We start from the raw sequence: 56,959 nt of genomic DNA, 5'->3' as shown, positions 1-56,959 counted from the left end.
CCCGCCGCCAGAAGTCCGGGAGGTCCGCCGGGGGCCCGCCGAGCACGTCGATCTCGCCGCGCGGCGAGGGGTGCAGACCGGCCAGGCAGCGCAGCAGCGTCGACTTGCCGACGCCGTTCTCCCCCATGACCGCGACGATCTCGCCCGGAGCGGCGGTGAGATCGACGTCGCGCAGCACGGGCACACCGCCCAGGTCCAGCCCGACTCCACGGGCCGTGATGATCGCGTTCGCCATGCCCAGAGCCTATGCGCAGGTGCCACAGGCGTGGTCAGCCGCCGGAGGTGGGGTCTTCGGCTCCGGCGCCGGGGATCGTCATGTCGTCGGGGTCGTCGAGCCAGCCGTGCGGCAGCGACACCTTCGACCGCTCACCGCTCTTGCCGCGCGGGCCGTCGGCCTCCTCCGGCCACGGCTGGTCCGCGTCGAGCTCGGCCACCCGCTCGGCCATCTCCGGCAGCCGGGTGACGGAGGTGAGGGCGCGGCGGGTCTCGGCTCCGACGACGAAGCCCTTGAGATACCAGCCGACGTGCTTGCGGAAGTCGGCGAGGCCGTGCGGCTCACTGCCGATGACCTCGCACAACAGCTCGGCGTGGCGCAGCATCATCGCGCCGACCTGTCCCAGGGTCGGCCGGACGCGCTCGGCCGAGCCCCGGAAGGCGAGGTCGAGGTCGCGGAACAGCCACGGCCGCCCCAGGCAGCCCCGGCCGATCACCACTCCGTCGCAGCCGGTCTCCGCGACCATGCGCAGCGCGTCGTCCGCGCTCCAGATGTCGCCGTTGCCGAGCACCGGGATCTCGGGCACCGCGTCCTTCAGCCGCTTGATCGCGTCCCAGTGCGCCGTGCCGCCGTAGTGCTGCCGGGCCGTACGGGCGTGCAGGGCGACGGCGGCGAGGCCCTCCTCGACGGCGATCCGGCCCGCCTCGACGTAGGTCAGGTGGTCCTCGTCGATGCCCATGCGCATCTTCATCGTGACCGGCAGCGGCCCGGCGCCGGTCACCGCCTCGCGCAGGATGGCGCGCAGCAGGTTGCGCTTGTACGGCAGGGCCGACCCGCCGCCCCTGCGGGTGACCTTGGGCACCGGGCAGCCGAAGTTCAGGTCGATGTGGTCGGCCAGGTCCTCCTCGGCGATCATCCGGGCGGCCTTGCCGATGACGGCCGGATCGACCCCGTAGAGCTGGATGCTGCGTGGGGACTCGTCCGCGCCGAACCGGATCATCTGGAACGTCAGCGGCACCCGCTCGACCAGCGCGCGCGAGGTGATCATCTCGGACACGAACAGGCCGCCGCCCTGCTCCCGGCATAACGTCCGGAAACCGATGTTCGTGATGCCCGCCATGGGAGCGAGCACCACCGGGGGCCAGACCTCGAACGCGCCGACTTTCACCTGTTCATTCTCCCCGCTGCGGACTGTGAGCCGTACAAGATCGTGGACGTGAGGGATTTGCCCCGGATAATCTGACCTGGACCATCGGTGGGGGAGGTCGTCATGCTGCTGCGGCTGAGAATCGCCTTGCCGGACCGTCCGGGCTCGCTGAGTCAGGTGACCGGGATCCTCGGGTCCGCGGGCGCCGACATCACACAGGTGACGGTGCTCGACCGGGGTGACGGGCGCGCCCTCGACGACTTCACCGTCTACTGGCCCGATGCCGCTCCCCGCGAGGACCTCGTACGGGCACTGGAGGGCGTGGACGGGGTCAGCATCGACGGCATCTGGAGCACCAGGGAGGCTCCCGGCACCTATCCGGAGCTGGAGATCCTGAAGTTCCTCACCACGGCGGGCGACCGCGCGCTCGGCACGCTGATCGACTCCATGCCGGTGCTGTTCAGCGCCGACTGGGCGGCGGCGGCGACCGAGAAGGACCCGCGCGTGACCGTGTACGCGAGCTGGCGGGCGCCCGAGGACATCCCGTTCCCGGAGGAGACCCCGCCCCGGCCGACGGCCGCCACGCTGCCGTCCGGCCTGCACGTGATCGTCGCGCCGCTGCCGCCGCTGGCGCTGTCGCTGATGCTGGCCAGGGCCGAGGGGCCATACTTCCACCGCAACGAGGTGCACCGGCTCACCCGGATCCTGGAGATCTTCCTGACCCTGCCCGCGATCGAGCGGGGCGCCGACCGCGCGTTCCGCAAGCCGAGCGCCCGGCCGTTCTGAGCCGCGCCGCGGCGCCGTTCCGAGCCGCGTGCCACGGCGCGGTTCCGAGCCGGACACCGGAGCGCCGTTCCGAGTACACACCCCAGCCGAAAACCCGGTACAGTAGCCACGTCGCCGCAAGGCGGACGCGGAAGTGGCTCAGTGGTAGAGCATCACCTTGCCAAGGTGAGGGTCGCGGGTTCGAATCCCGTCTTCCGCTCCGAGAGGTCACGATTGCGGGCCTCGCTCTGGTGGAGTGGCCGAGAGGCGAGGCAGCGGCCTGCAAAGCCGCGTACACGGGTTCAAATCCCGTCTCCACCTCTTTTTTTCTGTCCGGACGCCGCGACACGGCGCGCCGGACGCCTCGACGCGGGGCGTGCTCGGAGCTTCACGACGCGAATCGCCGCAGCTCGGCGGCCGGGGCCCGGCGGCCCCGGCCGGTCCCTGTCCCGGATCCATGACCGGGCGAGCACGGGCGGACGCTCTCCTCATCCCCGCCGTGTCACGGACGCGTCCCGGCACGCGATGGACAAGTCGCGGTAAGGCTTCTTCTCAACGTCCGAAGGCGGGCGCACACTGAAAGGGACACAACAGGCGATTCAGCGTGGAGTAGCTCGTGCACGGTCAGATGCCTCCAGCGATGCCCATGCTCTCTCGTGGAAAGCATCGCAATCCCAGCAAGGGCGCCTGCTTCATGGAGTTCGCGTCCTACCTCGCAGGCGAGCGGTGGAGCGACCATCCGTCGTGCACACATCCGCTGCTCGCCGGGCTCGCCCGCCTCGTCAACGACCACACCTCGGACGCCGCCCGGCCTCGCCTGGCCGAGCTGATCCCGTCGGTGATCGGCCTGACGGGCGACGATCCGCGCCTCGACGCGCGGATCGCCCTGTGCGCGGCCAGGGCCGCGCTGCCGGTCGTCGCACACGAGCGCCAGCTCGCGATGGCGGTCTCGATCCTTGCGGGCGAGCACGTGCTCGGCGAGCTGGAGGGCCGCCCCGCCGGCCACCTGGACGAGCGCAGCAGGCACGCGCTGGCCCAGGTGCCGGACGCCGCCCGGTGGGCCTACACCTTCGGGCGCGGCGTGCGGATCTCGCCCAAGGGCTTCCGCAGGTATGCCGCGCCCAACACGGTGCAGCTCGCGGTGCGGGGCATCGCGCAGGCGTGCGTGCCCGACCCCGATCCGCTGCTGCGCGACCTGCTGGCCGGCGCGATCGACGACTGCTGGGCGCTGCTGCGTCCCGCCGCGGGAGCCGGATCCGGCGGCGCATCCGATGCGGGGACCGTCTCCGAACCCGCGGCGGTCGATCCCGCGCGCTGGGCGGACGCCTGCCGTCTCACCGGCGTCTCGGCCTGACCACTCGCGGCCACCGGCTCCCCGTCGAGCCGGTGGCCGCCCATGCGCGCTGTGCGCCCTGTGGCCGTGCGAAGCACGCGCCGGGTCATCTCAGCGCGGCCCCGCGTACGGCCCGCTTCTCCGGCGCGCCGCGGCACGACTACTGGACAAATCGTCCTCTTCGGGGGGCGATCTCCCGCTTCGCCTCGGGCCCGGCGCCCTCGCGTAACGGCCGGGCCGGGCGGCGGCCCGCGTCGCGGCGGCGCCAGGTCTCGAAGGCGGCGGCCGTGGCGGCCACCACCGCCACACCGAACAGCAGCCCGCCCACCACGTCGCTGACCCAGTGCACGCCGAGCGCGATCCGGCTGAAGCCGACCACCGAGGGGATCAGCACGGCGAGCGTCCAGGCGAGCACCCGGCCGCGCTCCCGTACGAGGGGCAGGACGAGCAGCAGCAGGATCCCGGCCCCGACCGTGGCGTTGACCATGTGCCCAGAGGGGAACGCCGCGCCGGGGGCGACGGCGACAGGGTCCGGCAGGCTGGGCCGGGCCCGCGCGACGACGACCTTCAGGGCGAGGCCGAGCAGGCCGCCGGCCGTGATCGTGGTGGCCGCCCACAGGGCGAGGTGACAGGCGCCGCGCCAGACCAGCCAGGCGACCGCGACGCCGACCGCGATCCGCCAGGTCAGCGGGGAGAAGACGTCGCTGATCACCTGCATCAGCCGGGCGAAGCCCGGGTTGCCGATCGCACAGGCGTGCAGGTGCCACGCCGCGCCACGGTCGATCTCGGTGAGCGGGCCGAAGGCGGTCTTGACGAAGACCAGCAGCACCGTGAACGGCACCGCGATCAGCGCCGGCACCGCCGTCGCCACCGTCGGCCGCAGGCCCGGCGCGTGCTCGGGATCGAGCCGCCCGCGCCACCGGTTCATCGGCCGCTCCCGGCCGGCCGCCGCTCCCGCGGCGAGGCCGGGGCGTGGCCGGAGCCGGCCTGCTCGCCGCCGTGCCGGCCGCCAAACCGCCGCTTGGCGCGGTTCTCCATGTCAGCCCTCACATGATCAGGAAGTGAGGACCGCCGGAGGCCGGGTCGCGGGCGGGCCTCCGGCGGCCCCCGCAGGCCCACGACTACCCCGATCATGATGCTTGGAACGCCAGGCCTCTCAAAAAGATCCACCGACTTTCCCGGGGTCTCCCGTCACATGCCGGAGGACCGGCCCGACCGGGCCGGTCCTCCGTGCTGCCGTCCGTGCTGCCGTTCGTGCTGCCGTCCGTGCCGGGGTCTGTGCTGGGGTCTGTGCTGGGGTCTGTGCTGGGGTCTGTGCCGTCGTCGCGGGCCGTCCGTCAGAGGACGGCGCAGCCGACGCGTACGGGAACCCGGGGCGACCAGCGGCCGGACACGACGTCCTGGGCCTGCGCGTAGGCGTTGGCCGCCTTGCCGCCACCGGAGCAGTCGAACACACCGGTCTTCTTGCCGAAGCTGCCGCCGGCGTAGCCGCTGTGCGCGCTCGCGTTCACCGTGCCGCTCCAGTACAGCCTGCCGCTGTTGTAGCGGATGTAGAGCCTGACCTGGCCGAAGTTGTAGTGGTCGCCGTTGAGCTTGAGGCGCGGGATGTCGTCGACCGAGGTGCGGGTGGAGGTGCCGTCGCCGTTGTCGACGGGCGGCACGGTGTAACGGCTGATCCACAGCCGGGCCGAGACCCTGCGGTCGGCGGCCTTGGCGTTGTCGGCTTTGGCCTGCGCCCGGACGGCGGGGGTGACGCACACGTCGTCGCCGTTGAACGCCTCACGCCAGACGTACCCGTTGACGCAGGTGTGCGGGCCGAACGGGCCGGGGGTCCAGCGGGAGGCCTTGACGGCGTTGTCGGCCTTGGCCTGCGTGCGGGTCGCGGGGGTGACGCAGACGACGTCGCCGGTGCGGGCCTCACGCCAGACGTAGCCCTCCAGGCAGGTGTTGGGGCCGAAGTCGCCGCCGGCGGAGGCCGGGCCGGCCATGAGCGTGACGGGGGCGGTGACGGCCAGACCGGAGATCGTGGCGGCGGCCAGACCGAGCAGGGTGCGCTTCATGACAGTCTCCTGTGCTGCTGCGGGGGTGAGGGTGCTGGTCGGCGGTCCCGGTCCGGCCGTCGCCGCCGGGTCCGTGCACCTCAGTGATAGGCGCGCCCGCCTGCACATCCCTTGCCGCAGGCTTTCCGCAACCGCCGCAAGCCGCCCGCAACCGCCGCAAGCCGCCCGCAAGCGCCCGCGCCGCCGGCGGCGTCTGTGGCGTCTGTGGCGTTGTGGTCAGGTCCGGACCTCGCACGAGGCCACCCGCGTACGGAGTCCGTCGAGGATGACGATGGTGAGCGCGTCGTCGGGCCGGGCACCGGGGCGGCACACGGCGACGCTGAGCAGCCCGACGACCTGGCGCGGTGTGATGTCGTCGCGGACGGCACCCTCCCGCTGGGCTCCCCCGGCCAGGTCTTCGAGCACGGCGTCGAGGTCGCGGACGAGCGGACCCAGCTCCGGATGGGCCTCGGCGCCGTCCGACAGCGACTTGGTCAGGGCCAGTGGGAGGTCGGCGCCACGCCGGACGCACGCCAGCAGCGCGTCCCACCGGCTCACCGGGCGGGCGGCATGGTCCCGGGCCACGTCGAGCAGGGTCCGCAACGCGCCGGCCGCGATCTCCTCCAGCAGCGCCCGCCGGTCCGGGAAGTGACGGTAGAGCGTGCCCACCCCGAGGCCGGCCGCCTGCGCGATCTCCTCCATCGAGACCTCCGGGCCCCGGGCGGCGAACAGGCCGGCGGCCGCGTCCACGATGAGCGCGCGGTTGCGCCGGGCGTCGGCTCGCACAGGTCTCTCCAAACCGGAATCCGAGGTTCAGCTTATTGTAGGGTGCGCACCTGGAAGCGGAATTTCCGATTCACGTTGGAGGCGCGATGCGACTCGGAGTGCTCGCCGGAGGGAACGGCCTGGGCCTGGACGAGCTGATCGGGCAGGTGCGCGAGGCGGCCGGGGCCGGCCTCGACAGCGCCTACTTCAGTCAGGTCCTGTCGTGGGACGCCGTCACGCTCGCGGCGCTCGCCGCCCGCGAGGTGCCCGGGATCGCCGTCGGCACGGCGGTGACCCAGACCTACCCGAGACATCCCCTGGCGCTCGCCGGGCAGGCGCTCACCGCCCAGGCCGCCAGCGGCAACCGCTTCACGCTCGGCATCGGGCCGAGTCACGGGCCGCTCATCGAGACCCACTTCGGCCTGTCGTACGACCGGCCGGCACGGCACGTCCGCGAATACCTGTCCGCTCTGGTGCCGCTGCTGCGGGGCGAGCAGGTCGACTACCACGGGGAGACGCTGACCGCGGCGGGGCGGGTCATGGTGCCCGGCGCCGAGCCGCCGCCGGTCCTGCTGGCCGCCCTCGGGCCGGTCATGCTGCGGATGGCCGGCGAACTCGCCGACGGCGCGGTGACCGTCTGGACCGGCCCGGAGACGATCGCCCGCCATGTGACACCGGCGGTCACCCGCGCCGCCGCGGCCGCCGGACGGCCGCGGCCACGCGTCGTCGCCGGTGTGATCATGAGTGTGACCGCCGACCCCGAGGGCGTACGACGCCGGGTCGCGGAGTCCCTCGGACCCGCCGGCAACCTGCCCAGCTACCGGGCGATGCTGGACCGCCAGGGCAAATCGGGGGTGGAGGAGACGATCGTGGCCGGGGACGAGCCGGCGGTCGAGCAGGCCGTGCGGGCCTATGCGGAGGCGGGCGTGACCGAACTCGTGGTGAGCCTCTTCGGAGACCCTCACGAGCGCGCACGAACCCTCGGCCTCCTGGGCGCGCTGCGCGGGCCGCGTGGCGATGCTCAGGGCGATGCTCAGTAGGACTGGAGCTCCAGCAGGTTGCCGTCGGGGTCGCGCAGGTGGGCGGTGCGGCAGGTCGGCCCCCATTCGGGCCGGGGGCTCGGCGGCGCCACGATCCGGCCGCCGGCGGCGGCCCCCACGGCGGCGGCCTTGTCGACGTCGTCCACGGTGAGGACCAGCATAATGCCGTCGTGTCCACCGTCGTGTCCACCGTCGTGTCCACCGTCGAGGTCCACGCCGATGACCGTGGCGAGCATCTCGCGGTCGAGCAGGGCCAGCACCCCTTCGCCGTCCCGGTCCCAGTTGGCGTACGGACCGGTCTCCGCGCCCTTGGCGAGGCGCGCGCCCGCCACCTCGGTGAGCAGGCCGTCGTAGAAGCGGAAGCACTCGGCGAATCGGGAGGCGAGCACGCGAGGATAGAGAGCGTCCATGGGAATCCCTTGGTAGGCACCAACGATTGGATATGTCCTATCCTGCTCCCGTGAGCGACGTGCCGCAACTTCCCCCGTCCCTGCTCGGGATCACCGCGTTCCTGCTCTCGAAGGTGGGCATCGCCGGACGGCGCCGCATGGGCGACCGGCTCCGCGCGCACGGCATCGGCCTGTGGGACATGGCCGTGCTGGCCGCGCTGCGCGACTTCGGCCCGGCGTCCCAGCGCGAGCTCGGCGCCCGGCTGGGCATCGACCCCAGCGACCTCGTGGCGGTGATGGACACGCTCGTGCCGCTCGGCCTCGTGGAGCGCGAGCGCGACCCCGACGACCGGCGGCGCTACCGGGTGGCCGTCAGCCCCGAGGGCCGGGCCACGCTGGAGGCGGCCCTGCGCGAGGCCGCAGAGGTGCGCGACGACCTGCTGGCCGCCCTGGACGAGGACGAGCGGGCGACCCTCCACGCGCTGCTCAGGAAGGCGTACGCCGGGCTGGAGCCGCGGGCCCGGGCCTGAGCTCCCTCCGGAGGCCGCGCGGCGGTCGCGGACGGTCTCCGACGGCGGCGCGGTCTTCGCGGCGAAGCGGCGGCGGACCGGCTTCGAGCGGCGAAGCGGCTGTGGGGCCGCGGCGGGGCGGGCTCAGGGGCGGCTCAGGGGGCGGTGAGCCAGACGTAGCCGGCGAAGCGCCCGGTGCGCCGCTCCCGGCGGTAGGAGTAGAGGCCGGCGGTCTCGATCGTGCAGCGGTCGTCGTGCCGGACGTCGGCGACGCCGGCCCGGGCGAGCTGGGCCGCGATCCCGGCCCGGATGTCGAGCGCGGGCGTGCCCTGCCGGGTCCGCGACCGGGTCTCGGGCACGCGGGCGGCGACGCGCTCGCACAGGTCCTCCGGCACCTCGTAGCACAGGCCGCAGGCCGACGGCCCGATCACGGCCGTCATCCGCTCCGGCCGGGCGCCCCGCGCGGCCATCGCCTCGACCAGGGCGGGCACCACGCCCGCCTCGGTGCCCGGCCGCCCGGAGTGCGCGCCGCCGACCAGGCCGGCCACCGGGTCGGCCACGAGCACGGGCGCGCAGTCGGCGACCAGGACCGCCAGGCCGAGCCCGGGACGGTCGGTGAACACCGCGTCCAGCGCGGGCGGCTCCTCCCCGAACGGCTCCTCCACGTAGGCGACGTCGGTCCCGTGGACCTGGCGCATGAAGACCACGCGGTCGAGCCCGAACTCCGCGGCCGTCTTCGCCCGGTTCTCGGCGACCGCCGCCGGGTCGTCCCCCACCGCCCCGCCGAGGTTGCGCGTGCCGTACGGCCCGGTGCTCACGCCGCCGTGCCGGTCGGTGAAGGCCATCCGCACCCGATCGATCACAATCACCCGATTAGCGTACGACCCGGGAAAGGAGCGTGACATGCGCGCGGTTGTGTACGAGGAGTTCGGCGGGCGGGCCGAGGTGCGCGAGGTGGCGGACCCGGTGGCGCCGCCGGACGGCGTCGTGATCAGGGTCGAGGCGACCGGGGCGTGCCGCAGCGACTGGCACGGGTGGATGGGCCACGACGCGGACATCACCGTGCTGCCGCACGTGCCGGGGCACGAGCTGGCGGGTGTGGTCGAGTCCGCCGGGCCGGGGGTGCGCGACTGGCGGCCGGGCGACCGGGTGATGGTGCCGTTCATCTGCGCCTGCGGGAGCTGCCGCGAGTGCACGACCGGCAACCAGCAGGTGTGCGAGCGCCAGACGCAGCCCGGCTTCACCCACTGGGGGTCGTTCGCCGAGCTGGTGGCGATCGGCCACGCCGACGTGAACCTCGTGCGGCTGCCGGACGGCATGGCGTTCACGACGGCGGCGAGCCTGGGCTGCCGCTTCGCCACCGCGTTCCGCGCGGTCGTCGAGCAGGGGCGGGTGCGGGCGGGCCAGTGGCTCGCCGTGCACGGCTGCGGGGGGGGTCGGGCTGTCCGCCGTGATGATCGGGGTGGCCGTGGGGGCGCGGGTCGTCGCGGTGGACGTCTCCCCCGGCGCGCTCGACCTGGCCAAGCGGTTCGGCGCGGCCGAGTGCGTCCTGGCGGGCGACGGTCCCGAGGGGACCGCCGCGCGGGTCAGGACGGCCACCGGGGGCGGCGCCGACGTCTCCCTCGACGCGCTGGGCGCCGCCGCCACCTGCGCCGCGTCGATCGGCGGCCTGCGCAGGCGGGGCCGCCACGTGCAGGTGGGCCTGCTCCCCGGGGAGACGTCCCTGCCGATGGGCCGGGTCATCGCGCACGAGCTGGAGCTGGTGGGCAGCCACGGCATGGCCGCCCACGCCTATCCTCCGATGCTGGAGCTGATCGCGGCCGGCGTGCTCCGCCCCGGCCTGCTGGTCACCCGCACCATCGGCCTGGACGACGCGCCGGACGCGCTGACCCGGCCGGGCGCGCATCCGGGCGTCACCATGATCATCCCGAGCTCGTCCGGCTGAGCGACGCGTAGAGCTCGTGAGTGCGTTCGGCGATCCGCCGCCAGGAGAAGTGCTCGATCGCGCGCACGCGCCCGGCCTCGCCCATCGCGGCGGCCAGGCGCGGGTCGCCGAGCACCGCGTTCACCCGCTCGGCCAGCGCCGCGGCGAACACCTCCGGGTCGTGCGGCTCGCCGTCCGCGCCCTGGTCGATCGGGACGAGCAGGCCCGTCTCGCCGTCGGCGACGACCTCGGGGATGCCTCCGGTCGCGGTCGCCACGACGGCGGTCTCGCACGCCATCGCCTCCAGATTCACGATGCCCATCGGCTCGTACACCGACGGGCACACGAACACGGTGGCGTGCGTGAGGATCTGGATCACCTCGGGCCTGGGCAGCATCTCGGAGATCCACACCACGCCCTTGCGGGAGGCCGACAGCTCGCGTACGAGCGCCGTGACCTCCTCGGCGATCTCCGGCGTGTCGGGCGCGCCCGCGCACAGCACGAGCTGCGCCGCCGGGTCGAACGACCGGGCCGCGTGGAGCAGGTGCACCAGGCCCTTCTGCCGGGTGATCCGCCCCACGAAGACGACGTACGGCACGGCCGGGTCGATGCCGTGCTTCACCAGGGCCTCGGCGCCCCGGGACGGCGCGTACTCCTCGGTGTCGATGCCGTTGTGGATCACCCGCACCCGATCGGGCGATATTTCGGGATATGCGGTGAGCACGTCGCGGCGCATGCCCTCGGACACCGCGATGATCGCGTCGGCGGCGTGGAGCGCGGTCCGCTCCGCCCACGACGAGAGCGTGTATCCGCCGCCGAGCTGCTCGGCCTTCCACGGCCGCAGCGGCTCCAGGCTGTGCGTGGTCATCACGTGCGGCACGCCGTACAGCATCTTGGCGACATGGCCGGCGAAGTTGGCATACCAGGTGTGGCTGTGCACGACGTCGGCGCCCTCGCAGCCGGCCGCCATCTCGACGTCGACCCCGAGCACCTGGAGTGCGGCGTTCGCGCCCGACAGCCCCCCGGGCACCGGATAGGCCCGCACGCCGGGCTCCTCGCGCGGAGCGCCGAAGCAGCGGACGCGCACGTCGGCCAGCCGGCGGAGCTCCCGCGCGAGGTATTCGACATGGACTCCGGCGCCGCCGTACACCTCGGGCGGATACTCGCGGCTCAGCAGATCGACACGCATACGAGTGAGCTTAGAGTCCCGATCCGCGCTGTTTGCCGGTGTAACTGGTGTTTGTTAGCCATTTCGCGGGTTAAGGTCCTGCCTATGAAGGTCCTGGCGATCGTGCTCGCTGGTGGTGAAGGCAAGCGGCTCATGCCGCTGACCGCGGACCGGGCCAAGCCCGCCGTGCCCTTCGGGGGCATCTACCGGCTCATCGACTTCGTGCTGTCGAACCTGGCCAACGCGCACTACTGGCAGATCGTGGTGCTGACGCAGTACAAGAACCACAGCCTGGACCGGCACATCTCCCGGACGTGGCGGCTGTCGTCGATGCTCGGCAACTACGTGACTCCCGTGCCCGCGCAGCAGCGGCTCGGGCCGCGCTGGTTCGCCGGATCGGCGGACGCGCTGTTCCAGAACCTCAACCTGATCTACGACGAGATGCCCGATCACGTGATCGTCTTCGGCGCGGACCACATCTATCGGATGGATCCCCGCCAGATGGTCGACCAGCACGTCGACTCGGGCGCGGACGTGACCGTCGCCGCGATCCGCCAGCCCCTCGAACTGGCCGACCAGTTCGGGGTCATCGAGGCCGACCCCTCCGGCCGCCGGATCGTCGCGTTCCGCGAGAAGCCGAAGGACGCGGTGGGCCTGCCCGACGCGCCCGACCAGATCTTCGCCTCGATGGGCAACTACGTCTTCAAGACCCAGGCCCTCATCGAGGCCCTGCGCGAGGACGCCCTCGACCCCGGCAGCAGGCACGACCTCGGCGGCAACATCATCCCGATGTTCGTCAAGAGCGGCGGCGCCGAGGTGTACGACTTCGCGAACAACGTGGTGCCCGGCTCGACCGAGCGCGACCGCGGCTACTGGCGCGACGTGGGCACGCTCGACGCCTACTACGAGGCCAACATGGACCTCATCTCGGTGCAGCCGGTCTTCAACCTCTACAACGACCGGTGGCCGATCTACACCGGCAACGACCCGCTGCCGCCGGCCAAGTTCGTGCACAACGAGGGCGACCGGGTGGGGCACGCGCTGGAGTCGCTCGTGTCGCCCGGGGTGATCGTGTCGGGCGGCACCGCGGTGCGCTCGATCCTGTCCCCCGGCGTGGTGCTGCACTCCCACTCGCACGTCGAAGACTCGGTGCTGATGGGCTCGGTCAAGATCGGCAGGGGCGCGATCGTGCGCAAGGCCATCATCGACAAGAACGTGGTCATCCCCGACGGCGCCCGGATCGGCTTCGACCTGGAGTACGACCGCCAGCGTTTCGCGGTGACCCGCAGCGGTGTGGTCGTGATCGGGAAGAACGAGATCGTCGACCGCTGAGCCCCGGGCGGGGCAGAATGCGGGGATGGATCTCGATATCGGCGTGGTCTGTGACGCGTTCGGCCTCGGCCTGGCGGTGACCCGCGGGCTGCGGGTGGCCGGCTACTACCACAACGAGGTGTGGCGGCTCGACACGATCACCGGCGCGTACGCCGTGAAGCGGCTGCCCCCGTCGGCCGCGCCCGCCGTGGAGATCGAGGTCGCGGCCTGGCGGGCGGGCATCCCGGTGCCCGAGCCGGTCCCGTCGCCCGCGACGGGGGCGTACGTCGTCCCGATCGGGGACGGCTCGGTGCGGGTGCACCGCTGGCTCGACGGGAAGGCGCCCGCCCTCGGCGATCTCAGCCCCGAGCTGTCGGCCGCGATGGGCGAGCTGGTGGCCGCCGTCCACGCGGCCGGTCGTGCCGTCGCTCCCCAGGAACCACCCCGGGCGGACCCCTCCGGCCCCGGCGGCCACCCGGCCGGGGATCCGGCGTGGGGGCCGGCCGGCCTCGAAGCCGCGACGGCGCGGCCGTCCGGCGCGGGCACCCTGACCATGTCGCACGGCGACCTGCACCCGAAGAACGCCCTGCTCCGGTTCGACGGCAGCCTGGCGATCATCGACTGGGACACCGCCGGTCCGTACGTCGCCGAGCAGGAGGCCGCGGGCATGGCCCTCGACTGGGCGGCCCGCCTCGACGGGAGCGTCGATTTCGACCGGTTCGACGCCGCCGTGAGCGGCTATCGCAAAGCCGGCGGCGACATCCCTGCGGAGCCCTGGGTCTTCGGCGGCTGGGTGCGCGGCTATCTGGCCTTCCTCGGCGGAGCCGGGCGAGACGAGCCCACCGGCACGCTCGCCCGGCTCCGCTGGGTCGAGGCCAACCTCGGCGCGCTGACCCGGCGCCTCTAGTTCGCGGCTAGTTCGAGGCGGCGCGGCTCCGGATGGCCTCGACACCGACGAGGTCGTCGGGCGGCGCGTCCGGCATCTCGGTGTCGAGGCGGGCCAGCCGCCTCACCCGCAGGGCGCCCGCCGCCACGAGGATCATGCCCAGCGCGCACACCAGATAGAGGAAGGCGATCCCACGGCCGGGGCCCACCCCGATCACGGCGCCCACGGTCGAGGCGAGCGCCCCTCCCGGGGCCAGCAGCGGGTCGAACAGCGCGGTGCCGAGCGGCGCGACCAGGCCGATGCCGATGGGCAGCGTCGACCAGGCGACCAGCGTGTTGAGCGCGAAGACCCGCCCGTGGAACCGCGCGGGCACCTTGATCTGCACGATCGTGACGTAGATGCCGTTCATCAGCGTGAGGAAGTAGGACAGCGCGAACGCCCCCGCGCCGACCACGACGAGCGATGGGGCGAGGCCGGTGACGACGGCGCCCGCCGCGATGGCCACGGCGAAGGCCAGCACACCGCGGAACCGCCCGCGGCGCGGGCCGCCCCACAGCGACATGGTCAGCCCGCCGAGCAGCACGCCGAGCCCCGACACCAGCGAGATCACGCTGACGTCCCTCAGCGTGGCGAAGGACAGCACCAGCGGCGAGACCAGCAGGAGCAGCGGCGACAGGAACACGTTGAGCACGGCGAAGAACACCAGCGTCGAGCGCAGGCCCCGGTCGTGCCACGTGTACGTGAAGCCCTTGGCGATCTCCGTGCTCAGCGGCTCGCGCGGCCGCCAGGGCAGCGTGTCGGGGAAGCGGACCAGCAGCACCGTGACGATGGCGAACGCGTAGCTCGCCACGTCGATCGCCACGATGCCGCCGAGCCCGATCCAGGCCAGCAGCCCGGCCGCGACGAGGGGGACGACGAGCTGCGCGACGCCGTTGGTCATCTGGGTGACGCCGATGGCGTGGCCGAGGTAGTGCTTGGGGACGAGCTGCGGCACCGCCGACTGGTAGGCCAGCCGCTGGAAGCTCGCCGCCACCGATAGAGCGACGATCAGCAGGTAGATCTGCCAGATCCGGATGTCGCCGAAGAGGAGCAGCGCGGCCAGCACGGCCTGGATTCCGGCCGAGGCGCAGTCGGCCCACAGCATCACGCGCCGCCGGTCGGCCCGGTCGACGATCGCCCCGGCCAGCGGTGAGATCAGCAGCCCGGCCAGGTTGAGCACGGCCAGCGTGGAGAACTGCCCGATCGAACCGGAGTCCATGAGGACGGTCAGCGGCAGGGCCCACCCGGTGAGCGCCGAGCCGATCATCGAGAGCTGCTGCCCGGCGGAGATCGTGAGGAAGCGGCCCATGCCGGGCCGTACCTTGGGTGCGTCCGGGCCGGGCGCGTCGGAGCCGCGTGAGACCGCGTGCACCCACCACGAGGGGTTGGCCGAGCGGTCGGAGACCTCCATGTGGGTGTGGGTGCGCAGGGCGGCGGCCAGTTCCTCCGCGCGGTAGCGCAGGAAGTAGTGGCCGCCCTCGTCCAGGACGACCAGCGCGGTGACGTCGGTGAGGAAGCCCCACTCGCGGTAGCGCTCGGTGTAGAAGTCGGTGGCGGGGTCGCGCTCGCCGACCACCGAGATGATCGGCGCGCGTAACCGTGGCCGGTCCGGCGCGTCGAACAGCCCGGTGAAGTATTTCTCCGCGGCCTTCGAGTCGTGGCGCATCGTGCGGATGATGCGGTCGGCCACGCCCGGATCGAGCTCCTCCAGGTCCACGCCGCGGGCCTTGAGGCGGTTGATGTCGGTCTGGCTGCTGCGGAGGCGGTCGAACTCCCCGATTCTCGACAGCGCCCGCATGAGCCCGCGCGGCCGGGCGAACGGGAAGATCGCCCCGGCGTAGACGGCGTCCACCGCACGGCCCGCCGCCTCGACCCGGGTGGCCAGCTCGACCGCGAGCGCGGCGCCGACCCCGCAGTGGCCGTAGATCACCAAAGGACCCTCGATGGCGAGGATCTCCTCGGTGGCGCGGGCGGCCAGCTCGCCGAACTCCATCGGCTCCTCGTCCAGGCCCACGTCGTGGCCCGGGATCGCGAGCGCGTACAGCGCCTGGTCCGCCGGCAGGGCGTCGGCCAGCGGCTGGTAGACCACGGCGCTGCCCGACCCGTACGGCACGCACACGTAGGTGACGCTCGCCGTACGCGCCGGGGTGAGCCGCTGGAGCAGCGGGCGCGGGCGGTCCTCGCCGGATCCGGCGTAGGCCGCCAGCTCGCGCACGGTCCGGTAGGTGAAGATGTCCACCAGCCCGACCTGCGCCGACCCGGCGGGCAGGGCCCTGCGGAGCTTCGCGACGACCTGGACGGCGAGCAGCGAGTGGCCGCCGAGATCGAAGAAGTCGTCGTCGGCCCCGACCCGCTCGGCCGCCAGCACGTCGGCCCAGACTGCCGCGACGGCCCGCTCGGTCTCGGTCTCCGGCTCGGCGTACGGCACGTCGGCCTGCGCCTGCGGGACGGGCAGGGCGGCCCGGTCGAGCTTGCCGTTCGGCGTGAGCGGAAGGGCGTCGAGCACGACGAACATCGACGGCAGCATGTATTCCGGCAGCGTGCCCCTGATCGCCGCGCGCACCTGGGCCGGCTCGGGCACGTCGTCGCCCACGAGGTAGGCGACCAGCCGGGGGTCGCCGGGCACGTCCTCGCGCACGATCACCGCGGCGTCCCGCACCCCGGCCTTCTCGCGGAGCACGGCCTCGATCTCGCCGAGCTCGATGCGCAGGCCGCGCAGCTTGACCTGGCCGTCGAGGCGGCCCAGGAACTCGATCGTGCCGTCCGGCAGCCGGCGGGCCGCGTCGCCGGTGCGGTAGCGGCCTCCGGCGAAGCGCTCGGCGGTCAGCTCCGGGCGGGCGTGGTAGCCGAGCGCGACGCCCACGCCGCCGATGTACAGCTCGCCGGGCACCCCCACGGGCACGGGCTCGCCGTGGCGGTCGAGCACGTGCAGCGTGATGTTCTGGATGGGCGAGCCGATCGGCACCCGCGCCCGGCCCGCCAGCGCGGGCAGTGTGCACTGCCAGGCGGAGACGTCGATGGCCGCCTCCGTGGGGCCGTACAGGTTGTGCAGCTCGGCCGGGAGCGTGCGCAGGCAGCGCTCGGCCAGGTCGACGGGCAGCTCCTCCCCGCTGCACACGATGACGCGCGGCGAGGTGCAGGTCTCCACGCCCTCCTCGGCGAGGAACGCGCCGAGCATGGACGGCACGAAGTGCAGGACGGTCACCCGCTCGGCATTGATCAGATCACGCAGGTAGGCCGGGTCGCGGTGGCCTCCGGGCTCGGCCAGCACGAGCCGCGCGCCGGTGAGCAGCGGCCAGAAGAACTCCCACACCGAGACGTCGAACCCGGCCGGGGTCTTCTGCAGCACCACGTCGGCGTCGGTGAGCCGGAACCGTTTCTGCATCCAGTCGAGCCGGTTGACGATGCCGCGGTGGCTGTTGGGCACGCCCTTCGGCCGGCCGGTGGACCCGGAGGTGTAGATCATGTACGCGGCCGTGCCGGGCCCGCCCCTCGCCTCGGGCGAGGTCGCCGGCAGCCCGTCCCATACGGCGTCCAGGTCGAGCGGCAGGATGACGGCGCCGCCGGTGGCCAGCCGTTCGGCCAGGTCCTGCTGGGTCAGCACGACGGGCGCGCCCGAGTCCGCCAGCATGAACGCCAGCCGGTCGGCGGGATAGCCGGGGTCGAGCGGCACGTACGCCGCGCCGGTCTTGAGCACGCCGAGCAGGGCGGCGACCAGGTCGAGCGAGCGTTCGGCGCAGACCGCGACCAGGCCGCCCGGCCGCACGCCGAGCCCCGTGAGGCGGTGCGCGATCCGGTTGGCGCGCTCGTCGAGCTGCCGGTAGGTCCACGACCGCCCGGCGAAGGTCACCGCGACGGCCTCGGGGGTGCGGGCGACCTGCTCCTCGATCAGGCCGTGCAGGGTGGCCGTGTCCGGGTAGTCCGCGCCGGTCGCGTTCCAGCCGGCGATCAGCGCGTCGTCGCCCGTCAGCGGCAGCCGGCCGATCGGGACGTGCGGGTCGCGCACGATCGCGCGCAGCAGGTCTTCGAGGTGCCCGGCCATCCGGGCGATCGTGTCCTCGCGGAACAGCTCGGGCCGGTAGGTGAACGCGCAGTTCAGGCCCCCGTCTCCGGTGGGCGCGGCGTACAGCTCCACGTCGTGCCTGGCCGACACGGGGGCCAGCGGGAGGACCTCGATGCCGTCGCCCGGGGAGAACTCGTTCATCGAGCAGATCGTGTCGATCAGGGGCGGCCTGCTGGTGTCCCGGGGCACGCCGAGGGCCTCGACGAGCTGGGCGAAGGGCAGCTCCTCGTGATCGAGCGCGGCGAGGACCGTGCTCCTGGTGCGGGCCAGCAGCTCGGCGAACGTCGGCTCGCCGTCCAGCCGGGCCCGTATCGCCAGCATGTTGACGAACATGCCCACAACGTTCTCGAACTCCGGTCTGCTCCGCCCGGCCACCGGCACGCCGACCGCGAAGTCGTCCTGGCCGGTCAGCCGGGAGAGCAGGACCTGGTAGGCGGCCAGCAGGGTCATGAACGTGCTCGCGCCGTGGTCGCGGCTCAGCGCGGCGACGCCGTCCATCAGATCAGGCGGGAGGAGGCGCACGTGGGTCGCGCCGTCGAGTGTCTGCAGCGCCGGGCGGGGCCGGTCCGTGAGGAGTTCGAGGCGCGGCAGCCCGGCCAGCTCCCCGCGCCAGTAGTCCAGCTCGCGGTCCACGGACCGCGCACGCTGCCACACGGCGACGTCGCCGAAGCGTACGGCGGGCGCGGGCGGCTCCTCGCCGTGCCAGAGCGCGAGCAGGTCGCGCATGAGCAGGTGCAGCGACTGGCCGTCGGCCACGATGTGGTGCACGAGCAGGGCGACGATGTGCTCGTCCTCGGCCTTGCTGACGACGACGCACTTGAGCAGCGGGCCCTCGGCGAGGTCGAGCGGGATGGCGGTCTCGGCGCCGATGAGCGCGATCGCCTCCTCGTCGGTGGCCGCCGTGGTGCGGTTCAGCGGCACCTCCGCCGTGTCCACGACGTGGACGGCGGGCGCGCCCTCCTCGGTCGCCGTGAACCGCTGGCGCAGGCCCTCGTGCCGGGCCGGCAGCGCGGCCAGTGCGTGGGCCAGCCGGTCCTCGTCCAGCGGCTCAGGCAGCCGTACGGCGAGCACCAGGGTGTAGGTGGTGGTGCCCGGCGTGAACTGCTCCATGAACCACAGCGGTTCCTGGGCCGGGGACATCGGGGGTTCGACGCCCTCCGGGCGCCGGGGAATGGAGTCGCGTGCGGAGCGGGCCCGCAGTCTGCGTCGGAGCAGTTCTCGCTTGGCGTCTGACAGGTCAGCCACAGACATGTGACACGGCCCTTCGATGGCGTACAGGCGGACAGTCACGCACGCAGTGAAACGATCTTTGTTTCGGCGTTAATCACATAGGCGACATTTGGTCATCTGGACGTTATGCGTCACTTTACGTTGGCGGCACCGCGCCTGGGCGTAGCCGACGATGGTCCGTCCGGTTTCCGGGACGACCAGCGCTCGCCGCACGCCGTGTCGCTGAAACTTTCACCCCGGAGACCTGTGGATCGAGCCGGCCGGATCCTCGGATGCGGCACCATGACGCCATGACGCACTGGTTCCGCGCCTATTCGGACGAAGAGGACATCTGGTTCTACTTCGAGGTGGATGCCGGCGGCTGGGTGACCCGCCAGATCGAGCTCAGCGGACCGAGCGGCGTCCCCGTCGCCGCGGCGTCGCTGGAGGAATGGCAACAGGCCTATGAGGAGGGGCGGATCGGCCGGTACGAGGCGACCTACGGCCTGACCGCCGAGAGTCCTGTGCAGGAGTGGGAGGGATACGAGCCCCACGCGCTGACCTCGGCCGAGTTCGAGGACACGTGGAGCCGGGCCCGTCGGCACCTTCTTCAGGCAACCGCTGAGCCCTGAGTCGCGAGCCCTGAGTCGCGAGCCCTGAGTCGCGAGCCCTGAGTCGCGAGCTCTGAGTCGTGAAGCCTGTGGCGTGAGTCCGGTCAGCGGCCGTTGATCCGCCACATGGGCTCGACCACGGTCCACTGGGCCTCCCATACCCGGCGGGCCCTGCGCTGGTTGAGGAGGCGGGTGCAGGTCACCAGCAGCGCGAGGATCGCGGTCGCGGCCAGCGGGATGCCCGTGCCGACGGTCAGCGCGGCGACCACCGTGGTCTCCCGGTCCTGTGGCCGGGGCGTGATCACGCCCTTGTCGTCGGTCCAGATGCGCACGGTCTCTCCCGCGTTCCTGTTGGGCGAGACCTCGATGACACCGGCTCTCACCGTGCCGTTGGGGGCCACCCAGGTGGCCTGGGCATGCCCGACCGCCGCTCCGGCCACCGACAGCCGGGGCGTCGTCACGTTGCCCGTCAGTGTGGCGACGACCTGATGCCGCGTGCGCGCCTGCTCGGCCTCCGTCTTCAGGCCCTTGCCGTACTCGCGCATGCCCAGCATCACGCCGAACACGATCGCGGCCACGATCCCCAGCACCGCGACAAGCCGAACCACCGCTTCGACCCGGTCGCACCGGCGCCGAAGCGGATTCCTGTCAAGTCCCAGCCAGCGAGCGAACCTGGCGAATAGATTCTGCGACATCTCACACCTCACAGGGTCATTACCACTGCGAGTCCCGTTTATGCCTATTTTGCATCCCAAGAGAATCCAGGGGAACGCCCCTCCCGATATGCCCGGACACCTTCGGCCATTTCGCCACTCTCCCGGGCCTCCCGCTGCCAGGCGCGCACCTCGGCCTCCCCGGCCCGGCCGTCGATGATCTGCTTGGCCGCCGCCAGCGTCAGCCGGGACCGGCCGGCCATCGTGGCCGCCAGGCCGTACACGCGCTCGCGGAGGTCCTCCGGACGGCAGACCTCGTCGACGAGGCCGGTGCGCAAGGCGTGATCTGCGCCGATGAGCTCCGCCGAGTAGAGCAGGAGCTTCGCCGTGGCGGGTCCGGCGATCTCCGCGAGCCGCCGCGTGGAGCTGAGCGGATAGACGATCCCGAGCTTGGCCGGGGTGACGCCGAAGCGAGCCCCGTCCGCCGCGACGCGCAGATCACAGGCGAGCGCGAGCTGGCATCCGCCGCCGACGCAGTATCCCTCGATCATCGCGATCACGGGTTTCGGAAAGGTCATGAGCGCGTGCTCTGCGACAACGGTGAGACCGGTGTCATCCTCGTTATCGCCAAGCTCATGAATTTCCGAAATATCGGCACCGGAACAGAAAGTTCCGCCCGCTCCGGTGAGGACGAGGACGCGTACCTTCGCGTCGGCGGCGAGGTCCGCGAGGATGCCCGGCAGCGCCCGCCACATGGCGGCCGTCACGGCGTTGCGCTTGGCGGGCCGGTCGAAGGTGAGGGTGGCGACGTGCTCGTCGAGGGTCAGGTCGAACCCGTCGGTAACTTCCATCTCTCGATTGTCCGGTTCGCCCGTCCCGCTGCGCCAGCGGGGTCCCGACGCGTGATGGCATAATCGCCGCGCAGCGGGACGATCCCGTACGCCTTCCCCCCAAGGAGTCTCTCGGTGTTCGGGATCCTCCGGCCGTGTGCCCGCCACTCCTGCCCGTCCGTCCACGCGGCCTGGCGCGCGCACCTGTGCGGGCTCTGTCTGACGCTGCGCGACCGGCACGGGCAGCCGGCCCGGATGGCGACCAACTACGACGGCCTCATCCTGTCGGTCCTGACCGAAGCACAGACACGGGCACAGACGCGGGCACAGACGCGGGCTCAGACGGGGGACCTGTCGCAGAACCGGCGGACCGCCGGGCCCTGCGCGCTGCGCGGCTTCCAGCGGGCGGAGGTGGTGCCGTCGGACGACCCGGGCGCCCGCCTGGCGGCCGTGGTCTCGCTGGCCCTCGCCTCGGGCAAGATCCGCGACCACGCGTCCGACGGCGACGGGATCGCGGCCCGGCGCGTGGCCGGACTCCCCCTGCGCGCCATGGCCTCGGCCTGGGCCTCGGCCGCCCGGCGCGGCGCTGAGTCGATCGGCTTCGACACGGCCGTGCTGACCGAGGTCTCCGCCCGCCAGGCGCTGCTGGAGTCGTCCCCCGGGCGCGGCCTGCTCGACGTCACCGAGCCCACCGAGACCGCCGTGGCCGCGGCCTTCGCGCACACCGCCGTGCTCGCCGGCCGGCCGGGCAACGTGGAGAGCCTGCGTGAGGCCGGCCGTTTCTTCGGCCGGATCGCGCATGTGATCGACGCGGTCGAGGACCTCGCCGAGGACCGGGCCCGCGGGGCGTACAACCCGCTTGACGCGACCGGCGCCTCGCCCGCCGAGGCCCGGCGCGTGTGCGAGGAGGCGCTGCACGGGCTGCGCCTGGCCGTACGCGACCTCGAACTGGAGGAGCGGCACCTGGTCGAGGCGCTGCTGTGCGACGAGACCCGGCGTGCCGTCGACCGGGCGTTCGGGACGCGTGCCCACGCCGCCTGTGGCACACACCGCATGGCGGCCGGGGACGCCTCCCCCACGCCGCCCGACGCCCCGCCCGGCGGCTCCCCCAGGGGTCCCGGCGACCGCCCGGGGATCGCGCTGACCGCGTTGGCCGGGATGGGGGTCTTCCTGACCTGCGGGCTCTACCGCCCGCCGTGGAGCGAATATCGGGGTGCGCCGTGGAGCGAGCGCTGCTGGTGCGGCGATTGCGACTGCCCCGACTGCTCGGACTGCTGTGACTGCGCCGACTGCTGCTCGTCATGCTCCGACTGCTGCTCGGGCGACGGCTGCTGCTGCGGGGACAACTGCTGCTGTGGTGACGGCTGCTGCTGCGACTGCGGCGCCTGACGGCTCACGCGGGCGCGGCCGGGCCGTCCGTGCCCAGGAGGCGGTCGTAGGGAACCGCATGACTCGTGCGGCCGTGGAAGCCGGTCGTGGTCGTCGCGGTGAACAGGGAGGGACCATCCCCGCGGGCGCGGGGCCGATACCTGATCGTGGCCTGCCGCCGGGGCTTTGAGAGGAGCATTCCCGCCGACGAGGGGATGGCGACGAGAAGGACGAATGGTCAGAGGTATCGGAGCTCACGCCATGGTACGGCGGCAGCTGGTCCGTCCGGGCGGCGGTCCATCAGATAGGTGAGCAGCGCGGCGGCCCTTGCGAGGATCGGCGCTATCGTCGGCCCATGGGAAGATCGCGCCCCCCTTTCCGCCGGCTCACCCCCGCCGAGCGCCGGCTCTGGGACGCCTATCCCTCCGGCGACTGGGTCGACCTGCGCCACGGCCGGGAGACCGATCCCTCCTCGGGCGGCGAGTGGGGCCGCTCCCGGGTGGTCAGGGCGGAGGTGATCTCCGCCCTGGTGCTCGACCGGGGCGCCGGCGGTTCGGCCCGGGTGCCGGGCGTCCGGCTCGCCGGGGCCCGGATCATCGGCGATCTCAACCTGTCCGACGCCACGATCGAGGCGAAGATCCACCTGCTCGACTGTCACATCGCCGGGACGGTCTCGTTCAACGACGCCAGGACCAGGGGCGTGCGGCTGCGCCGCTGCGACATCGTCCGCTTCCGGGCCAGCCGGGCCACGATCGACGGGCTGCTCGACCTCGACGGATCGGCCGTACGCGAGGGGGTGCGCCTGGACAACGCCCACGTGACCGGGCAGCTCCGGCTCTCCGGTGCCCGGTTGGGCACACCCGGCCAGAATCCCTACCGGGGCACGCCGCCCGGGGCGCCGTCCCTCCTGGAGCAGGCCCACTGGAGCGGGCCGGAGGGATCGCAGGAGCCGCGCACCTGGGAGTCGGTCGCGCTGTGGGCCGGCGGGCTGGTCGTGGACGGCAGCGCCTTCTTACGGAACATGCGGGCCACGGGCGGGCTGCGGCTGATCGGCGCCCGGTTCGCCAGCGGGCTCTACCTCCAGGGCGCGGTCGTCACCGCGGACGGCGTCCCCGCCGTGCACGCCGACCATTTGCAGGCCGACGCGGCCGAGCTCGGCGCGGGCTTCACCGCCCACGGCACCGTACGGTTGCGCGGCGCGCATATCCGCGGGGTCCTGTCGTTCCACGGGGCGGTGCTGCGGGCGACCGGACGGGCGCTGCACCTGAGCCACATGCAGGCGGACGAGCTCATCCTGCTGCCCGAGTCGATCGAGGGCGAGGTCAACCTCGGCTACTCCCGCTTCGGTGTGCTGTTCGACCGCCCGGAGAGCTACCCGGGCCACGTGCGGCTCGAAGGGCTGACGTACGAGTCGCTGCGCGGCCCGGCGACCCTGTCCGACCGGCTCTCCTGGCTGCGGCGCGACCCCGGAGGCTACCGCCCCCAGCCGTACGAGCAGCTCGCCGCCTACTGCCGGCGCATCGGCCACGAGCCGGACGCGCGCCGGGTGCTGCTGGCCAGGCAGCGGGCGCGGCGGCGGACGCTGCGGCCGCCCGGGCGGCTGTGGGGCCGGCTGCTCGACGGGCTCGTCGGGTACGGATACCGGCCCTGGCTCGCCGGGCTGTGGGCCGCGCTGCTCCTCGCGACGGGCACGGCGATCTTCACGCGGTGGCCGCCGCACCAGATCGGCCTGGACGAGTCACGCCATTTCAACGCCTTCGTCTACACGCTCGACCTGCTGGTGCCGGTGAGCGTGTTCGAGCAGCGCGGGGCCTGGGAGCCGGCCGGATGGACCCAGTGGCTGGCGAATGGACTGATCGCGGCGGGCTGGATCCTCGCCACCGCGCTCATCGCCGGCGCGAGCAGGCTCCTGCGGCCGTCCAACGCCCCCTGAACGGGAGTCGGTTCGGCGAGCCGGACGCGCCGGACGTACGGCACATCATAATCAATCAAGTGATTGAATGACGTATCGCCGAAACCCCGGCGCACCCGTCCGATCCGGATGCGCCGGGCGAGCCGGGCGAGCCGGGCGCCGAAAAGCGGGCGGATCAGAAGGCCTCGTCGAAGCTGACGTCGCCCTCGACGGCCACCTGGTAGGCCGAGACACGGCGCTCGAAGAAGTTCGCCAGCTCCTGCACGTCCTGGAACTCCATGAACGGGAAGGGGTTATCCGTGCCGTACCGCACGGGCAGGCCGAGCCGGGCGAGCCTGCGGTCGGCGACATACTCCAGGTAACGCCGCATGTTGTCCGCGCTCATGACGCCGTGCCCGTCGCCGCACAGGTCGCGGGCGAAGGCGAGCTCGGCGGCGACCGCCTCCTCCATCATCCGCGTCACCTGGGCCGCCAGCTCGTCGTCGAACAGGTCCGGCTCCTCGCGGCGTACGGTGTCCACCACCTCGAAGGCGAACTCCATGTGCATCGACTCGTCGCGGAACACCCAGTTGGTGCCGGTCGCGAGACCGCCGAGCAGCCCCCGCGAGCGGAACCAGTAGACGTACGCGAAGGCGCCGTAGAAGAACAGTCCCTCGATGCAGGCGGCGAAGCAGATCAGGTTGAGCAGGAAGGCTTGCCGGTCCTCCCGGGTCTCCAGCCGGTTCAGCTCGCTGATCGAGTCGATCCAGCGGAAGCAGAACTCGGCCTTGTCGCGGATCGACGGGATGTGCTCGACGGCGGCGAACGCCTTGGCCCGCTCGTCGTGATCGGGCAGGTAGGTGTCGAGCAGGGTCAGGTAGAACTGGACGTGCACCGCCTCCTCGAACAGCTGCCTGCTCAGGTACAGCCGCGCCTCGGGGGCGTTGACGTGCTGATAGAGGTTCAGCACCAGGTTGTTGGCCACGATCGAGTCGCCGGTCGCGAAGAACGCCACGAGCCGGTTGATCAGGTGGCGCTCCCCCTCGTCGAGGGTCGCGAGGTCGGCGAGGTCGGAGGCGAGATCGACCTCCTCGACCGTCCAGGTGTTCCTGATCGCCGCGCGATACCTCTCGTAGAACCCGGGGTAGCGCATCGGGCGCAGGGTCAGGTCCATGCCGGGGTCGAGCAGCATCGTTCTCATTGGCAAGCCTCGCAGATCTCGGGGTTCTCAAGGGAGCAGGCGACGGCGTCCACCGGCGTGACCGCGGGGACGGTCGTCTGGGCGATCCTCGTCGCCGGGCGGGAGCGCAGGTAGTAGGTGGTCTTCAGGCCCGACCGCCAGGCGTAGGCGTACATCGACGAGAGCTTGCCGATGGTGGGGGCGGCCATGAAGAGGTTGAGCGACTGCGACTGGTCGACGTACGGCTGCCGCGCGGCGGCCAGGTCGATGAGCGCCTTCTGGGGCAGCTCCCAGGCGGTGCGGTAGAGCGTCCTGAGCTCGGCCGGGATGGCGGCGATGTCCTGGATCGAGCCGTCGTTGAGCTTGATCGCGTCGCGCATCGACCGCGTCCACAGGCCGAGGGCCTGGAGGTCCCGCACGAGATAACGGTTGACCTGGAGGAACTCCCCCGACAGCGTCTCCCGCTTGAAGACGTTGGACACCTGCGGCTCGACGCACTCGTAGCAGCCCGCGATCGAGGCGATCGTGGCCGTCGGCGCGATCGCGATCAGCAGGGAGTTGCGCAGTCCGGTCTCCGCGATCCTGGCCCGCAGCGCGGCCCACTCCTCCGGGTGGACCGGGGTGCACGGATAGTGGTCGAGGTGCAGCACGCCGTCCGCCGCCCGCGTCTCCCCGTACGCCGGGTGGCGCCCGCGCTCCGCGGCCAGGTCGGCCGAGGTGCCGTACGCCGCGAGCGCGATCTCCTCGGCGATGCGGGTGGACAGCGCGAGCGCCTCGGGCGAGTCGAACGGCAGGCGCAGCGCGAAGAACACGTCGGCGAGGCCCATGACGCCGAGGCCGACCGGCCGCCACTTGCGGTTGGCCGCCTCCGCCTCGGGCGTCGGATAGAAGCCGAGGTCGATCGTCCGGTCCAGGAACCGTACGGCGGTGCGGACGGTGGCGCGGAGCCTGCCGAAGTCGACGGCGTCGCCCTCCGGGGTCAGGTGCGCGGCGAGGTTGACCGAGCCGAGGTTGCACACGGCGGTCTCGCCGTCGCTGGTGACCTCCAGGATCTCGGTGCACAGGTTGGACAGGTGGATGACGTTGCCGGGCCGCGCGGTCTGGTTGGAGGCGCGGTTGGAGGCGTCCTTGAACGTCATCCAGCCGTTGCCGGTCTGGGCGAGCGTGCGCATCATCCGGGCATAGAGGGCGCGGGCCGGCACCTGCTTGACGTAGCGCCCGGCGGCCTCCAGCTCGCGATAACGGGTGTCGAACGCCTCACCCCACAGGTCGGTCAGCTCGGGGACCTCCTTGGGGTCGAACAGCGACCACGTGCCGTCCGCCTCGACCCGGCGCATGAACTCGTCGGGCACCCAGTTGGCCAGGTTGAGGTTGTGCGTGCGCCGCGACTCCTCGCCCGTGTTGTCGCGAAGCTCCAGGAACTCCTCGATGTCGGCGTGCCAGGTCTCCAGGTAGACGCAGGCCGCGCCCTTGCGCCTGCCGCCCTGATTGACGGCCGCCACCGACGCGTCGAGCGTGCGCAGCCACGGCACGATGCCGTTGGACAGGCCGTTGGTGCCCCGGATCAGCGAGCCGCGCGAGCGCACCCGCGTCCAGGCGATGCCGATCCCGCCCGAATACTTCGACAGCCGGGCCACCTGGCCGTACCGCTCGTAGATGCTCTCCAGCTCGTCCCTCGGGGAGTCGAGCAGGAAGCACGACGAGAGCTGCGGCCGGCGCGCGCCCGAGTTGAACAGCGTCGGCGAGCTGGGCAGATAGGCCAGCGTGGACATCAGGCCGTACAGCTCGGCCGCCTCCGCCACCGTGGCCGACAGCCCGCAGGCGACGCGCAGCAGGAAGTGCTGCGGGCGCTCCAGCACGCGCCGGGTGACCGGGTGGCGCAGCAGGTAGCGGTCGTAGACCGTGCGCAGCCCGAAGTATTCGAACCGGTCGTCGGCCGCCGGGTCGATCAGCGCGTCGAGCGCCTCGGCCTCACCGGCCACGAAGGCGGCGACGGCGTCGCCAAGCAGCCCGGCGGCGTGGGCGGCGGCGACCGACTCGGAGAACGTGCGCACCCCCTCGGCCGCCGCCTCCTCCGCGATCAGCCCGCTCAGCAGCCTGGCCGCCCGGCGCGAGTTCTCCGGGTCGGCGATGACCCCGGCCGCCGCCTCCTCGATGGCCTGCCAGACCTGCGCCGCGTCCCACCCGCCGTCCCACCCGCCGTCCGGGCCGCCGTCCGGGCCGGCCGATGCCCGCCGTACGGCACCGGTGGAGGGTCCGGAGTTCCCCGCCGAAGCCCACGGCCCGCCGCGTACCTCTGACGCGGGGTCCGCGGAAGCGGAGGCCGGGTCGGTGATCGTCATCAGATGCCCTCTCCTCGTCGTCTCGTGTCCCGGCCGGACCGGAGGGAGGCATGCCGCGGCGCACGCGCACGAGAGGGATTCGTGCCGTGACGATGCGGCGAGCCCGCCCTCGGGGCCCGGCGCGGGGCGCGCGCCCATGCGCGCGCATCGCTGGCAGGTCTTCGGACTCGCGGGCGCCCGGCCGGGCTCGCGCCCTGCCGGTCCTACTGGCCGTCGCTTCCCGGGCGCGCTCGCGCCCAGTGCTCGGAGCACAGCACCGTGCTGTGCCGACGGCGGTCGTTCCCGCTCACCGCTGCGGGGCAGTCCCGGATTTCCACCGGGTTCCCTCTTGCCTCACCAAGGTGAACCAGCAACGCGATGGATCCTACATCTAGTGGCCCTTCCCGCAAGCACCCCTACAAGTTGTGTTTTTCAGCGGAGTCCGAGATCATTGAGGAGCAGGGCCGTACGGCGTGCCTCGCCGGCGAGCCATTGCCGGAAGTCGTCGCCGTCGAGCCACATCGGCGTCCAGTCGTTGCGCTCGCACAGGCGCCGCCAGCCCGGCGTGTCGGCGACGGCACGGCACAGATCGAGCAGGGCGTCCGGCTCGGGCGTGCCGCGCGGGGCGATCAGCCCGGTCCAGTCGGCGAACACGACGCGTACGCCCGACTCCGACAGCGTCGGCGCGTCCACCCCGGACAGCCGCTCGGCGGAGGAGACGGCGAGCGGGCGCAGCCGTCCGGCGCGCACATGGGGGGCGACCTCGCGCCTGCTGCCGAACCCGAGCGCGAGCCGCCCGTCGACGACCGCGGCGACGGCCTGCGCCCTGCTGCCGAACGCGACGTAGTCGAGCAGGCGGACGTCGGCTCCCAGGCCCCGGGCGGTCATGCCGAACAGCAGGTGTTCCGGGCCACGGTCGGCGCCGCCCGCGACCCGGTGCGCCCCCGGGTTCCGCAGCAGCGCGGCGGCGAACTGGTCGAACGTGCGATAGCCCGAGTCGGGCGAGGCGACCAGCACCTCCCACTCCCCCGCCAGCCGCGCGAGCGGTACGGCCCGGGCCACGAGGAGGGGGTCGCGGGCCAGCGCGCAGGCGGCGAGCAGCGCGGAGTCGGCGACCACCAGGCCGGCCCCCGGCCGGTTCAGGTCGGCGAGAGCCGTCCCGCCGCCACCGGTCTCCCGCCTGATCCGTACGGCCCGGGCCCAGCCACGCCCTTCCACGAGCGACTTGAACCCGGCGGCGACGCCCTCCCCGCACCCGCCGGGCGGGCCCGGGACCATCAGGGAGAGCTCCCCGCGGCGCGGGGGTGCGGGGACACCGCATGCGCCCGCGAGGGCCAGGACTCCCAGTGCGAGGACCGTACGGCGTCGCATGTCGGCACCCTCCACCCCGAAGAGTCCCTTACACGCACAGACTATGAGTAACTACACCATGTCACCACATAACGGACGTTACGGCTGCGGCGATCGATGGGTGGTTCTCGCCGGGTGGAGGGCGATCCCGCGGTGGTCGCGGGTCAGGCGCCTGCCGCAGGAGCTCGGAAAGAAGCCGTCGTCCTCGCTGCGATGGTGACTGCCCAGTGCGGCACAGCAGGTGTGACAGTGGGCACGCGGGTCGGGCTTGATCACCTCGACCCGCTTGGCTCGCGCGAGCAGTTCCGCGTGCGCAACACCCGCTCGGTCAGGGATACAGGCGTCGTATACAAAGGCAGGCATGGAGGACCTTGTCGAGCACCGTTACGGCCGCGACGACATACGGCTGATGACGGCGTCCTTCCGTAGGCATCACTTCGTTCCGCACGCGCACAGCGAGTACGCCATAGCGGCGATCGAGCGCGGGGTGGAGGCCGTCCGCTATCGCGGCGCCACCGAGCACGCACCCGCGGGCAGCCTGCTCCTCCTCGACGCCGACACCATCCACGCCGGCCGTCCCGGCATCCCCGAGGGCTGGGACTACCGGGTCTTCTACATCCCGCAGCACCTGCTCGCGGAGCTCGCCGGGCACCGGCCGGCCTTCTCCACACCGGCTCCGTACGATCCTCGCCTGGCCGCCCGCCTGATCCGGCTGCACCGCCGCCGGGACCAGACCTCCCTCGCCGCGCAGGAGGAGTTCGAGGCGCTGTGCACCGAGATCCTCGTCCGCTACACGCGCCGCGGGATCGCCCCGGCGCCCATCCGCACGACGCCGGCGGGGCCGGTCGCGAAGGTGCAGCGGCATCTGGCCGAAGACCTGCGGCGCACCCCGAGCCTGGACGAGCTCGCGCAGGTGGCGGGCCTGCCCCGGTTCCGGCTGCTGCGCGCCTTCCGCCGCGAGACCGGCGTGACCCCGCACGGCTACCTGCTCCAGCTCCGCCTGCGCTGCGCCCAGCAGCTCCTGACCGCCGGGCACACCATCGCGCGGGCCGCCGCGGAGAGCGGCTTCTACGACCAGGCGCACCTGCACCGCCATTTCCGCCGTACGTTCGCGGCCACCCCGGGCCGGTTCGCGCGCAACGACGTACAAGACCGGCGCGGCTCGCGCGCCTAGCGTTGCCGGGCATGGACGAATACACCGGGCCCGAGTTCTCCCGCAGCGCGCTGCTCACCATCGACCTGCAGCGCGACTTCGTCGCCGGCATCGCCGGCACCACCGAGGTGCTGCCCGCGGTCCGGCGCCTCACGCACGCGTTCCGCGAGGCGGGGCGGCCCATCGTGCATGTCGTGCGCCTCTATCTGCCCGACGGCAGCAACGCCGACCTGTGCCGCCGGACGCTGCGCGGCATGGTCAACCCGCACTCCCCGGGCTCCCAGCTGGCCGCCGGACTGCTCCCCGGCGGGCTCCCCGGCGGAACGGCGGAACGCGAGCTCGACCCGGACCTGCTCCTCGCGGGACGCGCGCAGGAGGTCGGCCCGGGCGAGCACATCCTGTACAAACCCCGCTGGAGCGCCTTCTACGGCACCCCGCTGCTGGAGCACCTCGCGGAACGCGCGGTGAGCACCGTGGTCGTCGCCGGGTGCAACTACCCGAACTGCCCGCGTTCCACCCTCGTCGACGCGACCGAGCGCGACCTGCGCGCCGTCGCGGTCCGCGACGCCCTGTCCGGCTGGACCGCCGGCGCGGACCGCGAGCTGGCGGGGATGGGCATCGCCTGCCTGGACACGAGCGAGGTCGTCGCCGCCGTCCGGTCGCGCGCGGCGTCCCGGGCCTGACTCCGTACGGCCCGCACCGGCACGCGGCGTGGGCCGTACGGCGTGCGGACGGTTATTCGACCGTCACGCTCTTGGCGAGGTTGCGCGGGCGGTCGACGTCGCGCTCCAGGGCGACGGCCGCGTGGTAGGCGAAAAGCTGCAGCGGGATCGTGAGCAGGATGGGGTCGAGCTCGACCTCGTTCTTGGGCACCACGATGCAGTCGTCGGCCGCCTCGGACGTGCGGTGGCCGACCATGAGGATGCGCCCGTGCCTGGCCCGGATCTCGCCCAGCGTGGTGAGGTTCTTGTCGAGCAGCTCGTCGTCCGGGACGATCGCGACCGTCGGCAGCTCGGGGCTGATCAGCGCGAGCGGGCCGTGCTTGAGCTCGCTCGCCGGGTATGCCTCGGCGTGGACGTAGGAGATCTCCTTGAGCTTCTGCGCGCCCTCGCGGGCCACCGGGTAGCCGCGCACCCGGCCGACGAACATCATGCCCGGCGAGTCGGCGTACTTCTTCGCCAGATCCCTGATCCGGTCCTCCAGCGTGAGGATCTCCTTGATCTGCTCGGGCAGCCGGCGCAGGCCCTCGCAGATCCTGCGGCCGTCGGCGGGCGACAGGTCGCGTACGCGGCCGAGGTGCAGGGCGAGCAGCGCGAACGCCACGGCCGTCGAGGTGAACGCCTTGGTGGACGCCACCGAGACCTCGGGGCCCGCGTGCAGGTAGATGCCGCCGTCGGTCTCCCGGGCGATGGCGCTGCCGACGGTGTTGACGATGCCGAGCACCCGGCCGCCCTTGCGCTTGAGCTCCTGCACCGCGGCGAGCGTGTCGTACGTCTCCCCCGACTGGCTGATCGCGACGTACAGCGTGTCGGGCTCGACGACGGGGCTGCGGTAGCGGAACTCCGACGCGGGCTCGGCGTCGGCGGGGATGCGGGCCAGCTCCTCGATGAGCTGCGCGCCCATCTGCCCGGAGTAGTACGCGGACCCACAGCCGATGATCTTCACGCGGCGGAACGAGCGGGTCTCGCGGGCGTCCATGTTGAGGCCGCCCAGGTGGGCGATGTGGAACCGGTCGTCGATCCGGCCGCGCAGCGTGCGGGCGACCGTGTCGGGCTGCTCGGAGATCTCCTTGAGCAGGTAGTGCTCGTAGCCGCCGTTGTCGTAGTGGCCGGCGTCCCAGTCGACCGTGAACGGCTCCTTGGCCGTCTCCCTGGCGTCGCTGGTGAACGTGTTGAACCCGTCGGCCTTGATGACCGCGAGCTCGCCGTCCTCCAGGTGGACGACCTGCCGGGTGTAGCGGATGAGCGCGGCGACGTCGGAGGCGGCGAACATCTCCTTCTCGCCGAGGCCGAGCACGATCGGGCTGCCGTTGCGGGCCACCACGATCTCGCCGGGACGCTGCGCGTCGATGACGGCGATGCCGTACGTGCCGACCACGCTCTTCAGCGCCCGTGAGACGGCCTCGCGCAGCGAGTCGGTCTCCTTGACCATGCGCCCGACGAGCTGCGAGAGCACCTCGCTGTCGGTCTCGCTCTCGAACTTCACGCCCTCGCCCTCCAGGCGGCGGCGCAGCTCGTCGGCGTTCTCGATGATGCCGTTGTGCACGACCGCGACGCGCTGCTCCTGGTCGAGGTGCGGGTGCGCGTTCACGTCACTGGGCGCGCCGTGGGTGGCCCAGCGGGTGTGCCCGATGCCGCTCGTGCCCTTGAACTTCGCGGGTACGGCCGCCGCCAGGTCGGCGACCCGGCCCTTGACCTTGCGCGTCTTGAGGCTCTTGGCGTTCACGACGGCGAGGCCGGCCGAGTCGTAGCCCCGGTACTCCAGTCGCTGGAGACCTTCGAGCAGGATGGGTGCCGCATCCTTTGGCCCGACATAAGCGACGATTCCGCACATAACCGCTCCTATCCGTAAACGATCCGCCGGAGCTGGCGCAGGGTCAGCTCCGGTGCCGCGACACGCCTTCCCGCGAGCTCGGCGGAGATTCTGGGAAAGATCTGGTCGTTCGTCAGCCCCCTCGACTTGAGTTCGCCGTGGCGGCGCCGCACGTACTCTTCCGCGGGCTCGCCGAAGTACGCCAGGACGTCGGCCACCACGCGAGCCGCCTCCCCGGGCCCCAGTGACGTGGTCCGGGTGAGGTGACCGATCAGATCCTCGAAGGGATGCCGTGCCGTGGACACAGAGCAGGACCCTAACGCAGCGCCGATACCGACTAACAAGGATCCTGCCCGTTTTCGGGCAGGATCAGCTCCGCGAAGGCTCCAAACGGCGCCATGACAGCCCCTCGTTGCGGTCAGGGCAGTGTCCGCGAGGCCGCCCGCCGGGATTCAGCTCCTGCGCAGCAGCAGGCGGCCCTGGCGGAACCGCTCGCCGTCGAGAGGCTCGCGCAGCATCCGTGCCACCTCGGCGAAGCCCGCCTCGCGCGCCGGCTCGGCGAGGCCGTCGATCGGCCAGCGGTACGCCGGCGCCGCCTTGTGGTCGAACTCCGTCACCGGATCGCCCTCGGATTCGAAGAACCCGAGCAGGAGGTGGCCGCCGGGGGCCAGCACACGGCGGAACTCGGCGAAGTACGGCGGCAGCTCCCGCGGCGGGGTGTGGATGACCGAGTACCACGACAGGATGCCGCGCAGCTCGCCGTCGGCGAGGTCGAGCGCGTGCATGGAACCGACCTCGAAGCGCAGCCCGGGGTGCGCCGCACGGGCGAGCTCGATCATCCGGGGTGACAGGTCGATGCCGAAGGCGTCCAGCCCCAGACTCCGAAGGTGCGCCGTCACATAACCGGGGCCGCAGCCGAGTTCGGCGACGGGCCCTGCCCCGTCGGTCCGTACGAGCTCGGCGAACGCGGCCAGCGCCGCGCGGTCCAGCGGCAGGCGGTCGAGCGAGTCCCGGAAGAGATCGGCGTAGAGGTCGGCGACGGAGTCGTACGCCTGGGCCGTCGCGGTGGGATAGGGGGCGGATTCGGTCATGGCGGGTGACTCTAGTGCCTCGGCTCACACCGCGCGGACCTCCGGACGCGCGGCGTGCGCGGCGCGGGCGATCGGGGGCGGACCCGGGAAGAACCGCCCCCGCAGGCCGGCGCGGGCGGTCAGGCCGCCGGGGCGGCGGCGCGCAGCACCTTCATGAACTCACGCATCCACGCCGGGTGGTCCGGCCAGGCCCGCCCGGTCACGAGGTTCCGGTCGACGTGCGCCTCGCTGTCGACCCACGTGCCGCCGCCGTTCTCGACGTCGGTCGCGCAGGCGGGGTACGCGCTGCTCTCGCGGCCCTTCAGCACCCCGGCGGCGGCGAGCACCAGCGGCCCGTGACAGAGCGCGGCGATCGGCTTTCCGGCGTCCGCGAAGTGGCGGACGATCTCCTGGACGTCCCGGTCGCCGCGGATGTACTCGGGGGCCCGGCCGCCGGGGATCACCAGCGCGGCGTACTCGTCCGGGTTCACGTCGGAGAAGGCGACGTCGGCCGCCCAGGTGTGGCCCGGCTTCTCGGTGTAGGTGTCGAAGCCGTCCACGAAGTCGTGCACCACGAACTGCAGCTTCTTCGCGGACGGCGCCGCGATGCGCGCCTCGTAGCCCTCCTCCAGAAGCCGCTGGTACGGGTACATCACCTCGAGGTCCTCGGCCGCGTCACCGGTGATGATCAGCACCTTCGCCATGGCGTAACCCCCTCGTGCGTACGGTTGCCGCCTCATCGTGCGCACGGCCTCGCCCGCGGGTCAACGTCTCGGCTTCCTTCGGTCACGTGCCGCGTGGGCGCCGGGATTGAGGCCAGTTGGCACCGGCACCCTCCGGGATCCGCTAGAGTTATTCCTGCGTCGCCGGGAAAAACCCGAGCGATCGCTGCGGAAGTGGCTCAGTGGTAGAGCATCACCTTGCCAAGGTGAGGGTCGCGGGTTCGAATCCCGTCTTCCGCTCGGAGCCCGGACGAGATCCGGGCACGGACGATTAGCTCAGCGGGAGAGCGCTTCCCTGACACGGAAGAGGTCACTGGTTCAATCCCAGTATCGTCCACCACATCCCGTCAAAGGCCGGGCCGCTTTCGCGGCTCGGCTTTTTGCGTTCGTTCCCGTCGCCGCGCGGCCCCAGCGGGTGGGCCCGATGCACGCGCCGGATGCCGATCCGCCCGGACGGCGACATCGCCTCTGCGCACATGAACGAGGCGGACACCCAAGGCTCCATCCGGCGCTCACGACGCGGTTCGGCTGAGGTCCGGCCGTCCGGCGAGTTGTAGACGTCGGCGTTCACTACTTCTTATAGTGAGCGTAGTAGACGTCCACGTTCACTATCGGTGGGTCCCCACGACCGCCCCGCCGCTCCCTGGAGCCCGCTTTGCCGACCCCCACGACCGACACGCGGTCCACCCGCCCGGCCCGGCACCGGCCCGGCCTCGTACTCACCGCCCTGCTGTTCTGCCAGCTCATGCTGGTCCTCGACGTCACCGTCGTGAACATCGCGCTCCCCCAGATCCACGACACGCTCGGCTTCACCTCCGAGGGCCTGGCCTGGGTGCTCAACGCCTACACCGTCACCTTCGGCGGGTTGCTCCTGCTCGGCGGGCGGGCGGGGGACATCGTCGGCCGCCGCCGGGTCTTCGTCACCGGCGTCGCGTTGTTCGGCGTGGCCTCGCTGGTCGGCGGGCTCGCCCCGGCCCCGGGCTGGCTGCTCGGGGCGCGGGCCGTCCAGGGGCTGGGGGCGGCGCTCGCCTCGCCGTCCGCGCTCGCGCTCATCTCGACCAACTTCGCCGGAGGGCCCGAACGCACCCGCGCCCTCGGGTTGTGGGGAGCGGTTTCCGGCTCGGCGGCCACGCTCGGGCTCATCGTCGGCGGCGTCCTCACCCACGTGGCCTCCTGGCGTTGGGTCCTTTTCATCAACGTGCCCATCACCGTCGCCGTGCTCGTCCTCACACCGCTGTTCGTCCGCGAGGCCGAGCGGTCGCCCGGCAGGTTCGACCTCCCCGGCGCACTCACCTCCACGACCGGCATGGGCGCCCTGGCCTTCGGGCTGATCAACGCGGCCTCGGCCGGCTGGGGCGACCGGGTCACTTCGATCGCGATCGGCGTGGCCGTGGTGTCGCTGGCGCTGTTCGCGCTGGCCGAGTCCCGCGCCCCCCAGCCGATCACCCCGCTCCACCTGCTGCGCGACCCGCTGCGGCTCCGTTCGTACGCGGCGATGCTGGTGGTCGGCGCGAGCATGGGCGGGATGTTCTACTTCCTCACCCAGTTCCTGCAGGAGGTGCTCGGATTCGGCCCGCTCCAGGCGGGTCTCGCGTTCCTGCCCGTCTCGCTCGTCCTGGTCGTGTCGGCGCAGCGCACCGCGGCGCTGCTGCCGAAGACCGGACCGGCGATCCCGACCGCCATCGGGGCGCTCGCGGTCACGGCCGGGCTGCTCTGGCTCGGCCGGCTCGACGAGACCAGCGGCTACTTCCCCGGGGTCGCCGTTCCGCTGGTGCTGTTCGGCATCGGCGCGGGCCTCATCTACGTTCCCTCGACCGTCGGCGCGACGGCGCGGGTGGCCGCGACCGAGTCGGGCGCCGCCTCGGGCATGCTCAACACCACCTCCCAGCTCGGCACGGCGCTCGGCCTGGCCGCGCTCGTCACCGTCGCGGGCACGGCGGCACGCCACGCCGCCGCCCATCCCGTGGCCGGCCTGTCCGCGCAGGCCCAGGCGCAGCACGCGGCCGCCTACGGCTTCACTCGCGCGTTCCTGGCGGCGGCGATGCTCGGCGTCGTGCTGCTCGTCATCAGCCTCATCGGCGGCTTCAGGCCGGTCCGGCCTACTGACCGTGCCTACTGACCGTGCCTACTGACCCGGCCTACCGACCAGGGGCGTCGCCGCCCCTGACGCCGGTTGCCGCCGTCAGGGGCAGCAGGACGCGGTCGACGACCGAGACGACCAGGTCTTCGGGGATGGCGGTGCCCTCGGTGAGGATGTGGTCGGCGAGCAGGGCCGGGCCGGCCGCGGCCACCAGCGGATCGGCCGCCTCGGACGCCACCTCGCCTCTGGCCGCCCCCTGCCGCAGGACTTCGGCGATCAGTTCCTTGCAGGGCCGCAGGACCCGCTGGTCGAACAGCTTGCGGCAGTCGCCGTCGCCCTCCACGGCCATCGCGTGGAACGCGCCGGCCCGGGTCGCGTCGGCGGCGCGCCGGATGCACGACAGCAGCGCGATCAGGTCGTCGCGGACGTGCCCGGTCAGCTCGACGTCGTACGGCGACGGCAGCACGCTGCTGAGCGCGTCGAGCACGAGCTCCTTCTTGTTGCCCCAGCGGCGGTAGAGCGCCGCCTTGCCCGTGTGGGCCGCGAGCGCGACGCTGTCCATGGTCATCCGGGCGAAGCCGACCTCGCTCAGCTCGGCGAAGACCGCGTCGAAGATGGCCCGCTGCAACTCCGCTCCGTGCCGGCGCTGGCCTCCGCCGGCATGGCCGGACTGGTCACGAACGGCGACCCCGCCCATCTCGGCCCTCCCGTGAAGTCGGCCCCCATCCTACGCCGCGCCGGAAAAGCGGTTTCGCGGTCCGATCTCGCCCGTGGAAGCCTGGATCCGCGGCGGCGCCGGCCGCTGACACGCGGCCGGCGCCGCCGAGGAATCGCGGCACGGCGCTCGCCATTTCCGGCGAAGCATTCCCGCCGCCACCGGCGCGCCCCCGCCAAGAGCACCGGTATCCCGATGGGCACGGCGGATCCCTGCCCGTCATCGCCGCCGAGATAATCTTCTATCGATTAGTCCAGGGCGAACACAAACCATTTAACCGGAAATAGTCCGATGCTTGTCTAGATTTCTTCTTAATGACGGCTTTTGTCGCCCTTTTGTGGGCTCGCGGATTGCACGACGAGAACCTGTGGCGCGGCCTGATGCATCCGGGTGCGCAGCCAGAGCAACTGGACGGCCGTCTCCGGGGCACAGTGGCGGGCGAGGCCGAGCAGCTCGTCGTCCCTGAGCCCGCGGGCGGCCTGTGCGACCACGCTCCACGACAGGTCGCACTCGGTGGCGAGGAGATACAGCCCGTGCAGCTCGCGCAGCAGCGCGAGGCCGCCGCCGTCCCCGCGCGAGCCCGGCGTCATCCGTGGGCGGCGGGCGGTTCCGGTCTCCGCGCCCGCGGCCTCGAAATCCCCGCCGTCGATACTCGCGGCGTCGATACTCGCGGCGTCGATACTCGCGGCGTCGAAAGCCCCGGCGGCGAAGCCGCCGGTATCGAACTCGCCGGTATCGAACTCGCCCCTGCCGAAGCCACCGGCGTCGAATGAACCCGTACCGAAACCCGCGGCGTCGAACCCTGAATCGAAACCCGCGTCGAAACCACCGGTGCCGAACGTGTCCAGCCCCGTGGGCCGCGACGGGGCGGAACCCGGATCGCGCGATTCCGCGGAGCGGTACCTGTGCAGGAAGGGCTCCAGCCGTTCGGTGTGATCGCGGCACTGCGCGGCCAGGCGCTCGCAGACGCCGCAGAGGTCGGACTCGCGGGGGTGGCCGCGCCGCAGCGCGCGGAACCCGGACGACAGCGCGTGCTGCGTGCGGGACAGCGTCTCGAGGTAGCGCGCCAGATGCTCGCTCACCGCTCATCACATCCGCGGACGGCGTCCCCCCAAGCGGTGCGTGTGCCTGCAAGGGCCATGTGTCGTCGCTTCCTTCCGGTAGGCCGACCCACCTCATCTCCGGCGATCGCGGACGTCAGACCTCCTCGTATCGCTCCGGCGCCTCCCCTCCACCGGCCGCGGCCGCCACCTCGGGCCGCGTGCTCGCGCCGCGGCCGAGGCGCGTGGCGGCGGCCGAGTAGAGCCCCTCCCCCACGGGGGCCTCCCCGCGCCGCCCGGCCTTCACCAGCCGGACCGCCACCGCCGTACGCAGCGGCCTGCGGGACACCGGGTCCCACGCGGTGAGCGTCAGCTCCGCCACCACGCGCGCCAGGGCCTCGTCCTGCCCGTCGAGCGGCAGCACCACGACCCCCCGGTGCACGCCGCCCGACAGGCGCGCGACGGCCTCCAGCACGCCCAGAGGCGACTCGGCCCGGACGAGGTCGCCGTCCTCGATGCCGAGCAGCGCGGCGTCGCCGGGGTGGACCTCCAGGCACGGCCCGGCCGGGAACGGCTCGGGCCCGGCGACGGCATCGCCGCGACGGCCCGGACCGCGGCGCGGCCCCCTGTGGACGGTGAGGACCAGCGGATGCTCGTCACCGGCGACCTCGGGAGACGGCTCGAAATCCGCGGCGTGGAGGAACGCCCGTCCCCCGGGGTTCTGCGCGCGGTAGCGTTCCTCGCCCAGCTCGGCCCCCGTGGCAAGGTCGGCCCCGAACGTCTGGCAGTCCCCCGGCCTGGTGGCGAAGCGCCCCCCGGCGTACAGCCGCTCGACGCCGTGGGAGCCGGCCGGCGTGCAGGGCCACTGGACGCCCCCGGCGCGCAGCCGGTCGTAGGTGATCCCGGTGTGGTCGCACGGACGGCCCCTGGTGCACGCCTTCCACGCCTCGAACGCCGACTCGGCGTCCGTCCAGTGCACGAGCGGCCGGCCGTCCCGGTCGCGCAGGTCCATCCGCCGCGCGTAGTCGAGCAGGATGTCGAGGTCGGCCCTGGCCTCCCCCGGCGCCTCGACCGCCTTCTCGCACAGGTGCACCGTGCGGTCGGCGCCGGTGACGGTGCCGGTCTTCTCGCCCCAGACCGCCGCGGGGAGCACCACGTCGGCCAGCCGCGCGGTCTCGGTCAGGTACGCGTCCTGGACGACGACCAACAGGTCCTCCCTCGCGAGGATCCGGTCGAAGCCGGGGATCGTGGCGGCCGGATCGGAGGCCGTGATCCACAGCAGCCCGATCGAGCCCTCCTCGGCGTACCTGAGGATCTGGGTCGCGTGCGTGGCCGGTCCCCAGTGCGGGATGACGGCGGGATCGACGTTCCACAGGTCGGCCAGCTCGCGCACGTGCCCGGTGTCGGCCCAGTTGCGCAGCCCGGGCAGGTCCGCGGCCGAGCCCGTCACCAGCGCGTCGCATCCGGGACCGCCGAGCTGGAACAGCCCGGCCCCCGGCCGGCCGAGCATGCCGCGCAGCAGGTGGACGTTGTTGACCTGGCAGGCCGCGGCGGTCGCCTGGTTGGAGCCCAGGAACTCGGGGCCCACGGTGGACACGAGCCGTTCGGCCGCGCCCAGGATCTCGGCGGCCTGCTCGATCTGCGCGACCGGCACCGCGCAGATCTCCGCCGCCCGCTTGGCGGGGTACGCCTCGACGATCCGCCACAGCCGTTCGAACCCCACGGTGTGCGCGGCGACGTAGGCGGCGTCGTACCAGCCGCCCGCGATCAGTTCGTGCAGCAGGCCGTTGAGGAGGGCCACGTTGGTGCCGGGACGCACGGCGAGGTGGACGTCGGCCTCCACGGCCGCCGCCGTCCCCTCCGGGCCCACCACGATCATGGCGGGCGGCCGGGATCCAAGCCGCCGGTCGAGCATGCGCTCCCACAGCACGGGATGGATGGCGGCGCAGTCGTGCCCCCACAGCGCGAGCGCGTCGCAGTGGTCCACGTCGGTGTACGACCCGGGCTGGCCGTCGGTGCCGAAGCTCGCCGCGAGCGCGGCCGCGGCGGCCGCCGCGCCCCAGCGGGTGTCGCCGTCCATGTGCGGGGTGCCGATCCCCGCCTTGCCGATGACGGCGAGGGTGTAGTGCTCCTCGAGGAAGAGCCGCGTGCCGGTGTGGAAGGCGAGACGGCCCCAGCCGCCGGGCCGGGCGAGCAGTTCCCGCGACGTCGCGACGACACGCTCCATCGCGACGTCCCACGTCGTCTCCACCAGCCGCCCGTTCTCGCGTACGAGGGGGCGGGTGAGCCGGCCCGCGCGAGACTGCCACGCCTGCCACTCCCGGGGGTCGAGCCTGCCGTGGTTGACGCGGTCGCCGGCCCGGCCGCGCACCCCCACGATCCGGCCGCCGCGCACCGCCAGGTCGAGGGCGTCGCCGTTGGAGCCCGCCGCGGACACGGCGGGCACCCACCGTTCGGCGCTCGGCTCCGCGGCGCCGTCCTCCGTCAGCATGTCCACCCGCACCGGCCAGGGGCTGCCGAGGCGGATGACCGGGGGAAGCGCGTCGCGCATGTGGCTCGGCAGGGCCGCGGCCAGCCGTTCCACCGCGTCGGGAGGTCCGTACGGCGTGCGCCGCCCCCTGGGATCGGCGATGCGGTCCAGCACCTGGCACCTCCGCGGTGACGACGCCCGAACGAGGCGTCCCGTACCCGGTGCCGTGCACCTCTGATCCCGGAATCGCCCGAACTGACCGGTTCCTTTTCGAATACTTTCCATAGGGTGTCAATGCCGGACCTGCCCCCTGCACGGGTCCCGTGATCTGTAAAGTGCATTTACTGGATAATGTCGGCGCGGCCTGGCGGGGGGCGGCCCGCGCGTTCGCGTGTGGGGTGCGAATGGACGGACGCACGACCGGTCCGGTCGTCACGGGCACGTCCACGCCCCTCGTCGGACGGCGGGACGCGCTGGCCGCGCTGCGCGGCGCGATGGCCGCGAGCCGTCGCGACGGGTTCCAGTTCCTCGCGCTGGCCGGTGAGCCGGGCGCGGGCAAGACGCGGCTGCTCGGCGAGCTCGCGGCGATGGCCGGCGCGGACGGCTTCACCTCCTTGTGGGGACGCGCCGCCGAGTATGAGCAGATGCTTCCCTACAGCGCCCTGGTCGACGCGCTCGACGACCATCTCGACGCACGCCGGGAGGAGGTCGTCAGGGCCGTGGGGGCCGGGCAGGCCGCCCTGCTGTCCGGCGTCTTCCCCGGGCTCGCGGCCGAAGGGGCTCCGGCCGCCGACGAGCCCGCGCTGGCCGACGACCGCAGCGGCCTGGCCCGCTATCGGCTCTACCGGGCCGTACGGCACCTGGTGGGCGCGCTGGCCGGGCCGTCCGGCCTGCTGCTGGTGCTCGACGACGTCCACTGGGCCGACGACGGCACCATCGAGTTCCTCGACCACATGGTGCGGCACCCGCCCGCCGGTCCGGTGCTGATGGCCGTGGCCTTCCGCCCGGCCCAGGCCGCCCCCCGCGTGGCCAGGCTGGCCGCGGCGGCGGGACCGCGCGGGCACGAGGTCGTGGTCGGTCCCCTCAGCGCCGCCGAGGTCCGGCAGTTCCTCGGCCCCCAGGTCAGCCGGGGGCGCAGCATGGCCCTGTACGAGGCCAGCGGGGGCAACCCGTTCTATCTCGAGGCGCTGGCCCGGATGGACGGCACCGACGTGACCGAGCTGCCGCCGACCGTGCTCGCCGCGCTCCAGGTCGAGCTGGCCGACCTGTCCCCCGGCGCCCTGCTGGTGGCCCAGGCCGCCGCGGTCGCCGCCGACGAGTTCGAGCCGGCCGTCGCCGCCGTGGCCGCCGAGGTGCCGCCGGCCGTCACGCTGGCCGCGCTCGACGAACTGGTCGAGCGCGACATCGTCCGCAGCGCGGGCGGCCGGTTCCGCTTCCGCCACCCGCTCGTACGGCGGGCCGTCTACGAGTCGGCGGCGGCGGGCTGGCGCCTGGGCGCGCACGCCAGGATCGCGGCCCACCTGGCCGAGCTGGGCGCCCCGGCGACCGTACAGGCCCACCACGTGGAGCATTCTGGGTCGTTCGGCGACCGGCGAGCGGTGGAGGTGCTGGTGGAGGCGGCCCGCGCGGTGACCGCGCACGCGCCCGCCACCTCGGCGCACTGGCTGCAGGCGGCGCTGCGGCTCATGCCGGACGACGCCGCGGCCCGGGAGGAACGGCTCGCGCTGATGCTGGAGCTGAGCTGGGCCCAGGGGATCAGCGGCAGGCTGGCCGAGGGCCGCGACACCGCACGCGAGCTGCTGCGCATGCTGCCCGACGACGACTACCCCCGCAGGGGCCGCGCGGCCCGGGTCTGCGCGCTGATGGAGCGCCAGCTCGACCGCCCGCAGGAGGCCAGAGCGCTGCTGCTCGACGAGCTGAGCCGGATGCCCAACCCCCGGGCGGCCGCCGCGGTGCCGATGCGCATGCGCCTGGTCGCCGAGAGCATGATGCGGGTGGACTTCCGGGCCGCCCAGGCCGTGCTCGACCTGATGCCCGACAACGCCGACGACTGGGAGCCCGGGCTCGCGGTCGCGGTGGCGGCGCTGCGCCCGATGCCCGCCCTCGCCGCGCGCCGCATCGACGACGCGCTGCGCTACGCCGACATCGCCGGCAAGCTGCTCGCGGACGCGCCGGACGAGCACCTGTCCGAGTGGCTGGACGCCATCGCCTGGCTCTGCTGGGCCGAGTCCTACCTGGGCCGCTATGGCGATGCGCTGCGCCACTTCGACCGGGCGGCGGCCGTCGCGCGGTCGACCGGGCAGACCTACATCCTGACCAACCTGCTGGCGGGCCGGGCCAAGACGCTGGTGGCGACGGGCCGCCTGGCGGAGGCCAGGGCCACCGCCGAGGAGTCGGTCGAGTGCGCCCGGCTGCTCGACTCCGGCCAGCAGCTCGTGTTCGCGCTCACCCAGCTCTGCCTGGCCGAGTCGTGGAGCGGCGACGACGAGGCGGCCATCCGCGCCGGCGAGGAGGCCGTACGCTGCGGCGTCGGGGCGGGCGAGACCTGGGAGGCCACGGCCCGCTACGCCCGAGGACAGGCCCTGGTCAACGCGGGCCGGTTCGCCGAGGGCGTCGAGGCGGTGCTGGACGCGTGCAACCGGTTCGACTCGCCGCGGGTGGACCCGGGCACGCTGCTCCAGGCGTGCGAAGCGCTCGCCTACGCGGACGCCTCCCGGGAGACGAGTGCCGTGGCCGGCGCCGTGCTCGGCGTTGGGACCGGGACCGAGGCGGGCGCCGAGGCGGTGGCTCGGGCGGGGCAGTGGGCGGCGCTCGCCGTACGCCTGGAGGAACCGCGGCTGCCGGCCTACTGCGGCTTCGCCTCGCTCGCCCGCGCGCACGCGCTGTCCCGCGAAGACCCGTCCGCCGCGGCCGCGGCGGCGGAGGAGGCGGCCCGCGCGCTGGCCGCGGGCGAGCGGCGGCTCGACGCGGGCCGGGCCCTGCTCACCGCCGGGCTCGCGCATCTCGGAGCGCCCGGCGGCCGTAGCCGCGCCAGGGAGAACCTCCGCGCCGCGGCCGAGATCTTCGACTCCTGCGGCGCCCGCGCGCTCAAGGCACGCACCGAGCGCGAGCTGCGCCGCCTCGGCGTACGGGTGGGCGGCGGCGCGACCACGGCCGCGAGCGGGGAGGCGGCCAGGTTCGGGCTGTCGCCCCGGGAGCTGGAGGTGGCGCTGCTGGTCGCCGAGGGGCTGACCAACCAGCAGGTCGCCGAGCGGCTCTTCCTCAGCGTGCGTACGGTGGAAACGCACCTGTCGCGGATCTTCGCCAAGCTGGAGGTGACCTCCCGGGTCGGCGTGGCCACCGCCCTTACGCGCTGAGTGCGGACAAGTACGGGTTTTCCACGATGTCGCCGCTATAGCCGGTCCTGGGATCGTAGCCCCGGGCAGAAAGGCGATCGAATGGAACACCGCATACCCCGGTTCACGCTCGACGGCGTGCGCAACGCCGAGGTCACGGTCCATCCGTTCGCCACGGAGGACGAGCTGGGGTTACAGCTCACCCGGTTCCGTAGTCACGACACGCCGGCGCAGGGGGCGCAGGACGACGTCGTGCTGCTCGTGCACGGACTGACCTCGTCGAGCGACATGTTCATCATGCCGGAGCACACGAACCTGGTCCGGTTCCTGCACGACAACGGGTTCGGCGACGTGTGGGCGCTGGACTTCCGGATGAGCAACAGGTTTCCGTACAACATCGAGACCCGCAGGCACACGCTGGACGACATCGCCCAGTATGACCACCCGGCAGCACTGCGCGAGATCCGCCGCCATGTGGGGGCGCGGCGGATCCACGTGGTGGCCCACTGCCTGGGGTCGGTGAGCTTCCACATGAGCCTGTTCTCCGGGGCCGTCAGCGGGATCGCCGGCGTGGTCGCCAACAGCGTCGCGCTGACCCCCCGGGTGCACCCCTGGGCCCGGCTCAAGCTGACCCTCGGCCCCACGCTGCTGGAGTACGGCACGGGCCTGCCCTACCTGGACCCCCGGTTCAAGGACGCGCCCCCGCTGTCGCGGCGGTGGCTGCTGGCGCGCGCCGTCTCCTACTTCCACCCCGAGTGCCGGGAGCCCGCCTGCCACATGCAGAGCTTCATGTGGGGCAGCGGCAGGCCCGCGATGTACCGCCACGGCAACCTGTCGCCGAGCACGCACGTGCACGAGCGGCTCGCCGACCTCAACGGCGCCTGCGACCTGCACTACTACCGGCACGTGCGGAAGATGGTGGCCGCCGGGCGCGCGGTGAAGTACGACACCGGCGACCCGAGGTTCGCCGCGCTGCCGGACGACTACCTCGTCAACGCGGCCGACGTCGACACGCCCATCCTGTTCCTGACGGGCGACCACAACGACGTCTTCACCGACTCCAACATCGTCTGCCACCGCGTCCTGTCGAAGGCGGCGCCGGGACGGCACGAGCTGCGGGTCCTGCCCGGCTACGGGCACATCGATCCCCTGATCGGCCGGAACGCGCACCGGGACGTCTTCCCGCACATCCTCGACTTCCTGAAGCGGCACAGCGGTCGCTGACCACGGCGCTGAGAGACCATTACTGAGAGATCATTCATGGAACACGTCGACGCGGTCGTGGTCGGTTCGGGTTTCGGCGGCTCGGTCGCCGCCTACCGTCTCGCCGAGGCGGGGCTGTCGGTGGTGGTGCTGGAGCGCGGCAGGGCGTACGCGCCGGGGGACTTCCCGCGCGGCCCGGCCCAGCTCGGCCGCGCCTTCTGGGACCCCGCCGAGAACCTGTACGGGATGTTCGACATCTGGAGCTTCTCCGACTGCGACTCGGTGGTCGCCAGCGGCCTCGGCGGCGGCTCGCTCATCTACGCCAACGTGATGCTGCGCAAGGACGAAGACTGGTTCGTCCACGAGCAGGCGCTGCCCGGCGGTGGTTACGAGTCGTGGCCGGTGACCAGGGCCGATCTCGAACCGCACTACGACGCGGTCGAGCGCATGATCGGCGTCTCGCCCTACCCGCTGAGCCACGCCGGCTTCGACGACACGCTGAAGACGCTCGCCATGCGGGACGCGGCCGCCGAGCTGGGGCTCGACTGGCGGCTTCCGCCGCTGGCCGTCAGCTTCGCGCCGTCGCCCGGGGCGCAGCCCTGCCAGGGTGTGCCGCTCACCGATCCCGCGTACGGCAACCTGCACGGCGTGCCACGCCGTACGTGCCGGTTGTGCGGCGAGTGCGACCTCGGCTGCAACGAGGGCGCGAAGAACAGCCTCGACCACACCTACCTGTCGGCCGCCCGGCGCCACGGCGCCGACCTGCGCACGCTGCACGAGGTGCGGCGCATCAGGCCGCGCGTGGGCGGCGGCTACGACGTGCAGTACATCGAGCACATGCCGCGCGGCGACGAGGCGGTGGACGACGCCGACGGGCCGCCCCGGTGGACCGGGCCGCACACGATCAGCTGCGACCGGCTCGTCCTGGCCGCCGGCACGTACGGCACGTCCTACCTGCTGCTGAAGAACCGGGCGGCCTTCCCCGGCCTCAGCGGGACGCTCGGCACCCGCTTCTGCGGCAACGGGGACATGCTGGCGTTCCTGCTGCGGGCCACCGACCGGAGCAGGACCCGGCCCATCCGGGCGAGCCGCGGGCCGGTCATCACCAGCGCGATCCGGCTCGACGACGGCGCGGACGGGCGCGGCGCCTACATCGAGGACGGCGGCTATCCCGAGTTCGTCGACTACCTGGTCGAGGGCGCGGACATGAGGCCGGGCCGGATCGCCCGGTTCCTGCTGCGGCGGCTGCGCAACATCCTCACCCACGACACCAACCTGTCGGCGGAGTTCGCCGACCTCATCGGCCGGGGCGAGCTGTCGGGCACCTCGCTGCCGCTGCTCGGCATGGGCCGCGACGTCCCCGACGGGAGGCTGCGCCTGCGCGACGGCCGGCTCGACGTCGACTGGGAGGGCGAGACCAGCGAGGACTACTACGAGCGGCTGCGCTCGATCATGCGCAGGATCGGCGACGTGCTCGGCGCGGAGTACGCAGACAGCCCGCCGTGGTGGCGCAAGCGGGTCATGACCGTGCATCCGCTGGGCGGCGCGCCGATGGGCCGCCATCCGGGCGAGGGGGTCTGCGACGCGTACGGCGAGGTCTTCGGCTTCCCGGGCCTGTACGTGGCGGACGGCGCGGCCCTGCCGGGGCCGGTCGGCGCCAACCCGTCGCTGACGATCGCCGCGCTCGCCGACCGCATGAGCACCCGGATCCTGGAGGGCCGCACGTCCCGCGCCACGCCCGTGGCGGGGGCCCAGGCCGTGCGGGTGTCCGCCGTGCCGCCGATCGAGGTGGCGGCGGAGGCGCAGGCCGGGGTTCCGGCCGCCGTGTCCGGCGGCGGCCGTACCTTCGCGGGCGGGCCCGCCGACGAGCCGAGCGTGTTCGAGGGCCGGACTTCGCTGTGGTTCGTGGAGGAGATGCGGGGACGCCTGACGCCCGGCCCGGCCCGGCGTGCGGCCCGCGTGGGCGGGGCCGGGTCCCCGTTCTCCTTCCGCCTCACGATCACCATCGACGACATCGACCGTTTCCTCACCGAACCCGAGCACGAGGCCAGGGCGGAGGGCTGGATCGAGGCCGACATGTGCGGGGGCAGGCGGCCGATCGCCCGGGGCTCGTTCAACCTGTTCGTCCCCGGGGAGACGTCCGAGCAGCGGCGCATGTGCTATCGCCTGCACTTCTGGGACGCCGACGACCGGCCCCGCACCCTGGCCGGGCGTAAGGAGATCCAGCCGGGCGCGCCGACCCGTCTGTGGCTGGACACCTCCACCCTGCACGCCCGCCTGCTGGAGGGGCACGTCGAGGAGGACGGGGACGAGGACGCCACGGTGGTCGCCACGGGGACGCTGCGCATCCTGCCGTCCGACCTCGTGCGGATGCTCACGACCTTCCGTACTGCGGGGCCGGACGGCGCGGCGGCCGTGACGCGCTTCTGCCGGTTCTTCCTCGGCGAGCTGTGGGATGTCTACGGCCCCGGCTGATCCCTCCGGTAGGACTCATAGGGGTCGTAGTCGACCTCGAGGGGCTCCTGGCCGGGGCGGTCGGGCTCGGGGACGTGCCGGAGGTTGACCCTGATCCTCGTCCACGTGGAGCTGCGCCCGCGCATCGAGTCGACCAGGACGTCGGCCGGCTGGAGCAGGCGGGCCGCCTCGGGGTGGCGGGCCTTCCACCGTTCGAGCCCGGCCATCGCCTCGTCGCGCGTGGCGGCCCTGGCGATCTCGACGAGCGGCATGACGGACTGACGCCGTCCCTGCCTGGGCGAGGCGGCGGGCTTGTCCGGCCGCGGCCCCTGGGCCTCGGCCAGCTCCAGCAGGGCGTCGAGCGACCCCGCCCGCTCGTCCATCCCGGCCCACGGGTCGCCCGTCTCGGCGAACCGGTCGGGCATCGACGCGAGCGTGAAGTCCTCCGGCCGGCACCCGGGCACCTCGTCCCAGGTCAGCGGGGCCGAGACCAGGCCGGTCGGCCGTACGGAGTAGGCGGAGGCGACGGTGTGGTCGCGGGCGTTCTGGTTGTAGTCCACGAAGACGCCCTGCCGCTCCTCCTTCCACCACCGGCTGGTGGCGACGTCCGGCTCCCGGCGCTCGACCTCCCTGGCCACGGCCTCGGCGGCGCGCCGCACCTCGCGGAAGGTCCAGCGCGGCTCGATGCGGGCGTAGACATGGAACCCGCGCGAACCCGACGTCTTGGGCCAGGCGGTCAGGCCGTGCTCCTCCAGCACGTCCCTGGCGACCAGGGCGACCCGGACGATCTCCGCCCAGCCGACGCCGGGCACGGGATCGAGATCGATCCGCAGCTCGTCGGGATGGTCGAGGTCGTGGGCCCGCACGGGGTGGGGGTTGAGGTCGACGCAGCCCAGGTTCACCGTCCACAGCAGGTGCGCGAGGTCGCGGATCACCACCTCGTCCGCCGTACGGCCCGAGGGGTAGCGCAGCTCGACGACCTCCACCCACTCGGGGCGCTTGGCGGGCGCCCGTTTCTGGAAGAACGCCTCCTGGTCGACGCCGTGCACGAAGCGCTTGAGTATCACCGGCCGGTCGGCCACGCCGCGCACCGCCCCCTCGGCGACCACGCGGTAGTAGGAGATCAGGTCGAGCTTCGTGTGCCCGGTCCGCGGGAAGACCACGCGGTCCGGATTCGTGATCTTCACGATCCTGCCGTCGAGCTCCAGCGTCATGCCGCCACACTACGTCGCCGCTCCGCCGCCGCCCGGAAGCCACGTCTCGTGCCGGTTCGCTGACATCCGGGGCCCGGAGGCTCTAAGATCGCCGCCCATAACCGCATATGTGGCTGGAAAGGCGGGCACCCCGTGATCTCCGATAGATGGTCCCCGTCGGCCGTGGAAGGGCTCATCTCGCTGCCGCTGGAGTCCCTGCTCACGGAGGACTACGAAGCCGATCCCGCGCTCGTTCACGAGCGCCTGCGCGCCAGGTATGGCCCGGTGGCCCCGATCGACGTCCTCGGTGTGCCGGTCTGGTTCGCGATCGGCTACGACGAGGTGCTGCACATCATGCAGAACCCGCGCGACATGTGGAGCAAGCGCGTGGACCACTGGCGGGCGTACGCGGAGGGGCGCGTTCCCGCCGACTGGCCGCTGCTCGCCCTCCTCCAGGCCGACAACTCGGGTTTCCACGACGGGGAAAGGCACCGGGCCCTGCGCGGCCCCTGGATCGCGGGACTCCGGCCGTTCCAGGATCCCGGGAGCGAGCAGGCGCAGCGGCTCGAACGCGCCATGGTGAGACACTGCGACGACCTCGCGGGCGTGCTGGCGGAGGGCGGGCCCGCGGGGCAGGCCGATCTCGCCGCCCAGTATGGGCGGCCGTTCCCGTTGCTCGTCGCCAACCACCTGCTCGGCGTCACGATCGAGCGCGGCGAGGAGATGATAGAGGACCAGTGGCGCCTGCTGAACGGCCCCGACTCCGCCGGGGCCTACCAGCGGTTATATGCCGCCCTCCTCGAACTGGCGCAGGCCAAACGGCAGCGGCGCGGCGACGACCTGCCGTCGTACATGATCGAGGCGAAGCCCGACCTCACCGACGAGGAGCTCGCCCGCGAGCTGATGATGCTGTCGGGTTTCCTCGACTTCACCGGCAGCCTGATCTGCAACGTCATCTTCGAGGCGATCACCAATCCCCGGCTCAGGGAGAGCGTGTCGATCGGCGCGATAGAGGAGGTGGTCAACCGCGTCGCCCTTACCAACCCGGCGCTGGCCAACCTGACCTTCCGTTACGCCAGATCGGAGGTGAAGCTGGGCCGTTTCACGATCGCGCCCGGCGACCCGGTGATGCTGTCCATCGCGGGCGCGCACACCGACCCCCGCTTCGGCGGCGCGCTCGCCCGCGACTCGGTCCGCAGCACCCGCGCCCACCTGGCGTGGGGCGCGGGCCCGCACAGGTGCCCGAGCCAGCGGCTGGCCACCCAGATGTGCACGATCGCGGTGCGCCAGCTACTCGACCGGTTCTCGGCGCTGCGGTTCACGCAACCGGCCGAGCGGCTTCCCTGGCGTGTCTCCCCCTTCGTCCGCACGATGAGCGCCCTGCCCGTGCACTACGAGATCAGCCGGAGCTTCGCCCTCACGCTTGAATCCGCCGGTGAGCCGGCGCCGCCCGCCGCGAAGGACAGCGCTCAGGACAGCGGCACAGGCGGCGGCACGGGCGGTCTGACCGACGAGGGCGACGCGCGCCCGAGGTCCCGCCTCCGGGCTTTCCTGGGCAGGCTGCTCGGCTCGCAATGAGCCGCGCGGACGCACCGGTTCGCGGGCCGTGGTCCGGCCGACCGGGTCCGGCCGGCCGGGTCCGGAAGGGAGACCTCGGCCGGCCTCGTTCGTCTGCGTGGCCAGGGCGCGCATCTCCCCCTCGACCGCCGGCCAGTGCCCCATGGCCTCTCGTGCGCCTCTCGTGCGCCTCTCGTGCGGCGAAGCCGGCGTGACGCGCGGCGGTCGTCATCCCGCCATCATCGCCGGGTCATTCGCCGGGTCATCGCCGGGCCCTGCTTCCCCGGCGGGCGCCCGGCGCGGGCCCGGTCAGGCGAGGCCGGCGGCGCGGAGGGCCTCGCCGAACGCGGCGCGGTTGGCCCGCTGGTCGGCGACCGCACGCGCGAGGGCCTCGGTGTCCGAGTCGTGGAAGGCCGGGACGTCCTGCTCGATCACGATCCAGCCCTCGTAGCCCGACCGCCGCAGCTCGGCCAGTACGGCGGGCAGGTCCAGGTCGCCCTGCCCGAGCGGCGGGAAACCACCCGCCGCGACCAGGTCCCACAGGTCTCCGCCGCCGGCGCGTACCCGGGCGAGGACGTCCCGGGAGGCGTCCTTGACATGCACCTGCCGGATGCGCGAGGACCAGTCGCGGATCGCCGCCACGGGGTTGCCCCCGGCCAGCCACAGATGCCCGGTGTCCAGGCACAGCGAGACGTCCGTCGAGCCGAGCAGCCGTTCGATCTCCTCCGGCGTCTCCACGTCGGTGCCCAGGTGGTGGTGGAAGACGGGTTCCAGGCCGCGGTCGCGGCAGCGGGCCGCCGCCTCGTCGATGCTCCGGGCGTACGCGGGCCAGTCGCCGTCGGGCAGGGACAGCCTGCGGTCGGCCGGCATGCCGGGACGGGCGAACCGTTCGGGCCGGTCGGGGCAGGCGAGCGTCGGCCGCGGCGCGAACCGCGGATCGGCCGCCCCTTCGGCGTCGCCGACGGCGGTGAACACGTCGAGCGCGGCGTCGAGCGCGGCCAGGTCCTCGCGGAAGCCGTCCGGGTCGCCGTACCGCAGGTCGACCCAGCCGCCGGCGAGCCCGAGACCCTGCGCCGCGAGCCGTTCGGGAAGGGTCCGCGTGGTGCCCAGGTAGCCGATCGGGCCGGAGTCGGTGCCGTCATACCCGGCCTCGTGCATCGTCGCGAGCATCTCCTGCGGCCCCAGCGGCGCGCCGTCCTGGCGGTAGACGCCGAAGTTGACGGGCGCGCTCGCCACTCGCACTTCCCAGGGGGAGGTGTGCGCCCTCACCCCGTCACCTCCGGCACGAGCCGGGGCTGCGCGGCGAGCGGCTCGCCGCTCATGCTGGGCCGGCTCGTGATGGGCCGGCTCGCGGTGGGCCGGCTCGCGGTGGGCCGGCTCGCGGTGGGCCGGCTCGTGATTGGCCGAAGGGCCTCCCGCCGCACCGCCTCGGCCGCGTTCTCGCCATCGGGGTCGCGGGACACCTGCTCACCCTCTCCGCTTCTCGGGGACGAACCATGACAGAGCATGGTCCGCCCGATTGAACCACAACCCGCTCGGCGCATCCTGCGATCAGGCGTGGTCACAGCGACTTCTCAGAGTGATCCGCCGAGGTAGCGCTCGGCCAGATTGCAGCTTCCCTCGGTGTAGCCCGCGCCGAGCTCCCCGGCGATGTCGGCGGCCGAATGGGAGCCTATCCACGCGACGAGGAGGAGGCGGCGGAACATGATGAACGTCCAGATCTCGGCCTCGTCTTCCTTCGGCAGGTCGAGCACGGACCGGTAGCCGCGCACCCACGACTCCGCCATGTGCGGCACCTCCGGCCGGTGCTCGATGAAGCTGACGGCGGCGCCGAAGTCGTAGAGATACCAGCCCAGGCCGCAGTCGTCGAAGTCGATGACGCTGGTGCCCGCCCGGCCGTCCACGAGGAGGTTGGCCAGGCGCAGATCGGCGTGGATGAGCCCATATCGGTCGGGGCCCTTGCCGAACCGCTCCAGCCTGCGGCGCAGCTCGGCCTCCAGCCGGGCGAGCACCGTGTGCGCCTCCCGGTCGACGCCGACGCCGTCCTGCCACCTGCCCCACCGCGCCTCGGGGCCGAAGGCGGCGTCGAGGTCCCAGTGGAAGCGGGTGAAGAACGCCGGCCTCGCCCAGGCGCGGGCGTGGCGGTGCATGCGGGCGGTCAGCGCGCCCAGCCGTTCGAACTCCTCCACCAGCCGGTCCTCGGCCGGCTCCGCGCCGGGAAGGAACTCGAACATCACACAGTGACGCGGCTGCTCACCCGGTTCCCGGACGGTGACGACCCGCGAGCCGTCGCGGGCGGGCAGCACGCGCGGCGTGACGATCCCGGCCTCGTCGCGCAGCGCGTCGAGCCAGGCGAGCTCGCTCGCGATGGCCTCCGGCGAGTGGTAGCCGAGCCGGTGGACCCGCAGGATCGTCGTACGCCCGCCGTCGGCGACCGTGAAGGTCGCGTTCTCCGAGACGTTGAGCAGCGTCACCGAGGCGTCGGGGGAAACGTCGTAGTGGCGAAGGGCGCGGCGGGCGACCCCCTCGACGCGCGTGAGGACGTCACCGCCTGCGGACAGGTCGTGGACCTGCATGCATTCTCCTAAAGGGCCCTCGGGAAGTGTCCGTCAAATCTTCCCCCGGATGATGTCTCCCCCGTCGCTCGCACTCCCCGCGCCGCGTGCCGCCCCGCACACCCGAGCGAAAAACTCTTTGCGCGCCGGGGCGGTTTCCGTACACTCGCCAGTGATCACGCGCGCCGCGCCGCGGCGTGCGCCCTGACCGAGTGAGAGGAGTTGACCATGCGCCAGCGCGTCGCGGTCGTCGTCCTCCGGTCACGGCACGAGGTGATCCTGGTGTCTACGTCGCTCCCCGGTGCCCGCCGCGCGGCCCGCACCGGACGTTCCTGACGAGCTTTCGCACCCCTGCTGAGACTTCCGTATCTCCGCTGAGACCTCTGCTGAGGTCGGAGCCTGCGGCCGCACTGTGCCTATAACGCCGGGCGCACTGTGCCTATAACGCCGGGCGCACTGTGCCGATAACGCCGGGGCCGCATGCGGGCTCGCGGGGTGGTGCCACGTGCCCGCTCCGCCTGCCGTCCGCCTGCCGTCCGCCTGGCTCCCCGGCGGTCCTCGCAGGGTCTCCCGCAGGGGTCGCGCCCGGCCGGAATCCGGCCGGTTCGTCTCGTCAGGCCAATCGCGCCCGCCACCGTACGCACCTTTCCGAAGGGCATGGCCATGCGCGCCGACCTGAACCGCAATCACCTCGTACCGCTGACCGGCATCCGCAACCTGGGCATCCTCGCCCACGTCGACGCGGGTAAGACCACCGTCACCGAACGGATCCTCTGCCTCACCGGCACCGTCCACCGGCGCGGTGAGGTGCACGAGGGCACCACCGTCACCGATTTCGACCCCTTGGAGCGCGACCGTGGGATCACCATCTTCGCCGCCGCCGTGAGCTGTCTGTGGGACGGCCACCGCATCAACCTGATCGACACCCCGGGTCACGTGGACTTCTCCGACGAGGTGGAGCGGTCGCTGCGGGTGCTCGACGGCGCGGTCGCGGTGTTCGACGCCGTCGCCGGCGTGGAGCCACAGAGCGAGTCGGTGTGGCGGCAGGCCGACCGGTACGGCGTGCCGCGCATCGCGTTCGTCAACAAGATGGACCGCGCCGGGGCCGACCTCGACACGGCGGTCGAGTCGATCCGCGAACGGCTGCGCGTCATCCCGCTGGTCGTCCAGCTGCCCATCGGGCGCGAGGACGGGTTCACCGGCGTGGGGGACCTCCTGCGGGTGCGAGCGCTGGTGTGGGAGACCGGCCGTGACACGGTCACCGAAGGCCCGGTGCCGGACGCCCTCGCCGACGAGGCCCGCCGGCGCCGGCGCCTGCTGGAGGAGAACGTCGCCGAGCTTCATCCGGCGGCGCTGGAGGAGTTCTGCGCCCTTCCGGAGATCTCCGCGCCGACCCTGGTCGCCGCCCTGCGCGACCTGACCCTGCGTGGTGAGGCCGTGGTGGTGCTGTGCGGCTCGGCGTACCGCAACCGTGGCGTCGAACCGCTGCTGGACGCCATCGTGGCCTACCTGCCCGCGCCGTCCGACGTGCCGCCCGTACGCGCCGCGGGGGACGATCCCGGGCAGGAGCGGCCCGCCGACCCGGCGGCGCCCTTCGCCGGGCTGGTCTTCAAGGTGCACGCCGCCCCCACCGGTCGGCTGACGTACCTGCGCGTGTATTCGGGGACGATCAGGAGAGGAGACGTCGTGCTGGACGCCGGCGCCCGCCGCACCGAGCGGATCGGACGCATCCTCCGGGTGCAGGCCGACCGGCACACCGAGACGGACCACGCCACGGCCGGTGACATCGTCGCGGTGGCCGGGATCAAAGCCGCCCGCGCCGGGGCGACCCTCTGTGCTCCCGGGGCACCGCTGGTCCTCGAACCGCCGGTCACGGCCTCGCCGGTGGTCTCCGTGGCCGTCGAGCCGCGCGGGAGCGGCGACGCCGACCGGCTCGCGACCGCGCTGGCCCGGATGGCCGACGAGGACCCCTCGCTGTCGGTCCGCACCGATCCCGAGACCGGCCAGACGGTGCTGTCGGGCATGGGCGAGCTGCACCTGGAGGTCGCGGTGGAGAGGCTCCGCCGCGACCACCGGCTCGACGTCGCCGTCGGACGGCCGAGGGTCGCCTACCGGGAGACCGTCGTACGCGGGGTGTCCGGGCTGCTCTATCGGCACGTCAAGCAGGACGGCGGCGCCGGGCAGTTCGCGCACGTCGTGCTCGACGTGGAGCCGCTCGACCATGACGCGGGCTTCGAGTTCCGGTCGACGGTCACCGGCGGCCGGGTGCCGCGCGAGTACGTCGGCGCGGTCGAGGCCGGCTGCCGGGACGCTCTCGCCGAGGGCCCGCTCGGTGGCCACCCGGTGACCGGCCTGCGGGTCACGCTGACCGACGGCGCGACCCACCCGAAGGACTCCTCGGAGATGGCGTTCCACACGGCCGGGCGGCTCGCGCTGCGGGAGGCGTTGCGTGCCGGTGAGATGGCGCTGCTGGAACCGCTGGCCGAGGTCACGGTCACCGTGCCCGAGGACGCCGTCGGCGGGGTGCTGGGCGACCTCGCGGCCAGGCGCGGCCGGGTCACCGGTTCGGCGGCGAGGGCGGGCACCGTCGTGGTCACCGCGACCGTGCCGCTGGCCGAGCTGTTCGGGTACGCGACCGGGCTGCGCGGCCGGACCCAGGGCAGGGGCTCCTTCACCAGCCGCCCCGCGGGCCACGCCCAGGTGACCGGTCCCGTGCCGGGCCTGACCCGGTAGGCAGCCTGCCCTTGGCCCTCACCGGCCCCGTAGCGACCCCGTAGCGGCCCCGCACCGGCCGTGCTCCCTGCCTCGCTCCGGCCCCGTCCTCGTCTCGGCGCGGACGGGGCCGTGAGGCCGCCGACGGCACGACACTGGTGACCATCCCCTTGCCCACGCCCTCGCGCACACCTCGACGAGCTCGCGTCCCTCTTGGGGTACGTCCGTGTCCCCAGGCTGGACCCCACGCCGACGCACCTGCCTACGCGGTCGCGTACGCCTACCAGCGGTTCCTGGACGACCTGCGCGAAGGCGGCACCTCGGCCAGCGGCTCCATCGCCTCGGGCGGGGCCTCGGGCGGCGGCTCAGGTGCGATCTCGAGCGACGCCTCGGGCGGCGGCTCAGGCAGCGCCTTGAGTTGCGGCTCGGGCAGGACCTCGGGCGGCGCTTCGGGTGTGCCCGATTTCGCGCACGGCGCCGCACGGCACCGCAGCATCGAGTCCGTGGTCACGACGCCCTGACCACAGCCCCTCAGCCGCCCGCCCGTATCGCGCGGCCCCGACCGCGGTCCCCCCGGTCGTCTGGCCGTATCGCGCAGCCCTGCGGTGCGCTGCGAAGCACTGTTAGCACGTGGAGCGCCGTCGAGCACTGCGGCGCGCTGTGAATGCCTGTGATCATCGTGAAGCCCAGTGGACAGTGCACCGGCAGCCGCCGCCTCATGCCTTGCCTCGTGCCTTGCCTCGTGCCTCGCGTCGGCCCTCGGCTCGGGTGGTAACGGATGCAGCCGCCGGGCCGGCCCACGCGTCCCCCGGGCATGCCCTGTGCGTCGCCCGGGCCTGTCCTACGCGTTGCCTGGGCCTGTCTGCGCGTCCACCCCGCCCGGCGCCTCCCGCCTTACTCCCGCAGCCGCCGGGGCCTGTCCGCGCGTCGCCCGGTGCCGCGTCGCCCGGTGCCGCGTCGCCCTCCTTGTGCCCCCGTCTTACTCGCCCAGCCGCCGGGGCCTGTCCGCGCGGCGCTCACCCCCGTACCACCGGCCTCAGTCGTGTAGTCGTCGGGCTCGTCCGAGGCGGTGGTAGGTGAAGGCCCAGCGGTCTTCGCCTACGTTGCGGCGGGTGTAGCGGTCGGGGTGCTGGTAGCGGTCGCGGTTGTGGAACTGGCAGGCC

45 protein-coding genes, 4 tRNA genes, 1 pseudogene and 1 riboswitch (1 of these 51 cut by a window edge) are annotated in these 56,959 nt (G+C 72.9%); of the genes and pseudogenes, 24 read left to right on the top strand and 26 right to left on the bottom strand.

Annotated elements, in window-relative coordinates; translation table 11 throughout:
• Together ccmA and dusB are read right to left on the bottom strand one after the other, a co-directional pair.
• Positions 1–235: the start of a heme ABC exporter ATP-binding protein CcmA gene (gene ccmA / locus FLV34_RS23835; RefSeq protein ID WP_142650404.1), read on the bottom strand. 392 nt of this gene lie to the left of the window's left edge; the window shows 235 of its 627 coding nt (coding positions 1–235); the start codon lies at positions 233–235; the stop codon falls past the left edge of the window.
• A 34-nt stretch (positions 236–269) separates the two neighbouring features.
• On the bottom strand, positions 270–1,382 hold the full coding sequence (dusB, locus tag FLV34_RS23830; RefSeq protein WP_260617431.1) for a tRNA dihydrouridine synthase DusB: 1,113 nt from the start codon (positions 1,380–1,382) through the stop codon (positions 270–272).
• Positions 1,383–1,484: 102 nt separating this feature from the next.
• Between dusB and FLV34_RS23825 the strand changes: the two genes are divergently transcribed.
• The 4 genes from FLV34_RS23825 (at position 1,485) to FLV34_RS23810 (ending at position 3,480) form a co-directional block, all read left to right on the top strand.
• Positions 1,485–2,147 (top strand): ACT domain-containing protein, encoded by a 663-nt coding sequence (locus FLV34_RS23825; RefSeq protein WP_142650403.1) that lies wholly within the window; start codon positions 1,485–1,487, stop codon positions 2,145–2,147.
• A 127-nt stretch (positions 2,148–2,274) separates the two neighbouring features.
• Positions 2,275–2,346: transfer RNA gene (locus FLV34_RS23820), tRNA-Gly, on the top strand.
• Between the two features lie 30 nt (positions 2,347–2,376).
• Positions 2,377–2,447: transfer RNA gene (locus tag FLV34_RS23815), tRNA-Cys, on the top strand.
• A gap of 325 nt (positions 2,448–2,772) precedes the next feature.
• Complete coding sequence (locus tag FLV34_RS23810) at positions 2,773–3,480, top strand: hypothetical protein (RefSeq protein WP_205830804.1); 708 nt, start codon at positions 2,773–2,775, stop codon at positions 3,478–3,480.
• Between the two features lie 139 nt (positions 3,481–3,619).
• Here FLV34_RS23810 and FLV34_RS23805 read toward each other — a convergent pair whose 3' ends face one another.
• The 3 genes from FLV34_RS23805 to FLV34_RS23795 all read right to left on the bottom strand — a co-directional run bounded on the left by FLV34_RS23805 (position 3,620) and on the right by FLV34_RS23795 (position 6,284).
• A complete protein-coding gene (locus FLV34_RS23805) occupies positions 3,620–4,387 on the bottom strand; it encodes a phosphatase PAP2 family protein (protein ID WP_142650402.1) in 768 nt (255 codons plus the stop codon).
• 409 nt (positions 4,388–4,796) lie between these two features.
• Positions 4,797–5,519, bottom strand: a complete 723-nt coding sequence (locus FLV34_RS23800) for a hypothetical protein (RefSeq protein ID WP_142650401.1) — start codon at positions 5,517–5,519, stop codon at positions 4,797–4,799.
• 216 nt (positions 5,520–5,735) lie between these two features.
• Positions 5,736–6,284 (bottom strand): TetR/AcrR family transcriptional regulator, encoded by a 549-nt coding sequence (locus tag FLV34_RS23795; RefSeq protein WP_142650400.1) that lies wholly within the window; start codon positions 6,282–6,284, stop codon positions 5,736–5,738.
• Between the two features lie 86 nt (positions 6,285–6,370).
• Between FLV34_RS23795 and FLV34_RS23790 the strand changes: the two genes are divergently transcribed.
• Positions 6,371–7,303 (top strand): TIGR03564 family F420-dependent LLM class oxidoreductase, encoded by a 933-nt coding sequence (locus FLV34_RS23790; protein WP_142650399.1) that lies wholly within the window; start codon positions 6,371–6,373, stop codon positions 7,301–7,303.
• Here FLV34_RS23790 and FLV34_RS23785 read toward each other — a convergent pair.
• Positions 7,297–7,713, bottom strand: a complete 417-nt coding sequence (locus FLV34_RS23785; RefSeq protein ID WP_147944092.1) for a VOC family protein — start codon at positions 7,711–7,713, stop codon at positions 7,297–7,299. The two genes, FLV34_RS23790 and FLV34_RS23785, sit on opposite strands and share 7 nt — an antisense overlap.
• A 50-nt stretch (positions 7,714–7,763) precedes the next feature.
• Between FLV34_RS23785 and FLV34_RS23780 the strand changes: the two genes are divergently transcribed.
• Complete coding sequence (locus tag FLV34_RS23780; protein WP_205830802.1) at positions 7,764–8,222, top strand: MarR family winged helix-turn-helix transcriptional regulator; 459 nt, start codon at positions 7,764–7,766, stop codon at positions 8,220–8,222.
• A 134-nt stretch (positions 8,223–8,356) separates the two neighbouring features.
• On the opposite strand, the gene pgeF is transcribed toward FLV34_RS23780, so the two are convergent.
• Positions 8,357–9,046 (bottom strand): peptidoglycan editing factor PgeF, encoded by a 690-nt coding sequence (gene pgeF, locus FLV34_RS23775; protein WP_142650435.1) that lies wholly within the window; start codon positions 9,044–9,046, stop codon positions 8,357–8,359.
• Between the two features lie 58 nt (positions 9,047–9,104).
• Between pgeF and FLV34_RS43280 the strand changes: the two are divergent.
• Both FLV34_RS43280 and FLV34_RS42630 read left to right on the top strand, forming a co-directional pair.
• Positions 9,105–9,425, top strand: a pseudogene (locus FLV34_RS43280) (alcohol dehydrogenase catalytic domain-containing protein); the annotation flags it as partial.
• 229 nt (positions 9,426–9,654) lie between these two features.
• Positions 9,655–10,146, top strand: coding sequence for a zinc-binding dehydrogenase (locus FLV34_RS42630; protein WP_261985876.1), 492 nt, complete (start codon positions 9,655–9,657; stop codon positions 10,144–10,146).
• On the opposite strand, the gene glgA is transcribed toward FLV34_RS42630, so the two are convergent.
• Complete coding sequence (gene glgA, locus FLV34_RS23765; protein WP_142650396.1) at positions 10,124–11,314, bottom strand: glycogen synthase; 1,191 nt, start codon at positions 11,312–11,314, stop codon at positions 10,124–10,126. The two genes, FLV34_RS42630 and glgA, sit on opposite strands and share 23 nt — an antisense overlap.
• Between glgA and glgC the strand changes: the two genes are divergently transcribed.
• Together glgC and FLV34_RS23755 are read left to right on the top strand one after the other, a co-directional pair.
• Complete coding sequence (glgC, locus tag FLV34_RS23760) at positions 11,252–12,625, top strand: glucose-1-phosphate adenylyltransferase (protein WP_260617430.1); 1,374 nt, start codon at positions 11,252–11,254, stop codon at positions 12,623–12,625. The two genes, glgA and glgC, sit on opposite strands and share 63 nt — an antisense overlap.
• A gap of 25 nt (positions 12,626–12,650) precedes the next feature.
• A complete protein-coding gene (locus FLV34_RS23755; protein WP_142650395.1) occupies positions 12,651–13,511 on the top strand; it encodes a phosphotransferase enzyme family protein in 861 nt (286 codons plus the stop codon).
• Between the two features lie 7 nt (positions 13,512–13,518).
• Here FLV34_RS23755 and FLV34_RS23750 read toward each other — a convergent pair whose 3' ends face one another.
• Positions 13,519–18,843 (bottom strand): non-ribosomal peptide synthetase/MFS transporter, encoded by a 5,325-nt coding sequence (locus tag FLV34_RS23750; RefSeq protein ID WP_147944091.1) that lies wholly within the window; start codon positions 18,841–18,843, stop codon positions 13,519–13,521.
• Positions 18,844–19,112: 269 nt separating this feature from the next.
• Here FLV34_RS23750 and FLV34_RS23745 point away from each other — a divergent pair, with 269 nt between their 5' ends.
• On the top strand, positions 19,113–19,433 hold the full coding sequence (locus FLV34_RS23745) for a hypothetical protein (RefSeq protein WP_142650393.1): 321 nt from the start codon (positions 19,113–19,115) through the stop codon (positions 19,431–19,433).
• Positions 19,434–19,516: 83 nt separating this feature from the next.
• Here the strand turns inward: FLV34_RS23745 and FLV34_RS23740 are convergent, their stop codons facing one another.
• Both FLV34_RS23740 and FLV34_RS23735 read right to left on the bottom strand, forming a co-directional pair.
• Entirely contained in the window at positions 19,517–20,002 is a 486-nt protein-coding gene (locus FLV34_RS23740; protein ID WP_147944090.1) for a hypothetical protein, read from the bottom strand.
• A 149-nt stretch (positions 20,003–20,151) separates the two neighbouring features.
• Complete coding sequence (locus tag FLV34_RS23735; protein ID WP_147944089.1) at positions 20,152–20,916, bottom strand: enoyl-CoA hydratase/isomerase family protein; 765 nt, start codon at positions 20,914–20,916, stop codon at positions 20,152–20,154.
• Positions 20,917–21,030: 114 nt separating this feature from the next.
• Between FLV34_RS23735 and FLV34_RS23730 the strand changes: the two genes are divergently transcribed.
• The gene (locus FLV34_RS23730) at positions 21,031–22,284 is read left to right on the top strand and encodes a DUF5685 family protein (protein ID WP_147944088.1); all 1,254 of its coding nucleotides are present in this window, start codon (positions 21,031–21,033) and stop codon (positions 22,282–22,284) included.
• Positions 22,285–22,618: 334 nt separating this feature from the next.
• Positions 22,619–24,196 (top strand): oxidoreductase, encoded by a 1,578-nt coding sequence (locus FLV34_RS23725; protein WP_147944087.1) that lies wholly within the window; start codon positions 22,619–22,621, stop codon positions 24,194–24,196.
• Positions 24,197–24,350: 154 nt separating this feature from the next.
• On the opposite strand, the gene FLV34_RS23720 is transcribed toward FLV34_RS23725, so the two are convergent.
• The 3 genes from FLV34_RS23720 to FLV34_RS23710 form a co-directional block, all read right to left on the bottom strand.
• Complete coding sequence (locus FLV34_RS23720; protein WP_261985873.1) at positions 24,351–25,355, bottom strand: ribonucleotide-diphosphate reductase subunit beta; 1,005 nt, start codon at positions 25,353–25,355, stop codon at positions 24,351–24,353.
• Positions 25,352–27,676, bottom strand: a complete 2,325-nt coding sequence (locus FLV34_RS23715; protein ID WP_147944086.1) for a ribonucleoside-diphosphate reductase subunit alpha — start codon at positions 27,674–27,676, stop codon at positions 25,352–25,354. The genes FLV34_RS23720 and FLV34_RS23715 overlap by 4 nt, the downstream gene beginning before the upstream one ends.
• A gap of 134 nt (positions 27,677–27,810) precedes the next feature.
• Positions 27,811–28,042, bottom strand: a riboswitch (cobalamin riboswitch).
• Between the two features lie 45 nt (positions 28,043–28,087).
• The gene (locus FLV34_RS23710; protein WP_147944085.1) at positions 28,088–29,026 is read right to left on the bottom strand and encodes a tripartite tricarboxylate transporter substrate-binding protein; all 939 of its coding nucleotides are present in this window, start codon (positions 29,024–29,026) and stop codon (positions 28,088–28,090) included.
• A gap of 340 nt (positions 29,027–29,366) precedes the next feature.
• Here FLV34_RS23710 and FLV34_RS23705 point away from each other — a divergent pair, with 340 nt between their 5' ends.
• Both FLV34_RS23705 and FLV34_RS23700 read left to right on the top strand, forming a co-directional pair.
• Complete coding sequence (locus FLV34_RS23705) at positions 29,367–30,179, top strand: AraC family transcriptional regulator (RefSeq protein WP_147944084.1); 813 nt, start codon at positions 29,367–29,369, stop codon at positions 30,177–30,179.
• 11 nt (positions 30,180–30,190) lie between these two features.
• Positions 30,191–30,841 carry a cysteine hydrolase family protein gene (locus FLV34_RS23700; RefSeq protein ID WP_147944083.1) on the top strand — a complete coding sequence of 217 codons (651 nt, stop codon included), beginning with the start codon at positions 30,191–30,193 and terminating at the stop codon, positions 30,839–30,841.
• 52 nt (positions 30,842–30,893) lie between these two features.
• Here the strand turns inward: FLV34_RS23700 and glmS are convergent, their stop codons facing one another.
• The 4 genes from glmS to FLV34_RS23680 all read right to left on the bottom strand — a co-directional run bounded on the left by glmS (position 30,894) and on the right by FLV34_RS23680 (position 34,464).
• Entirely contained in the window at positions 30,894–32,711 is a 1,818-nt protein-coding gene (gene glmS, locus FLV34_RS23695) for a glutamine--fructose-6-phosphate transaminase (isomerizing) (protein ID WP_142650384.1), read from the bottom strand.
• Between the two features lie 8 nt (positions 32,712–32,719).
• Positions 32,720–32,995 carry a hypothetical protein gene (locus tag FLV34_RS23690; RefSeq protein ID WP_030505148.1) on the bottom strand — a complete coding sequence of 92 codons (276 nt, stop codon included), beginning with the start codon at positions 32,993–32,995 and terminating at the stop codon, positions 32,720–32,722.
• A 147-nt stretch (positions 32,996–33,142) separates the two neighbouring features.
• On the bottom strand, positions 33,143–33,781 hold the full coding sequence (locus tag FLV34_RS23685) for a class I SAM-dependent methyltransferase (RefSeq protein WP_147944082.1): 639 nt from the start codon (positions 33,779–33,781) through the stop codon (positions 33,143–33,145).
• Between the two features lie 119 nt (positions 33,782–33,900).
• Entirely contained in the window at positions 33,901–34,464 is a 564-nt protein-coding gene (locus tag FLV34_RS23680) for a DJ-1/PfpI family protein (protein WP_142650382.1), read from the bottom strand.
• Between the two features lie 186 nt (positions 34,465–34,650).
• Here FLV34_RS23680 and FLV34_RS23675 point away from each other — a divergent pair.
• Positions 34,651–34,722 (top strand) — tRNA-Gly (locus FLV34_RS23675).
• A 25-nt stretch (positions 34,723–34,747) separates the two neighbouring features.
• Positions 34,748–34,822 (top strand) — tRNA-Val (locus tag FLV34_RS23670).
• Here FLV34_RS23670 and FLV34_RS23665 read toward each other — a convergent pair.
• Positions 34,793–35,053, bottom strand: coding sequence for a hypothetical protein (locus FLV34_RS23665; RefSeq protein WP_142650381.1), 261 nt, complete (start codon positions 35,051–35,053; stop codon positions 34,793–34,795). The genes FLV34_RS23670 and FLV34_RS23665 overlap by 30 nt on opposite strands.
• Positions 35,054–35,137: 84 nt before the next feature.
• Between FLV34_RS23665 and FLV34_RS23660 the strand changes: the two genes are divergently transcribed.
• Positions 35,138–36,601, top strand: coding sequence for an MFS transporter (locus FLV34_RS23660; protein WP_147944081.1), 1,464 nt, complete (start codon positions 35,138–35,140; stop codon positions 36,599–36,601).
• A 19-nt stretch (positions 36,602–36,620) separates the two neighbouring features.
• On the opposite strand, the gene FLV34_RS23655 is transcribed toward FLV34_RS23660, so the two are convergent.
• The 3 genes from FLV34_RS23655 to FLV34_RS23645 all read right to left on the bottom strand — a co-directional run bounded on the left by FLV34_RS23655 (position 36,621) and on the right by FLV34_RS23645 (position 40,961).
• On the bottom strand, positions 36,621–37,259 hold the full coding sequence (locus FLV34_RS23655) for a TetR/AcrR family transcriptional regulator (RefSeq protein ID WP_147944080.1): 639 nt from the start codon (positions 37,257–37,259) through the stop codon (positions 36,621–36,623).
• Positions 37,260–37,588: 329 nt separating this feature from the next.
• The gene (locus FLV34_RS23650; protein ID WP_142650378.1) at positions 37,589–38,359 is read right to left on the bottom strand and encodes a hypothetical protein; all 771 of its coding nucleotides are present in this window, start codon (positions 38,357–38,359) and stop codon (positions 37,589–37,591) included.
• Between the two features lie 115 nt (positions 38,360–38,474).
• The gene (locus FLV34_RS23645) at positions 38,475–40,961 is read right to left on the bottom strand and encodes a molybdopterin oxidoreductase family protein (RefSeq protein ID WP_222709597.1); all 2,487 of its coding nucleotides are present in this window, start codon (positions 40,959–40,961) and stop codon (positions 38,475–38,477) included.
• Between the two features lie 230 nt (positions 40,962–41,191).
• On the opposite strand from FLV34_RS23645, the gene FLV34_RS23640 reads away from it, so the two are divergent.
• From FLV34_RS23640 to FLV34_RS23630, 3 genes are all read left to right on the top strand, one after another.
• Positions 41,192–44,143 (top strand): LuxR family transcriptional regulator, encoded by a 2,952-nt coding sequence (locus FLV34_RS23640; RefSeq protein ID WP_147944078.1) that lies wholly within the window; start codon positions 41,192–41,194, stop codon positions 44,141–44,143.
• A gap of 81 nt (positions 44,144–44,224) precedes the next feature.
• Positions 44,225–45,346 (top strand): alpha/beta fold hydrolase, encoded by a 1,122-nt coding sequence (locus FLV34_RS23635; protein ID WP_142650375.1) that lies wholly within the window; start codon positions 44,225–44,227, stop codon positions 45,344–45,346.
• Positions 45,347–45,382: 36 nt separating this feature from the next.
• Positions 45,383–47,800, top strand: a complete 2,418-nt coding sequence (locus tag FLV34_RS23630) for a GMC oxidoreductase (protein WP_142650374.1) — start codon at positions 45,383–45,385, stop codon at positions 47,798–47,800.
• Here the strand turns inward: FLV34_RS23630 and ligD are convergent.
• Positions 47,785–48,993: a non-homologous end-joining DNA ligase gene (gene ligD / locus FLV34_RS23625; RefSeq protein WP_142650373.1), complete on the bottom strand. Its 1,209-nt coding sequence runs from the start codon at positions 48,991–48,993 to the stop codon at positions 47,785–47,787. The two genes, FLV34_RS23630 and ligD, sit on opposite strands and share 16 nt — an antisense overlap.
• 132 nt (positions 48,994–49,125) lie before the next feature.
• On the opposite strand from ligD, the gene FLV34_RS23620 reads away from it, so the two are divergent.
• Positions 49,126–50,550 carry a cytochrome P450 gene (locus FLV34_RS23620; RefSeq protein ID WP_147944077.1) on the top strand — a complete coding sequence of 475 codons (1,425 nt, stop codon included), beginning with the start codon at positions 49,126–49,128 and terminating at the stop codon, positions 50,548–50,550.
• A gap of 288 nt (positions 50,551–50,838) precedes the next feature.
• Here FLV34_RS23620 and FLV34_RS23615 read toward each other — a convergent pair whose 3' ends face one another.
• Positions 50,839–51,765: a sugar phosphate isomerase/epimerase gene (locus FLV34_RS23615; protein ID WP_260617429.1), complete on the bottom strand. Its 927-nt coding sequence runs from the start codon at positions 51,763–51,765 to the stop codon at positions 50,839–50,841.
• 21 nt (positions 51,766–51,786) lie between these two features.
• On the opposite strand from FLV34_RS23615, the gene FLV34_RS40665 reads away from it, so the two are divergent.
• Positions 51,787–52,029 (top strand): hypothetical protein, encoded by a 243-nt coding sequence (locus FLV34_RS40665; protein WP_187280710.1) that lies wholly within the window; start codon positions 51,787–51,789, stop codon positions 52,027–52,029.
• 74 nt (positions 52,030–52,103) lie between these two features.
• Here the strand turns inward: FLV34_RS40665 and FLV34_RS23610 are convergent, their stop codons facing one another.
• Positions 52,104–53,105 carry a phosphotransferase enzyme family protein gene (locus tag FLV34_RS23610; protein ID WP_147944076.1) on the bottom strand — a complete coding sequence of 334 codons (1,002 nt, stop codon included), beginning with the start codon at positions 53,103–53,105 and terminating at the stop codon, positions 52,104–52,106.
• Between the two features lie 642 nt (positions 53,106–53,747).
• Between FLV34_RS23610 and fusA the strand changes: the two genes are divergently transcribed.
• The gene (gene fusA, locus FLV34_RS23605) at positions 53,748–55,817 is read left to right on the top strand and encodes an elongation factor G (protein WP_147944075.1); all 2,070 of its coding nucleotides are present in this window, start codon (positions 53,748–53,750) and stop codon (positions 55,815–55,817) included.
• A gap of 259 nt (positions 55,818–56,076) precedes the next feature.
• On the opposite strand, the gene FLV34_RS40660 is transcribed toward fusA, so the two are convergent.
• Entirely contained in the window at positions 56,077–56,307 is a 231-nt protein-coding gene (locus tag FLV34_RS40660) for a hypothetical protein (protein WP_187280709.1), read from the bottom strand.
• Positions 56,308–56,959 lie beyond the last annotated feature (652 nt).

The organism is Microbispora sp. CSR-4 (genome assembly GCF_008033685.1).
Classification (GTDB): Bacteria; Actinomycetota; Actinomycetes; order Streptosporangiales; family Streptosporangiaceae; genus Microbispora.
The sequence above is the reverse complement of the archived record's forward strand: the minus strand, read 5'-3'. Positions and strand labels throughout refer to the sequence as shown.

Coding starts and splice junctions, on each gene's coding strand:
- FLV34_RS23705 (WP_147944084.1), top strand. CDS start 29,367: ATGGAGGACCTTGTCGAGCACCGTTACGGCCGCGACGACATACGGCTG.
- FLV34_RS23640 (WP_147944078.1), top strand. CDS start 41,192: ATGGACGGACGCACGACCGGTCCGGTCGTCACGGGCACGTCCACGCCC.
- glgC (WP_260617430.1), top strand. CDS start 11,252: ATGGACTCCGGCGCCGCCGTACACCTCGGGCGGATACTCGCGGCTCAG.
- fusA (WP_147944075.1), top strand. CDS start 53,748: ATGCGCGCCGACCTGAACCGCAATCACCTCGTACCGCTGACCGGCATC.
- FLV34_RS23725 (WP_147944087.1), top strand. CDS start 22,619: ATGGGAAGATCGCGCCCCCCTTTCCGCCGGCTCACCCCCGCCGAGCGC.
- FLV34_RS23700 (WP_147944083.1), top strand. CDS start 30,191: ATGGACGAATACACCGGGCCCGAGTTCTCCCGCAGCGCGCTGCTCACC.
- FLV34_RS23710 (WP_147944085.1), bottom strand. CDS start 29,026: ATGCGACGCCGTACGGTCCTCGCACTGGGAGTCCTGGCCCTCGCGGGC.
- pgeF (WP_142650435.1), bottom strand. CDS start 9,046: ATGGCCTTCACCGACCGGCACGGCGGCGTGAGCACCGGGCCGTACGGC.
- FLV34_RS23715 (WP_147944086.1), bottom strand. CDS start 27,676: ATGACGATCACCGACCCGGCCTCCGCTTCCGCGGACCCCGCGTCAGAG.
- FLV34_RS23680 (WP_142650382.1), bottom strand. CDS start 34,464: ATGGCGAAGGTGCTGATCATCACCGGTGACGCGGCCGAGGACCTCGAG.
- FLV34_RS23750 (WP_147944091.1), bottom strand. CDS start 18,843: ATGTCTGTGGCTGACCTGTCAGACGCCAAGCGAGAACTGCTCCGACGC.
- FLV34_RS23790 (WP_142650399.1), top strand. CDS start 6,371: ATGCGACTCGGAGTGCTCGCCGGAGGGAACGGCCTGGGCCTGGACGAG.
- FLV34_RS23655 (WP_147944080.1), bottom strand. CDS start 37,259: ATGGGCGGGGTCGCCGTTCGTGACCAGTCCGGCCATGCCGGCGGAGGC.
- glmS (WP_142650384.1), bottom strand. CDS start 32,711: ATGTGCGGAATCGTCGCTTATGTCGGGCCAAAGGATGCGGCACCCATC.
- FLV34_RS23610 (WP_147944076.1), bottom strand. CDS start 53,105: ATGCAGGTCCACGACCTGTCCGCAGGCGGTGACGTCCTCACGCGCGTC.
- FLV34_RS23755 (WP_142650395.1), top strand. CDS start 12,651: ATGGATCTCGATATCGGCGTGGTCTGTGACGCGTTCGGCCTCGGCCTG.
- FLV34_RS23800 (WP_142650401.1), bottom strand. CDS start 5,519: ATGAAGCGCACCCTGCTCGGTCTGGCCGCCGCCACGATCTCCGGTCTG.
- FLV34_RS23805 (WP_142650402.1), bottom strand. CDS start 4,387: ATGAACCGGTGGCGCGGGCGGCTCGATCCCGAGCACGCGCCGGGCCTG.
- FLV34_RS42630 (WP_261985876.1), top strand. CDS start 9,655: ATGATCGGGGTGGCCGTGGGGGCGCGGGTCGTCGCGGTGGACGTCTCC.
- ligD (WP_142650373.1), bottom strand. CDS start 48,993: ATGACGCTGGAGCTCGACGGCAGGATCGTGAAGATCACGAATCCGGAC.
- FLV34_RS23810 (WP_205830804.1), top strand. CDS start 2,773: ATGCTCTCTCGTGGAAAGCATCGCAATCCCAGCAAGGGCGCCTGCTTC.
- FLV34_RS23635 (WP_142650375.1), top strand. CDS start 44,225: ATGGAACACCGCATACCCCGGTTCACGCTCGACGGCGTGCGCAACGCC.
- FLV34_RS23825 (WP_142650403.1), top strand. CDS start 1,485: ATGCTGCTGCGGCTGAGAATCGCCTTGCCGGACCGTCCGGGCTCGCTG.
- FLV34_RS23785 (WP_147944092.1), bottom strand. CDS start 7,713: ATGGACGCTCTCTATCCTCGCGTGCTCGCCTCCCGATTCGCCGAGTGC.
- FLV34_RS23735 (WP_147944089.1), bottom strand. CDS start 20,916: ATGGAAGTTACCGACGGGTTCGACCTGACCCTCGACGAGCACGTCGCC.
- FLV34_RS23745 (WP_142650393.1), top strand. CDS start 19,113: ATGACGCACTGGTTCCGCGCCTATTCGGACGAAGAGGACATCTGGTTC.
- FLV34_RS23685 (WP_147944082.1), bottom strand. CDS start 33,781: ATGACCGAATCCGCCCCCTATCCCACCGCGACGGCCCAGGCGTACGAC.
- FLV34_RS23630 (WP_142650374.1), top strand. CDS start 45,383: ATGGAACACGTCGACGCGGTCGTGGTCGGTTCGGGTTTCGGCGGCTCG.
- FLV34_RS23720 (WP_261985873.1), bottom strand. CDS start 25,355: ATGAGAACGATGCTGCTCGACCCCGGCATGGACCTGACCCTGCGCCCG.
- glgA (WP_142650396.1), bottom strand. CDS start 11,314: ATGCGTGTCGATCTGCTGAGCCGCGAGTATCCGCCCGAGGTGTACGGC.